Source organism: Pseudomonas antarctica (assembly GCF_900624995.1).
In the GTDB taxonomy this organism is placed as follows: Bacteria; Pseudomonadota; Gammaproteobacteria; order Pseudomonadales; family Pseudomonadaceae; genus Aquipseudomonas; species Aquipseudomonas antarctica.
The window spans coordinates 171097-228767 of sequence record NZ_UYXQ01000004.1 but is presented as its reverse complement, the minus strand read 5'-3'; the positions used below and the strand labels follow the sequence as shown (position 1 = coordinate 228767).

49 protein-coding genes, 1 tRNA gene and 3 pseudogenes (2 of these 53 only partly in view) are annotated in these 57671 nt (G+C 59.0%); 39 read left to right on the top strand and 14 right to left on the bottom strand.

Going from position 1 to position 57671, the window contains the following annotated elements; translation table 11 throughout:
- Positions 1 to 314 carry the 5' portion of a PH domain-containing protein gene (locus tag E0F99_RS05020; protein ID WP_083356855.1) on the bottom strand. Its footprint begins 58 nt before the window's first position, so 314 of the gene's 372 nt are visible here — the first part of the coding sequence; the start codon lies at positions 312 to 314; its stop codon lies beyond the left edge, outside the window.
- Between the two features lie 134 nt (positions 315 to 448).
- Here E0F99_RS05020 and E0F99_RS05015 point away from each other — a divergent pair, with 134 nt between their 5' ends.
- A complete protein-coding gene (locus tag E0F99_RS05015) occupies positions 449 to 1084 on the top strand; it encodes a LysE family translocator (RefSeq protein ID WP_083356856.1) in 636 nt (211 codons plus the stop codon).
- 94 nt (positions 1085 to 1178) lie between these two features.
- Here the strand turns inward: E0F99_RS05015 and E0F99_RS05010 are convergent, their stop codons facing one another.
- Positions 1179 to 1871, bottom strand: coding sequence for an NBR1-Ig-like domain-containing protein (locus E0F99_RS05010; RefSeq protein WP_083356857.1), 693 nt, complete (start codon positions 1869 to 1871; stop codon positions 1179 to 1181).
- 231 nt (positions 1872 to 2102) lie between these two features.
- Here E0F99_RS05010 and E0F99_RS05005 point away from each other — a divergent pair, with 231 nt between their 5' ends.
- Together E0F99_RS05005 and E0F99_RS05000 are read left to right on the top strand one after the other, a co-directional pair.
- On the top strand, positions 2103 to 2909 hold the full coding sequence (locus E0F99_RS05005) for an isopenicillin N synthase family oxygenase (protein WP_083356858.1): 807 nt from the start codon (positions 2103 to 2105) through the stop codon (positions 2907 to 2909).
- Positions 2910 to 2933: 24 nt separating this feature from the next.
- Positions 2934 to 3593 (top strand): annotated as a pseudogene (locus tag E0F99_RS05000) (LysE/ArgO family amino acid transporter).
- Here the strand turns inward: E0F99_RS05000 and E0F99_RS04995 are convergent.
- Entirely contained in the window at positions 3543 to 3872 is a 330-nt protein-coding gene (locus E0F99_RS04995; RefSeq protein ID WP_083356859.1) for a hypothetical protein, read from the bottom strand. The pseudogene E0F99_RS05000 and the gene E0F99_RS04995 overlap by 51 nt on opposite strands.
- 94 nt (positions 3873 to 3966) lie before the next feature.
- Positions 3967 to 4051, bottom strand: a tRNA-Leu gene (locus E0F99_RS04990).
- Positions 4052 to 4159: 108 nt separating this feature from the next.
- Between E0F99_RS04990 and queA the strand changes: the two genes are divergently transcribed.
- The 7 genes and pseudogenes from queA to E0F99_RS04955 form a co-directional block, all read left to right on the top strand.
- Positions 4160 to 5224 carry a tRNA preQ1(34) S-adenosylmethionine ribosyltransferase-isomerase QueA gene (gene queA / locus E0F99_RS04985; protein WP_130908719.1) on the top strand — a complete coding sequence of 355 codons (1065 nt, stop codon included), beginning with the start codon at positions 4160 to 4162 and terminating at the stop codon, positions 5222 to 5224.
- 5 nt (positions 5225 to 5229) lie between these two features.
- Complete coding sequence (gene tgt, locus E0F99_RS04980) at positions 5230 to 6345, top strand: tRNA guanosine(34) transglycosylase Tgt (RefSeq protein WP_165447603.1); 1116 nt, start codon at positions 5230 to 5232, stop codon at positions 6343 to 6345.
- Between the two features lie 43 nt (positions 6346 to 6388).
- The gene (gene yajC, locus E0F99_RS04975; protein WP_003175975.1) at positions 6389 to 6727 is read left to right on the top strand and encodes a preprotein translocase subunit YajC; all 339 of its coding nucleotides are present in this window, start codon (positions 6389 to 6391) and stop codon (positions 6725 to 6727) included.
- Between the two features lie 62 nt (positions 6728 to 6789).
- Positions 6790 to 8661: a protein translocase subunit SecD gene (gene secD / locus E0F99_RS04970; protein ID WP_083356861.1), complete on the top strand. Its 1872-nt coding sequence runs from the start codon at positions 6790 to 6792 to the stop codon at positions 8659 to 8661.
- Between the two features lie 9 nt (positions 8662 to 8670).
- Positions 8671 to 9585: a protein translocase subunit SecF gene (secF, locus tag E0F99_RS04965; protein ID WP_083356862.1), complete on the top strand. Its 915-nt coding sequence runs from the start codon at positions 8671 to 8673 to the stop codon at positions 9583 to 9585.
- Between the two features lie 123 nt (positions 9586 to 9708).
- Positions 9709 to 10254, top strand: coding sequence for a glycine zipper 2TM domain-containing protein (locus E0F99_RS04960; protein ID WP_083356863.1), 546 nt, complete (start codon positions 9709 to 9711; stop codon positions 10252 to 10254).
- 361 nt (positions 10255 to 10615) lie between these two features.
- Positions 10616 to 11136: pseudogene (locus tag E0F99_RS04955) on the top strand (transposase); the annotation flags it as partial.
- A 125-nt stretch (positions 11137 to 11261) separates the two neighbouring features.
- Here E0F99_RS04955 and suhB read toward each other — a convergent pair.
- Complete coding sequence (suhB, locus tag E0F99_RS04950) at positions 11262 to 12077, bottom strand: type III secretion system regulator SuhB (protein ID WP_003175971.1); 816 nt, start codon at positions 12075 to 12077, stop codon at positions 11262 to 11264.
- Between the two features lie 145 nt (positions 12078 to 12222).
- Here suhB and trmJ point away from each other — a divergent pair, with 145 nt between their 5' ends.
- From trmJ to E0F99_RS04845, 21 genes are all read left to right on the top strand, one after another.
- On the top strand, positions 12223 to 12993 hold the full coding sequence (gene trmJ / locus E0F99_RS04945) for a tRNA (cytosine(32)/uridine(32)-2'-O)-methyltransferase TrmJ (RefSeq protein WP_130908717.1): 771 nt from the start codon (positions 12223 to 12225) through the stop codon (positions 12991 to 12993).
- 2 nt (positions 12994 to 12995) lie between these two features.
- Positions 12996 to 13781, top strand: a complete 786-nt coding sequence (gene cysE, locus E0F99_RS04940; RefSeq protein ID WP_083356864.1) for a serine O-acetyltransferase — start codon at positions 12996 to 12998, stop codon at positions 13779 to 13781.
- A 300-nt stretch (positions 13782 to 14081) separates the two neighbouring features.
- Positions 14082 to 14573 (top strand): Fe-S cluster assembly transcriptional regulator IscR, encoded by a 492-nt coding sequence (gene iscR, locus E0F99_RS04935; RefSeq protein WP_003194020.1) that lies wholly within the window; start codon positions 14082 to 14084, stop codon positions 14571 to 14573.
- Positions 14574 to 14623: 50 nt separating this feature from the next.
- Positions 14624 to 15838 (top strand): IscS subfamily cysteine desulfurase, encoded by a 1215-nt coding sequence (locus E0F99_RS04930; protein WP_065874523.1) that lies wholly within the window; start codon positions 14624 to 14626, stop codon positions 15836 to 15838.
- A gap of 99 nt (positions 15839 to 15937) precedes the next feature.
- Entirely contained in the window at positions 15938 to 16324 is a 387-nt protein-coding gene (gene iscU / locus E0F99_RS04925; RefSeq protein ID WP_003175965.1) for a Fe-S cluster assembly scaffold IscU, read from the top strand.
- A 28-nt stretch (positions 16325 to 16352) separates the two neighbouring features.
- Positions 16353 to 16676, top strand: a complete 324-nt coding sequence (iscA, locus tag E0F99_RS04920; RefSeq protein ID WP_003209680.1) for an iron-sulfur cluster assembly protein IscA — start codon at positions 16353 to 16355, stop codon at positions 16674 to 16676.
- An 8-nt stretch (positions 16677 to 16684) separates the two neighbouring features.
- Positions 16685 to 17206 (top strand): co-chaperone HscB, encoded by a 522-nt coding sequence (gene hscB, locus E0F99_RS04915; protein ID WP_083356865.1) that lies wholly within the window; start codon positions 16685 to 16687, stop codon positions 17204 to 17206.
- Positions 17207 to 17254: 48 nt separating this feature from the next.
- A complete protein-coding gene (hscA, locus tag E0F99_RS04910) occupies positions 17255 to 19117 on the top strand; it encodes a Fe-S protein assembly chaperone HscA (protein ID WP_083356866.1) in 1863 nt (620 codons plus the stop codon).
- Between the two features lie 3 nt (positions 19118 to 19120).
- Positions 19121 to 19462 carry an ISC system 2Fe-2S type ferredoxin gene (gene fdx, locus E0F99_RS04905; protein WP_083356867.1) on the top strand — a complete coding sequence of 114 codons (342 nt, stop codon included), beginning with the start codon at positions 19121 to 19123 and terminating at the stop codon, positions 19460 to 19462.
- A 14-nt stretch (positions 19463 to 19476) separates the two neighbouring features.
- Positions 19477 to 19677, top strand: coding sequence for a Fe-S cluster assembly protein IscX (gene iscX / locus E0F99_RS04900; protein WP_083356868.1), 201 nt, complete (start codon positions 19477 to 19479; stop codon positions 19675 to 19677).
- Between the two features lie 91 nt (positions 19678 to 19768).
- The gene (gene ndk / locus E0F99_RS04895) at positions 19769 to 20194 is read left to right on the top strand and encodes a nucleoside-diphosphate kinase (protein WP_083356869.1); all 426 of its coding nucleotides are present in this window, start codon (positions 19769 to 19771) and stop codon (positions 20192 to 20194) included.
- Positions 20195 to 20223: 29 nt separating this feature from the next.
- A complete protein-coding gene (gene rlmN, locus E0F99_RS04890) occupies positions 20224 to 21372 on the top strand; it encodes a dual-specificity RNA methyltransferase RlmN (RefSeq protein WP_083356870.1) in 1149 nt (382 codons plus the stop codon).
- 12 nt (positions 21373 to 21384) lie between these two features.
- Entirely contained in the window at positions 21385 to 22143 is a 759-nt protein-coding gene (gene pilW / locus E0F99_RS04885) for a type IV pilus biogenesis/stability protein PilW (protein WP_083356871.1), read from the top strand.
- Positions 22143 to 23147 (top strand): RodZ domain-containing protein, encoded by a 1005-nt coding sequence (locus E0F99_RS04880; protein WP_083356872.1) that lies wholly within the window; start codon positions 22143 to 22145, stop codon positions 23145 to 23147. Before pilW ends, E0F99_RS04880 begins: the two co-directional genes overlap by 1 nt.
- A 2-nt stretch (positions 23148 to 23149) precedes the next feature.
- Positions 23150 to 24259 carry a flavodoxin-dependent (E)-4-hydroxy-3-methylbut-2-enyl-diphosphate synthase gene (ispG, locus tag E0F99_RS04875; protein WP_083356873.1) on the top strand — a complete coding sequence of 370 codons (1110 nt, stop codon included), beginning with the start codon at positions 23150 to 23152 and terminating at the stop codon, positions 24257 to 24259.
- Between the two features lie 21 nt (positions 24260 to 24280).
- Positions 24281 to 25570, top strand: coding sequence for a histidine--tRNA ligase (gene hisS, locus E0F99_RS04870; protein WP_083356874.1), 1290 nt, complete (start codon positions 24281 to 24283; stop codon positions 25568 to 25570).
- A gap of 41 nt (positions 25571 to 25611) precedes the next feature.
- Positions 25612 to 26253 carry a YfgM family protein gene (locus E0F99_RS04865; RefSeq protein WP_083356875.1) on the top strand — a complete coding sequence of 214 codons (642 nt, stop codon included), beginning with the start codon at positions 25612 to 25614 and terminating at the stop codon, positions 26251 to 26253.
- Positions 26246 to 27397: an outer membrane protein assembly factor BamB gene (gene bamB / locus E0F99_RS04860; RefSeq protein ID WP_083356876.1), complete on the top strand. Its 1152-nt coding sequence runs from the start codon at positions 26246 to 26248 to the stop codon at positions 27395 to 27397. The genes E0F99_RS04865 and bamB overlap by 8 nt, the downstream gene beginning before the upstream one ends.
- Before the next feature lie 135 nt (positions 27398 to 27532).
- On the top strand, positions 27533 to 29002 hold the full coding sequence (gene der / locus E0F99_RS04855; RefSeq protein WP_083356877.1) for a ribosome biogenesis GTPase Der: 1470 nt from the start codon (positions 27533 to 27535) through the stop codon (positions 29000 to 29002).
- Positions 29003 to 29136: 134 nt separating this feature from the next.
- Positions 29137 to 30285 carry a pyridoxal phosphate-dependent aminotransferase gene (locus E0F99_RS04850; RefSeq protein ID WP_083356878.1) on the top strand — a complete coding sequence of 383 codons (1149 nt, stop codon included), beginning with the start codon at positions 29137 to 29139 and terminating at the stop codon, positions 30283 to 30285.
- Positions 30273 to 31064, top strand: coding sequence for an amidohydrolase (locus tag E0F99_RS04845; RefSeq protein ID WP_083356879.1), 792 nt, complete (start codon positions 30273 to 30275; stop codon positions 31062 to 31064). Before E0F99_RS04850 ends, E0F99_RS04845 begins: the two co-directional genes overlap by 13 nt.
- 164 nt (positions 31065 to 31228) lie before the next feature.
- On the opposite strand, the gene leuA is transcribed toward E0F99_RS04845, so the two are convergent.
- From leuA to E0F99_RS04820, 4 genes are all read right to left on the bottom strand, one after another.
- Positions 31229 to 32908 carry a 2-isopropylmalate synthase gene (gene leuA, locus E0F99_RS04840; protein ID WP_083356880.1) on the bottom strand — a complete coding sequence of 560 codons (1680 nt, stop codon included), beginning with the start codon at positions 32906 to 32908 and terminating at the stop codon, positions 31229 to 31231.
- A 424-nt stretch (positions 32909 to 33332) separates the two neighbouring features.
- The gene (locus tag E0F99_RS04830; RefSeq protein ID WP_083356881.1) at positions 33333 to 34154 is read right to left on the bottom strand and encodes a peptidoglycan DD-metalloendopeptidase family protein; all 822 of its coding nucleotides are present in this window, start codon (positions 34152 to 34154) and stop codon (positions 33333 to 33335) included.
- Positions 34155 to 34157: 3 nt separating this feature from the next.
- On the bottom strand, positions 34158 to 35537 hold the full coding sequence (gene xseA / locus E0F99_RS04825) for an exodeoxyribonuclease VII large subunit (RefSeq protein WP_083356882.1): 1380 nt from the start codon (positions 35535 to 35537) through the stop codon (positions 34158 to 34160).
- Between the two features lie 10 nt (positions 35538 to 35547).
- Positions 35548 to 36438, bottom strand: coding sequence for a LysR family transcriptional regulator (locus tag E0F99_RS04820; RefSeq protein WP_083356883.1), 891 nt, complete (start codon positions 36436 to 36438; stop codon positions 35548 to 35550).
- A gap of 99 nt (positions 36439 to 36537) precedes the next feature.
- Between E0F99_RS04820 and E0F99_RS04815 the strand changes: the two genes are divergently transcribed.
- The 4 genes from E0F99_RS04815 (at position 36538) to guaA (ending at position 41240) form a co-directional block, all read left to right on the top strand.
- Positions 36538 to 37305, top strand: a complete 768-nt coding sequence (locus E0F99_RS04815; RefSeq protein ID WP_083356884.1) for a sulfite exporter TauE/SafE family protein — start codon at positions 36538 to 36540, stop codon at positions 37303 to 37305.
- Positions 37306 to 37457: 152 nt separating this feature from the next.
- Positions 37458 to 38006 carry a hypothetical protein gene (locus E0F99_RS04810; RefSeq protein ID WP_015885727.1) on the top strand — a complete coding sequence of 183 codons (549 nt, stop codon included), beginning with the start codon at positions 37458 to 37460 and terminating at the stop codon, positions 38004 to 38006.
- Between the two features lie 104 nt (positions 38007 to 38110).
- A complete protein-coding gene (guaB, locus tag E0F99_RS04805; protein WP_083356885.1) occupies positions 38111 to 39580 on the top strand; it encodes an IMP dehydrogenase in 1470 nt (489 codons plus the stop codon).
- 82 nt (positions 39581 to 39662) lie between these two features.
- Positions 39663 to 41240 (top strand): glutamine-hydrolyzing GMP synthase, encoded by a 1578-nt coding sequence (gene guaA, locus E0F99_RS04800; RefSeq protein WP_083356886.1) that lies wholly within the window; start codon positions 39663 to 39665, stop codon positions 41238 to 41240.
- Between the two features lie 195 nt (positions 41241 to 41435).
- Here the strand turns inward: guaA and E0F99_RS04795 are convergent, their stop codons facing one another.
- The 5 genes and pseudogenes from E0F99_RS04795 to treR form a co-directional block, all read right to left on the bottom strand.
- The gene (locus E0F99_RS04795; protein WP_083356887.1) at positions 41436 to 41747 is read right to left on the bottom strand and encodes a hypothetical protein; all 312 of its coding nucleotides are present in this window, start codon (positions 41745 to 41747) and stop codon (positions 41436 to 41438) included.
- Between the two features lie 592 nt (positions 41748 to 42339).
- Positions 42340 to 43041 carry a methyl-accepting chemotaxis protein gene (locus E0F99_RS31060; RefSeq protein ID WP_407020395.1) on the bottom strand — a complete coding sequence of 234 codons (702 nt, stop codon included), beginning with the start codon at positions 43039 to 43041 and terminating at the stop codon, positions 42340 to 42342.
- A 417-nt stretch (positions 43042 to 43458) separates the two neighbouring features.
- Positions 43459 to 44250, bottom strand: a pseudogene (locus tag E0F99_RS31055) (cache domain-containing protein); the annotation flags it as partial.
- A gap of 714 nt (positions 44251 to 44964) precedes the next feature.
- The gene (locus tag E0F99_RS04785; protein WP_162276183.1) at positions 44965 to 49719 is read right to left on the bottom strand and encodes a membrane-targeted effector domain-containing toxin; all 4755 of its coding nucleotides are present in this window, start codon (positions 49717 to 49719) and stop codon (positions 44965 to 44967) included.
- 95 nt (positions 49720 to 49814) lie between these two features.
- Complete coding sequence (gene treR / locus E0F99_RS04780) at positions 49815 to 50519, bottom strand: trehalose operon repressor (RefSeq protein ID WP_083356890.1); 705 nt, start codon at positions 50517 to 50519, stop codon at positions 49815 to 49817.
- Between the two features lie 252 nt (positions 50520 to 50771).
- Here treR and treP point away from each other — a divergent pair, with 252 nt between their 5' ends.
- The 4 genes from treP to ptsP form a co-directional block, all read left to right on the top strand.
- Positions 50772 to 52214, top strand: a complete 1443-nt coding sequence (treP, locus tag E0F99_RS04775) for a PTS system trehalose-specific EIIBC component (protein ID WP_083356891.1) — start codon at positions 50772 to 50774, stop codon at positions 52212 to 52214.
- A gap of 60 nt (positions 52215 to 52274) precedes the next feature.
- A complete protein-coding gene (treC, locus tag E0F99_RS04770) occupies positions 52275 to 53921 on the top strand; it encodes an alpha,alpha-phosphotrehalase (RefSeq protein WP_083356892.1) in 1647 nt (548 codons plus the stop codon).
- Between the two features lie 71 nt (positions 53922 to 53992).
- Positions 53993 to 55213 carry a maltoporin gene (locus E0F99_RS04765; RefSeq protein ID WP_083356893.1) on the top strand — a complete coding sequence of 407 codons (1221 nt, stop codon included), beginning with the start codon at positions 53993 to 53995 and terminating at the stop codon, positions 55211 to 55213.
- A 152-nt stretch (positions 55214 to 55365) separates the two neighbouring features.
- A protein-coding gene (gene ptsP, locus E0F99_RS04755) for a phosphoenolpyruvate--protein phosphotransferase (protein ID WP_083356894.1) crosses the window boundary here: on the top strand, positions 55366 to 57671 show its 5' portion. The gene runs 226 nt beyond the window's last position; only the first 2306 of its 2532 coding nucleotides appear in the window; its start codon is at positions 55366 to 55368; the stop codon falls past the right edge of the window.

The window sequence follows — 57671 nt, the reverse complement described above, 5'->3', positions numbered from 1 at the left end:
GTGAATTCAAACTTCACTTTCCCCAGCGACGAAAAGTAAATCTCCAACTCCGAATCCAGATCAAACGTGCCGGATGTTTCCACCGAGTACGCGACGATGTTTTTGTACGGCAGCGAGGTGAAGTCCTTCTTGCTGCCGGTAATCCCCTGCACGTTCACCGCGATGATGCGTTTGGTGGTGAAGATCACGCCATCGCGCATGGCTTTGTAGGCGTCGATCACTTCTTCGCCGTCGAGCAGCAGGGCTGATACGCGTTCGGCGTATTCGTTGTTTTGCTTGAGTTTGAAGAAGCCTTTGTTGTTGAAGTCGATCATGTGCCGGTCCTTGGGTGAATGGGGCGGTAACCGCCTGCGTGTGTGTATGACGTTTTGCTCGCGGATCTGTATCTAACGCCCGACTTTTCAACGCCCTACCATGGCGCCCAGCGCACACCTTAAGGAGCGACACCATGCCCGAACTGTCCAGCTGGCTTGCCTATGGCCTGATCTCACTCGCCATGGTGCTCACGCCCGGGCCGAATATGATTTACCTCATTTCCCGCTCGATTTGCCAGGGGCGTAAGGCCGGGTTGATATCGCTCGGCGGTGTTGCGTTGGGTTTCCTGGTTTATATGTTTTGCGCAGCATTGGGCATCACCGCGTTGGTGATGGCGGTGCCCTTTGCGTACGACGCGCTGCGGCTCGGCGGTGCGGTGTACCTGGTGTACCTGGCCTGGCAGGCGGTGAAGCCGGGTGGCCGTTCGCCCTTTCAAGTGCGGGACTTGCCCCAGGACAGCCCGCGCAAGCTGTTCATGATGGGCTTGGTGACCAACCTGCTGAACCCCAAAGTGGCGGTGATGTATTTGTCGTTGTTGCCGCAGTTCATCGACCCGAACGGCCATGGCAGTGTGCTGACGCAGTCGCTGATCCTGGGTTTTACGCAGATTGCCATCAGCGTGAGCGTTAACTCGGTGATCGCCATCATGGCGGGCTCCATCGCGGTGTTCTTCGTCACCCGGCCGGGTTGGCAGGTGGCGCAGCGTTGGCTGATGGGCTCGGTGCTGATGGGCTTGGCGGTGCGTATGGCGGTTGAAGGCCGGCGGTAAGTGGGTGGTCGCAGCGCGGTGTTTGGTTCCGGAACCTGTGGCAAGCCTGCTCGCCACAATGGCAGTGTTCGTTCCATAGCTAATGGGTCGTTACTCAGCGCGCCATGACGTTGACGATTACATGCAGGATGAAGGCGGGGCCGTAGCAGGGCCGACCGTGTTCATCCTCGATCCGCCAGATGGACGTGACCGTGCAGGTTTCCTTGGGCGCGGCGAATTCCACCGTGAGGTGCACCGGCTGGCCGGGCAGTGTTTCTGCAATAGCGATCTCGTTGTTCAGGCTGCGCAGGTGTGTGTCCATCACCACTTCCAGTGGCGCACCCGTGGCGGTGCGTCGGGCGATCACGTATTCGCCGTCTACTCGCACCAACTTGCGGCCGCGCCAGGGGCGGGTGCCGAGGTTCTGGATCTCCCAGGTCTTGTGAAACGTCTCACCGGGTAACACGACGGTTTGGTCTGGCGTGGTGACGTCAGCATTGAAGACGGCAACGTCGCCAGGGTCTTGCAGGCCGATAGCGCGGTTAGTGGCTGCCATTGAGTGAGCGCCCACCGGAGCGCCTGCCAAATCGGCGAAGTAGCGGAACAGCAGCAGCGGTGAAACGTGAAGCGCCTTGGCCAACTTGATCAGTGTGCGCACCGAGGGATCTTGAGAGGCGCCACCGGCTAACCCGTAAAGGTAGGTTCTGGATATGCCGGCTTCCTTGGCCAGGGTGGTCATGGATTTACCCAGTTCCCGGCTGCGCCGTACGACCAGCGCTCGGAGGGTGTCGCGCGTCTTGATGCTCATCGTTGATTACTCATCCCCAATCCTTGGTGAAAGTCGTTACGTTGTTAGCTAAAAAGGACAACCTGCCCGCCGCAACGTGTAGTGGGCCATGCACACTCGCATCCTGCTGGCGACGTTGTGAAGGACATGGATAGTCCGCGTTTTGATTGGCTATATCCAGTGTCGCGGTTTCTCGCATGCTTGCGACCCCGTGTTTGTTGCATTCCTTTACAACCATCTCTGGATATAGCTATGAAACAGATAAAAGCGTGCTGTGAATCCATTGCTCGATCAGGCTTTGGCACCCTGCAAATCTCAGATGCGATGCAGCAGGACTACAAAAAGATCATTGATGGGTACTCGGCAATTGCCCAAACCACTAAGCAATCATTTTCCTTTGCCGAAGACACTGACGGTTTTTTCCCTTTTGGCGCTGAGTATTCGAGCATCAAAGACCACCCGGACCTGTGTGAGCGCTTCTGTTACTGGCCTGCGCATGCGCCTAAGCGAACGGATCTGGAGTTCACCCAAAGCCCGTTCTTCTCTGCTGTGGATAGCTTTGAGCGCCAGATCAGCGAGCTCGCCCAAGCGTTAATGGACGGCATTTGTGCAGAGTTTGGCGTTGCTCCATTAGCGCCCTTGCGCTTGGCGTCTTACATCCAACTCTGTGTCTACGGTGCTCAGGCCACAAACGGCGTGCGTCAATTTGCTCAGGACCCTCATGAAGATGGGCACATGCTGTCGTTTATCAAGCCTACCCGCGAAGGGCTGGTGTTGGTGAAGGGCGCTTCATTAGAGCCGGTCCGGCTTCTGGAAGGCGAGATTGCAGTGCTGGCAGGTTCGTTGCTCACTGAGCTTTCCGACCAGTCCATTCCTGCTGCCTATCATGCTGTGCTGGCGCCTAAGCAGCCGGTCGCCAGAAGTTCGTTGATTTACTTTGCAAATCCGAGCCCGGAACAGCGACCGACAAGCTTTTTGCGCCGCAAACCGATTGACCTGAATAGCGCCGTCAATGCTCGTCATACCGGTTTTGGCAATCAGCCTATTCAACTTCTCTAATCGCCTCGCGGACTCGAACATTCCATGTTTCCTCACTTCAACGCCCTGTACCTTGAAGGCTTACTCTTGGGCATCGGACTGTTCGCCGCGCCCGGCCCAAAAGACACTTTGGTTATCCGCCAAGGTGTCGGCCGTGGTCCCATCTGGTGGGTGGTCGCTATTTGTGTGCTGGCCGATATCCTCCTGATCGCTATCGGCGTGACGGGGTTAGGGTCTGTGCTGGAAAGTTGGCCGGCGGTGATGGCGCTATTGCTCTTGTCCGGCGCGGCCTATCTGCTGTGATTCGGTGGTCAGCGCTTGTTGGCCTGCATCCGCAGCCAGTCCATGCCGGACACTCAAGGTGGTCACTCGCAAAGGGGGCTATTACGTACGGCGATAGTGCTTGGCTTCGCCAACCCCTACGCCTGGCTTGATACGGTGGTGCTGATCGGCTCTATCGGTGCGGCCAAGCCGGCTGGCCAGCAAGCCCTGTTCGCGACAGGCGCCATGACGGCATCGTTGGTGTGGTTTGTGCTGTTGGCGCTGGGGTGTCAGCGTTTGACATGGCTGTTTCGCGCGCCCGTGGTCTGGCGCTGCTTGGACGCTGGCGTTGCGGTGCTGATGGTTTACTTGGCGGGTATGTTGATCATTGATTCACTGGATATCTTTCAGATAGTCCTTAAGGGTAATCAGCGGAGCGCTTAGCTCATCAAGGCTGTGGACCTGTTGTACATCGGCGGACAGCTTGAGCAACTCACGCCCGAGTACCGTGCCGGCACCGCCTAACGTATTCAGTGCCTGGGCAATACACTCATCAAGCTTCACCTGAATCGTGGCCAAACTCCCCTGACGCACCAACAACCCAAACACTTCCCGCTCATACCCGTCCATGATCAAATCATCGCGCAGAATCGGGCTCGCGCCTTCGGTCTCATGCACCAGCTTGAGAGCAAAAAGCGCGACAGCTTCCAGCGTCAATTCCATGGTCTCGGCTCCTCAACGTCTGCGTTGGCCTGCGCATACTCACTTTTTTACAGACGAAAAAAAAGACCTTGAATTTCAAGGTCTTTCTTTAAGATGGTGCCCCGAGGGAGAATCGAACTCCCACTTCTTTCGAAAACGGATTTTGAATCCGCCGCGTCTACCAATTCCGCCATCAGGGCTCAATGGCGGCGAAGTATAGAGATGAGATTACCGTTGGTCAATCACGTTTCATGGTCTATTTTCACTATTTCCGCTAGACTTCCCGGCCCTGCTAGACGAACCCCATCATGCGCGTTGCTGACTTTACTTTTGAACTCCCTGATTCGCTGATCGCTCGCCACCCTTTGGCCGAGCGTCGCGCCAGTCGACTGCTGACCCTGGACGGGGTGAGCGGTGCCCTCGCACACCGTCAATTCACTGATTTGCTTGAGCATTTGCGCCCTGGCGATTTGATGGTGTTTAACAATACCCGGGTGATTCCGGCACGGCTGTTTTGCCAGAAAGCGTCCGGCGGCAAGCTGGAAATTCTGGTGGAGCGGGTGCTGGACAGCCATCGCGTGCTGGCCCATGTGCGCTCCAGCAAGTCGCCGAAACCGGGGTCGAGCATCCTGATCGATGGCGGTGGCGAGGCCGAGATGGTCGCGCGCCATGACGCGCTGTTCGAGCTCAAGTTTGCCGAAGAGGTGTTGCCGCTTTTGGAGCGCGTCGGCCATATGCCGTTGCCTCCTTATATAGACCGCCCCGACGAAGACTCGGACCGCGAGCGTTATCAGACGGTGTACTCCCAACGCCTGGGTGCGGTGGCCGCGCCAACGGCCGGGCTGCATTTTGACCAGCAGTTGCTGGATGCGATTGCTGCCAAGGGCGTCGAGAGCGCTTATGTGACCCTGCACGTGGGGGCCGGCACGTTTCAGCCGGTGCGTGTGGATAACATCGAAGACCACCATATGCACAGCGAATGGCTGGAAGTCAGCCAGGAAGTCGTGGATGCCGTGGCCGCGTGCAGGGCGCGCGGTGGTCGCGTTGTTGCTGTCGGCACCACCAGCGTGCGCTCGCTGGAGAGTGCGGCGCGTGATGGCGTGCTCAAGCCGTTCAGTGGTGACACCGATATCTTTATTTTCCCAGGCCGGCCGTTCCATGTGGTCGATTGCCTGGTGACCAACTTCCATCTGCCGGAATCCACGCTGTTGATGCTGGTGTCGGCATTTGCCGGTTACCCGCAAACCATGGCCGCTTATCAAGCCGCCATCGCCAACGAGTACCGTTTTTTCAGCTACGGTGATGCGATGTTTATCACCCGTAACCCGGCGCCGACTGCTCCTAAAGAAGCGGGCCCTGAGGAACAACTATGAGTCGTATGTCGTTTGAATTATTGGCTACTGACGGCAAGGCTCGTCGTGGTCGCCTGACCTTTCCACGCGGCACCGTCGAAACCCCGGCTTTCATGCCGGTGGGCACCTACGGCACCGTCAAAGGCATGCTGCCGCGTGACATCGTCGCCACCGGCGCCGAGATCATCCTCGGCAACACCTTCCACCTGTGGCTGCGCCCGGGCACGGAAGTGATCAAAAAGCATGGCGATCTGCATGACTTCATGAAGTGGCAAGGCCCGATCCTCACCGACTCCGGTGGTTTCCAGGTGTTCAGCCTGGGCGCCATGCGCAAGATCAAGGAGGAGGGCGTGACCTTCGCCTCGCCGGTGGACGGCTCCAAGGTGTTCATGGGCCCGGAAGAGTCGATGCAGGTGCAGCGCGACCTGGGCTCCGACATCGTAATGATTTTCGACGAATGCACGCCGTACCCGGCGGATGAAGATGTGGCGCGCATTTCCATGGAGCTGTCGCTGCGTTGGGCCCAGCGTTCGAAGAACGCCCACGGCGACAACACGGCGGCGCTGTTCGGTATCGTCCAGGGCGGCATGCACGAAAGCCTGCGCAAGCGCTCGCTGGAAGGCTTGGACAAGATCGGCTTTGACGGCCTGGCCATCGGCGGTTTGTCGGTGGGCGAGCCCAAGCACGAGATGATCAAGGTGCTGGATTACCTGCCGGGCCTGATGCCAGCTGACAAACCTCGTTACCTTATGGGCGTTGGCAACCCTGAAGATCTCGTAGAGGGTGTGCGCCGCGGTGTGGACATGTTCGATTGCGTGATGCCAACCCGTAATGCCCGCAATGGGCATCTGTTCATCGATACAGGCGTGCTGAAGATCCGTAACGCGTTCCATCGCCATGATGATTCGCCGCTGGATCCCACCTGTGACTGCTACACCTGCCAGAACTTCTCGCGTGCTTATCTGCACCATCTGGACAAGTGCGGGGAAATGCTGGGTAGCATGTTGAATACCATCCACAATTTGCGTCACTACCAAGTCCTGATGGCTGGTTTGCGCGAGGCTATTCAACAGGGTACATTGGCCGCCTTCGTCGATGCCTTCTATGCCAAGCGCGGGCTCCCTGTGCCGCCCTTGGACTGAGTTTTCCGACCCTAAGATTCACTATTTGCAACTGGAGTGCTAAATGAGCTTTTTTATCTCTAATGCCATGGCTGACGCCGCTGCGCCTGCTGCTGCCGGCCCTATGGGCGGTGGTTTCGAGTGGATTTTCCTGGTCGGCTTCCTGGTCATCTTCTACCTGATGATCTGGCGTCCACAGGCCAAGCGCGCCAAAGAGCAGAAAAACCTGCTGGGCAGCCTGCAGAAAGGCGACGAAGTCGTGACCACTGGCGGCATCGCCGGCAAGATCACCAAAGTTTCCGATGCTTTCGTGGTTCTGGAAGTGTCCGACACCGTTGAAATGAAGTTCCAGAAGGGCGCCATCGCCGCCACGCTGCCAAAAGGCACGCTCAAAGCGATCTGAGTAACAACTTTTACCAATCGACGGGGCGCGCAAGGCGCCCCGCGTTATAAGCGGGCGGCGTGATGCTGAACAAATACCCTCTGTGGAAATACCTACTGATCCTGGCGGTGCTGGCGATCGGTTTTATTTATTCCGCTCCCAATCTTTATCCTGATGACCCTGCGATCCAGATCACGGGCGCCAGCACTTCGCTGCAGGTCAATCAGGCTGACCTGGAACGCGCGAGCAAAGCGCTCACCGACGCGGGCATCCAGGTTAAAGCGGCAACGTTGGCGGCTGATGCGAAGGGCGGTTTGTTGCGCCTGGCCAAGCAGGAAGACCAATTGCCGGCTAAAGATGTTGTGCGCAAGGCCATGGGTGACGACTACGTTGTCGCGCTGAACCTGGCGCAGACCACGCCAAAATGGCTGCGAGCCATTGGCGCGCACCCGATGAAGCTGGGTCTGGACTTGTCCGGTGGTGTGCACTTCCTGCTGGAAGTCGACATGGACAAAGCCCTTGACGCACGCCTGAAAGTCTACGAAGGCGATGTGAAGAGCCTGCTGCGTAAAGAGAAACTGCGTTATCGCAGCCTCCCGCAGCTTAACGGTGCCATCCAGTTGGGCTTCGCTGACGAAGCGTCCCGCGAACAGGCCCGTGCGCTGGTCCGCAAGAACTTCAACGATTTCGACATCGTACCGGCCGACCTTAATGGTCAACCTGTACTGCGTCTGGCGATGACCCCAGCCAAGCTGGCGGAAATCCGCGAATACTCCATCAAGCAGAACTTGACCACGGTACGTAACCGCGTCAACGAGCTGGGTGTGGCCGAGCCGATCGTGCAGCGTCAGGGTGCCAACCGCATTGTGGTTGAGCTGCCGGGCGTGCAGGACACCGCTGAAGCCAAGCGTATCCTGGGTAAAACCGCCAATCTGGAGTTCCGCCTGGCGGCTGAGCCGGGTGCTTCGCGCGCCACTGCAGAAGAATTCGAGTTCCGCGAAGGCAACCGTCCTCCTGCATTGATCGAGCGTGGCTTGATCATCACCGGTGACCAGGTAACCGACGCCAAGGCGGGTTTCGACTCGCAGCACGGCTCTCCTGAAGTGAACATCCGTTTGGATGGTCACGGCGGTGAGCTGATGAGCCGCGCCACGCGCAGTAATGTCGGTCGCAGCATGGCGGTGATCTTCATCGAGCAGCGCCCGGTCACTACTTACACCAAGCAAATGGTCGACGGCGTCGAGAAAGACGTGCCGGTGCAGACCTTCAAAGAAGAGAAGAAGATCATCAGCCTGGCGACTATCCAGTCGCCGCTGGGTGCTCAATTCCGCATCACTGGCCTGAACGGCCAGGGTGAATCGTCCGAACTGGCGCTGTTGCTGCGTGCTGGTGGCTTGGCGGCGCCGATGTACTTCGCTGAAGAGCGCACCATTGGCCCGAGCCTGGGTGCCGACAACATCACCAAAGGTATCGACGCAGCCTTGTGGGGCATGCTGTTTGTGTCGCTGTTCATCATCGCTATCTACCGCTTCTTCGGCGTCATTGCCACCGTGGCCCTGGCGGGCAACATGGTGATGCTGCTGGCCTTGATGTCGCTGCTAGGCGCTACGCTGACCCTGCCAGGTATCGCTGGTATCGTACTTACCATGGGGATGGCGGTAGACGCCAACGTGCTGATCTTCTCGCGGATTCGTGAAGAGATTGCGGCGGGCATGACCGTGCAGCGTGCAATCAACGAAGGCTTCGGCCGGGCATTTACCGCGATTCTCGACTCCAACTTGACCACCTTACTGGTCGGCGGGATTCTCTTTGCCATGGGCACCGGCCCCGTCAAAGGTTTTGCGGTGACCATGTCCCTCGGTATCTTTACCTCGATGTTCACGGCCATCATGGTGACCCGCGCAATGGTCAACCTGATCTTTGGCGGGCGTGACTTCAAGAAGTTGTGGATTTAAGGGGCTGCCATGTTACGTACAATCAACTTCATGGGCGTTCGCAACGTTGCGTTCGGCGTCACTGTGCTCCTTACCGTTCTGGCGTTGTTCAGCTGGTTCCATAAGGGCCTGAACTACGGTCTGGACTTCACCGGCGGTACGCTCATCGAGCTGACCTACGAGAAGCCGGCCGACGTCACCCTGGTGCGCAACGAGCTGGTCAAGGCCGGCTATCACGAGGCCATCGTGCAGAGCTTTGGTGCGACTACCGACCTGCTGGTGCGTATGCCCGGTGAAGACCCGCAACTGGGTCACCAGGTAGCCGAGGCCTTGCAGAAGGTTGGCGGCGATAACCCCGCGTCGGTAAAGCGCGTTGAGTTCGTGGGGCCGCAGGTGGGTGAAGAGCTGCGCGACCAAGGCGGCCTCGGCATGCTGATGGCGCTGGGCGGCATCATGATCTACCTGGCGTTCCGCTTTCAGTGGAAGTTCGGTGTAGGCGCCATTGTGTCGCTGATCCACGACGTGATCGTGACCGTGGGTATCCTGTCCTACTTCCAGATCACCTTCGATCTCACGGTATTGGCGGCGGTGCTGGCGATCATTGGTTACTCGCTCAACGACACCATTGTGGTATTCGACCGGGTTCGTGAGAACTTCCGCGTACTGCGCAAAGCGACGTTGATCGAGAACATCAACATCTCCACCACCCAGACCCTGCTGCGGACCATGGCAACGTCGATCTCCACTTTGCTGGCGATTGGTGCATTGATGATCTTTGGTGGCGACAACCTGTGGGGCTTCTCCCTGGCGCTGTTCATTGGCGTTCTGGCGGGCACCTACTCGTCGATCTACATCGCCAACGTGGTGCTGATCTGGCTGAACCTCAACAGCGAAGATTTGATCCCTCCTGCTGCCAACGGCAAGGAGGTCGACGACCGCCCTTGATGGGCGCTTGTTGACACGCTGTTACAAAGAAGGCGCGAGTATTGAACTCGCGCCTTTTTTTTTGCTCCAAGGCTGGGTATAGCGCGGACGTTTCGGTCCGCTTGTGATGGTCAGGAGGTTCACGTGAACAAGTCATTGCTGGTTGGTGCGGTATTGGGTGCTGTCGGTGTAACCGCCGGGGGTGCTGTTGCCACCTACAGCTTGGTAAAAAGCGGCCCTGAGTATGCGCAAGTGCTGGCGGTGCAGCCGGTGAAAACCCAGATTAAAACCCCGCGCGAGGTCTGCAAGGACGTCGCCGTGACTCGGCAGAAGCCGGTACAAGATCAGCATCAGATCGTCGGCACCGTGGTGGGTGCTCTGGCCGGTGGCCTGTTGGGCAACCAGGTCGGTGGCGGTAATGGCAAGAAGCTGGCTACCGTAGCCGGTGCGGTCGGCGGCGGTTATGCCGGTAACAAGGTTCAGGAAGGCATGCAGAACCGCGATACCTACACCACCACGCAAACCCGTTGTAACACCGTCAACGACATCAGCGACAAGGTTGTCGGCTATGACGTGCGGTACAACCTGAATGGTAAAGAAGGTTCGGTGCGCATGGACCGTGATCCAGGCGGCCAGATTCCAGTCGATAAAGAAGGTCGTTTGATCTTGGGTCAAAACCAGCAGCAGTAATTGCAGGCAGGTGCATTCAAAATGTGGGAGAGGGCTTGCTCCCGATAGCGTTGGGTCAGTCGACAGAAGTGTCGATTGCCAGAGTGCTACCTGGAGCAAGCCCTCTCCCGCATTTGATTTGTGTTGTTGCTGATATTTCAGTATTGCCAAAATCCCAGGCATAAAAAAAGCACCCTTAGCAGACTGTGTGAAAACCTAGCAATCTGCGCAGCGCTCAAAGAAAATGCTCCGTATCGAAAGATACGGAGCATTTTTCGTTATGGCCTATATCCAAGGAGAGTCCCGCAGCCAGACCAGTCTGCTCCAGGTCTCGTTGGAGGAATTGATCCCTGAGGATCACCTCGTTCGCGTCATTGATCTCTTAATGAACTCGATGGGCCTGCAGCAATTCAACACCCAAGAAAGCGATGCCCGAATGATGCGCACGCCCAAAGGGCCGCGGGTGGCTTACAGCGTACAAACCGCCGTGGACGCCGCACATTGCCTGATCCTGCACCATGAAGTGACCCAGGATGGCGATGACCGTAAGCAACTCGAGCCAATGGCCAAGGCCTCAAAAGAACATCTGGAACAAGATGCCCTGAGCGTGGCAGCCGATGCTGGCTACTCCAACGTCGCTATGTCTCACGCCATGCCCATGAGGAAGCCTTTGAGCGAATGGAGCAGCGAATGCTGGCGCATCCGCAGATGATGGCCAACCGAAGATCCATCGTTGAGCACCCTTTCGGAAACCTCAAGCAATGGCTATTTGTGAATGGTCGTTTCCTGTTGCGCCAGTTGGAGGGCGCAAAAGCAGAAATGGCCTTGGCGGTGAACGCTTATAACCTTAAGCGAGCGATTAGCGTGCTCGGAGCCCGCCAGTTGATGGAGCTGATGGGCTGAAACGCCTTTCTTCATCTATTGCTCGCACAAAAACAAACGCCCCGAACAAGTCGGGGCGTTTGTTGAGCTGGCCTTCAGTGCGTTTTCACACAGTCTGCGTAGGCTGCTTTTTTGTGCTCGCTCGCTTAACGCTTCAGCGAAGCCGGCAGGTGCGGCTGGATCGCCGTCAGTACTGCCTTGAAGCATTTGGTGTTACCGGCAACGACGTGGCCTTTCTCAAGGAAGTCGTGACCACCGGTGAAGTCGCTCACCAGGCCGCCTGCTTCCTGGATCAGCAGGGCGCCTGCAGCCATGTCCCACTCGGACAGGCCCGACTCCCAGAACGCATCAAAACGACCGGCAGCCACGTAGGCCAAGTCCAGGCTGGCGGCGCCGGCGCGACGGATGCCGGCGGTCTGGCCAACCAGGGCACGGAACATGCCCAGGTAGTTTTCCAGGTTGTCCATCTGGTCGTCACGGAACGGGAAGCCCGTGCCCAGCAGGGCACCGTCCAGGCTGGTACGACCGCTTACACGCAGGCGGCGGCCGTTCAGCTGGGCGCCACGGCCACGGCTGGCGGTGAATTCTTCCTGGCGAACCGGGTCGAGTACAACGGCGTGTTCCAGGCGGCCACGGTATTTGCAGGCAATGCTCACAGCAAAGTGTGGGATGCCGCGCAGGAAGTTGGTGGTGCCATCCAGTGGGTCGATGATCCACAGGTAGTCTTCGCCTTCGCCGCTGCCTTTGTGCAAACCGGTTTCTTCACCGAGGATGCCGTGGGTAGGGTAGGCCTTGCGCAGCGCGTCGATGATCTTCTGTTCGGCAGCGCGATCCACCTCGGACACATAGTCCTTGGCGTCTTTTTCGTCGACCTTGATGGTATCCAGGCGCTCGATGGAGCGGAAGATCAATTCACTGGCGCTGCGGGCGGCGCGCAGCGCGATATTCAGCATGGGCTGCATGGATGTGTCACCTAAGGTTGTTAAAGAAAGCCGAGCATTCTAGCAGAAACTTTCTTCAGGTGAAGGACGACGTTAGCTTTCATGGCATAACCTTAGGCTGTTCTGTAAGATTTGCTCCCCTTTCCCGTGTCCGAGAGCGCCTCCCTTGCTGCAAAACATTCGTGTCGTCTTGGTCAATACCAGTCATCCCGGCAACATCGGCGGGGTGGCGCGAGCCATGAAAAAAATGGGGCTGACGCGCCTGGTGCTGGTCGAACCGCGCGTGTTCCCGCACCACGAGGCCGATGCCCGTGCGTCCGGCGCCAATGACATCCTGGAAAAAGCCCAGGTTGTCGCCACGCTGGAAGACGCCTTGGTCGGCTGCAACTTGGTGCTCGGCACCAGTGCGCGTGACCGTCGTATCCCCTGGCCGTTGCTGGATCCGCGCGAATGCGGCACCAAAGTAGTGGAAGAGGCCGTCGGCGGCGCTGAAATCGCCTTGGTGTTCGGTCGTGAAGATTCCGGCCTGACCAATGAAGAGCTGCAGCGATGTCATTACCACGTGCACATTCCATCAGATCCTGAGTTCAGCTCGCTGAACCTCGGGGCAGCGGTGCAGGTGTTGAGTTATGAGGTGCGCATGGCTTGGCTGGCTGCTGAAGGTCAGCCGAGCAAAGTGGAAAAGGACGAGGTGGCTTCGACCAAAAGTGACGAGCTGGCCACGATGGACGAGCTGGAGCGGTTCTATGAGCACTTGGAGCAAACTCTGGTGGCCATCGAGTTCCTCGATCCGGAAAAACCACGTCACTTGATGGCGCGCTTGCGTCGCCTGTACGGGCGCAGCTCGGTGAGCCGAGCGGAAATGAATATATTGCGTGGCATCCTCACGGAAACCCAGAAAGCGGCCCGTGGCGAGCTTCTTAAGCGGAAGGATTAAAAATGTTCGAGCGTTTGCGAGAAGATATCCAGAGTGTTTTCCACCGTGACCCGGCGGCGCGCAACGCCTTTGAAGTGCTGACCTGCTACCCGGGCATGCACGCGATCTGGATTCACCGCCTCTCCGGCGTGTTGTGGGGCATGGGCTGGAAATGGCTGGCGCGGCTGGTGTCGAACTTCGGCCGCTGGCTGACCGGGATCGAGATTCACCCGGGCGCCAAGGTGGGGCGTCGCTTCTTCATCGACCACGGCATGGGTATCGTGATTGGCGAGACCGCCGAAATAGGTGATGACGTGACGCTTTATCAGGGCGTGACCCTTGGTGGTACCAGTTGGAATAAGGGTAAGCGCCACCCGACCTTGGGTGATGGTGTGGTGGTGGGGGCGGGTGCCAAGGTGCTCGGTCCATTTACCGTGGGTGCGGGTGCCAAGGTCGGCTCCAATGCGGTGGTGACCAAAGCGGTGCCGCCTGGCGCCACCGTCGTGGGTATTCCGGGTCGCATCATCGTCAAGCCGGAAGTCGGCGACGAGCAGGAAGCCAAGCGCAAGGCCATGGCCGAGAAGATCGGCTTCGATGCCTACGGCGTCAGCGAAGACATGCCCGATCCGGTGGCCCGCGCCATCGGTCAGTTACTTGACCACTTGCAAGCGGTGGATGGCAAGTTGGACGGTATGTGTGGCGCGCTGAAGGAGTTGGGCAGCAGCTATTGCGCCAAGGATCTGCCTGAGTTGCGTGAAGAGGACTTCGCTGAGATCAAGAGCGAAGCGGCCACCACCAAGGCTGGTTGAGGTCTCGCAGTCACTGCAAATCCCCTTTGGGAGGGGGGCTTGCTCCCGAAGGCAGTGGGTCAGTCACTCACTATATTGACTGATCCACCGCTATCGGGAGCAAGCCCCTCCCACATTTGATCTTCATTGTGTCAGGCAGTGCTGGTTGTCCGCAGTCGCTGTTCGATCCCGCCCCACCCTGCTATGATTCGCGCGCCCTTTTTACGGGTAATCCTGACTAAAGTACTAGGTCTTATAGTTGACTTAAATACTCGGGAATCGCATACTTGCTCCCATTCTGAAACACCTTGGTACTTGTCCATGAGACTGACTACAAAAGGCCGATACGCGGTAACCGCCATGCTAGACCTGGCCTTGCACGCGCAAACTGGGCCGGTGTCCCTGGCCGATATCTCCGAGCGCCAAGGCATTTCCCTGTCCTACCTCGAACAGCTGTTCGCCAAATTGCGCCGTAGCAACTTGGTTTCCAGCGTGCGTGGGCCGGGCGGCGGCTACCAACTGTCCCGCGATATGCAGGGCATCCAGGTAGCCCAGGTGATCGACGCGGTCAACGAATCCGTCGATGCCACCAAGTGCCAGGGTTTGGGTGATTGCCACGCCGGCGACACCTGCCTGACGCACCACTTGTGGTGTGACTTGAGCTTGCAGATCCATGAGTTTTTGAGTGGTATCAGCTTGGCTGATCTTGTGACTCGCCGTGAGGTGCAAGAAGTAGCCCAGCGTCAGGACCAGCGCCGTTGCAACACCAAGGCGCCGCGTCTGGACAAGATCGAAGCGTCCGCCGTCGAGTGACAGCCGCAGAGCTAACGGCACGCCAGCCAGCCTGATTTAGGAGAAAGTCCATGAAATTGCCGATTTACCTTGATTACTCAGCGACCACCCCGGTTGATCCGCGTGTCGCGCAAAAGATGAGCGAATGCCTGCTGGTTGACGGAAACTTCGGCAACCCGGCCTCCCGTTCCCACGTATTCGGCTGGAAAGCCGAGGAAGCGGTCGAGAATGCTCGTCGCCAAGTTGCTGACCTGGTGGGCGCCGACCCACGCGAAATCGTCTGGACCTCCGGTGCAACCGAGTCCGACAACCTGGCAATCAAGGGTGCGGCGCATTTCTACGCGACCAAAGGCAAACACCTGATCACCACCAAGATTGAGCACAAGGCTGTCCTCGACACCATGCGCCAACTGGAGCGTGAAGGTTTTGAGGTTACCTACCTCGAGCCAACCACCGACGGTATCGTCACCCCGGCCATGATCGAAGCCGCGCTGCGTGAAGACACCATCCTGGTTTCTGTGATCCACGTGAACAACGAAATCGGCACCATCAACGACATCGCGGCCATCGGCGAGCTGACCCGTTCCAAGGGTATCCTGTTGCACGTCGACGCTGCTCAGTCCACCGGCAAGGTCGACATCGACCTGTCCAAGCTTAAAGTCGACCTGATGTCGTTCTCGGCCCACAAGACCTACGGTCCTAAAGGCATTGGCGCGCTGTACGTGAGCCGCAAGCCTCGCGTGCGGATCGAAGCCACCATGCACGGCGGCGGTCACGAGCGCGGCATGCGTTCCGGCACCCTGGCGACCCACCAGATCGTCGGCATGGGCGAAGCTTTCCGTGTGGCCAAAGAAGACATGGCTGCCGAAAACGTGCGCATCAAGGCCCTCAGCGATCGCTTTTACAAGCAGGTCGAAAACCTTGAAGAGCTGTACATCAACGGCAGCATGACCGCCCGTGTACCGCACAACCTGAATTTGAGCTTCAACTACGTCGAAGGCGAGTCGCTGATCATGGCGCTCAAGGACCTGGCGGTTTCGTCCGGCTCGGCCTGCACCTCGGCCTCGCTTGAGCCTTCGTACGTATTGCGCGCCCTGGGCCGCAACGACGAACTTGCACACAGCTCGATCCGCTTTACGTTCGGCCGCTTCACCACCGAAGAGCAAATCGACTACGCCGCGCAGAAAGTCTGCGAAGCCGTCAACAAGCTGCGCGTTCTGTCGCCGCTGTGGGACATGTACAAAGACGGTGTCGACATTTCCAAGATCGAGTGGGCGGCACACTAAATATAGAAGCCGCCACCCAAGCTCTGTAGAAACGTGGCGGAAAACGCAGGCGTTTTTACAGGGTTCCAGAGCGGCCCTGATGAGTGAGGATTCAGTACCATGGCTTACAGCGAAAAGGTCATCGACCACTACGAAAACCCGCGCAACGTCGGCAAGATGAACGCGGAAGACCCTGATGTCGGCACTGGCATGGTCGGCGCTCCGGCGTGCGGCGACGTTATGCGCCTGCAGATCAAGGTCAACGACGCTGGCGTTATCGAAGACGCCAAGTTCAAGACTTACGGCTGCGGTTCTGCCATTGCCTCCAGCTCCCTCGCTACCGAGTGGATGAAAGGCAAGACCCTGGATGAGGCTGTCACTATCAGCAACACCCAGCTGGCCGAAGAACTGGCCCTGCCGCCGGTGAAAATTCACTGCTCCGTACTCGCAGAAGACGCTATCAAAGCGGCCGTTCGCGACTACAAGCAGAAGAAAGGCTTGATCTAAGCATTTGGCGACGAGTAAGGAGTCAACGATGGCTATCAGCATGACAGAAGCGGCTGCGCAGCACATTCGCCGCTCCCTGAATGGGCGCGGTAAAGGTGAGGGGATTCGTCTGGGTGTTCGCACCACGGGCTGTTCCGGCCTTGCCTACGTGCTGGAGTTTGTCGACGAGGTGGTTGAAGAGGATCAGGTGTTCGAAAGTCACGGTGAGAAAGTGATCATCGACCCTAAAAGCCTCACCTACCTGGACGGCACCGAGCTCGATTTCGTCAAGGAAGGGTTGAACGAAGGCTTCAAGTTCAACAACCCCAACGTACGCGGTGAATGTGGCTGCGGCGAAAGCTTCAACATCTGAGGCTATTTGTGGGTACTCCTTGTCATTTCGCTTTATTCGAGCTGCAGCCGAGCTTTCGGCTGGACCTCGAGCAGCTTGCCACGCGCTACCGAGAATTGGCGCGTGGTGTGCATCCGGACCGCTTCGCTGACGCTTCCGAGCGTGAGCAACGCCTGGCGCTGGAGCAGTCGGCCAGCCTCAATGAAGCCTATCAGACGCTTAAAAGCCCCCCGAAACGCGCGCGTTACCTGCTTGCGATGAACGGTGGTGAGTTGCCGATTGAAGTCACGGTGCACGACCCGGACTTCCTGATGCAGCAGATGCAGTGGCGTGAAGAACTCGAAGAATTGCAGGACGAGGCCGATGTGGCCGGCGTCGCAGTCTTCAAACGCCGTCTGAAAGTGGCCCAGGATGAGCTCAACGAAAGCTTCGCAGCCTGTTGGGATGATGCAGCGCAACGTGAACAGGCCGAACGCCTGATGCGGCGCATGCAGTTCCTCGACAAGCTCACCTACGAAGTGCGCCAGCTAGAAGAGCGCCTCGACGATTAACCCAGTGCTGCCCGTGCACGCCTGATAGACAGATAAGACCTGATTACCATGGCCCTACTGCAGATCGCCGAACCCGGCCAAAGCCCTCAACCGCACCAGCGTCGCCTGGCGGTCGGGATTGACCTGGGCACCACCAATTCCCTGGTCGCTGCCTTGCGCAGTGGCCTGTCCGAGCCGCTGCCCGACGCCGATGGCCAGGTTATCCTGCCGTCTGCCGTGCGCTATCACGCTGACCACATCGAAGTCGGTGAGTCAGCCAAGCTGGCGGCGTCCTCCGATCCTCTGAACACCGTACTGTCGGTCAAGCGCTTGATGGGTCGTGGTCTGTCCGACGTCAAGCAATTGGGCGAGCAGCTGCCGTACCGCTTTGTCGGCGGCGAATCGCATATGCCGTTCATTGACACCGTCCAGGGCCCGAAAAGCCCGGTGGAAGTGTCGGCCGATATCCTCAAGGTACTGCGCCAGCGCGCGGAAACCACCTTGGGCGGTGAACTGGTCGGCGCGGTGATCACGGTTCCGGCGTATTTCGACGACGCTCAGCGCCAAGCCACCAAGGACGCGGCGAAACTCGCCGGTCTCAACGTGCTGCGCTTGCTCAATGAGCCGACTGCGGCCGCTGTGGCCTATGGCCTGGATCAGCACGCCGAAGGCTTGGTTGCTATCTACGACCTGGGCGGCGGCACCTTTGATATTTCGATCCTGCGCCTGACCGGCGGTGTGTTCGAAGTACTGGCCACCGGTGGCGACACTGCCCTGGGCGGCGATGACTTCGATCACGCGATTGCCGGCTGGATCATCACCAGCGCCGGCTTGTCGGCCGACCTGGACCCGGGCGAGCAGCGTAATCTGCTGCAAACCGCCTGTGCGGCCAAAGAAGCGCTGACTGACGCCCGTTCTGTAGACGTTTCCTACGGTTCCTGGTCGGCTCAACTGACCCGTGAAGCGTTCGACGCGCTGATCGAACCGATGGTCGCGCGCAGCCTTAAAGCCTGCCGCCGTGCAGTGCGTGATTCCGGTGTTGAGCTCGAAGACGTTGCCGCCGTGGTCATGGTCGGCGGTTCGACCCGCGTCCCACGGGTTCGCGAAGCCGTTGCCGAAGCCTTTGGTCGCCAGCCGCTGACTGAAATCGACCCGGATCAAGTCGTCGCTATCGGTGCCGCGATCCAGGCCGACACCCTGGCCGGTAACAAGCGCGACGGTGGCGAATTGCTGCTGCTCGACGTTATCCCGCTGTCCTTGGGGCTGGAAACCATGGGCGGCCTGATGGAGAAGGTGATTCCACGTAACACCACCATCCCCGTCGCCCGCGCCCAGGATTTCACTACGTATAAAGATGGCCAGACGGCCATGATGATTCATGTGCTGCAAGGCGAGCGCGAGCTGATCAGCGACTGCCGCTCCCTGGCGCGTTTTGAATTGCGCGGCATTCCGGCGATGGTTGCGGGCGCGGCGAAGATTCGCGTGACCTACCAGGTCGACGCCGATGGCCTGCTCAGCGTGGCTGCGCGTGAACTGGCCTCGGGCGTTGAAGCCAGCATCCAGGTCAAGCCGTCCTACGGCCTGACCGACGGCGAAATCGCCAAGATGCTCAAGGATTCGTTCCAGTATGCCGGTGACGACAAGGTCGCCCGCGTACTGCGTGAGCAGCAAGTCGACGCTCAGCGCCTGCTCGAAGCCGTGCAGGGTGCCCTTGATGCTGATGGCGAGCGCCTGTTGGATGCCGAAGAGCGCATGGTCATCGACCTGCAGATGCAGGAACTGGCCGAACTGATGAAAAGCACTGATGGTTACGCCATCGAGCAACAGACCAAGCGTCTGTCGCAAGTGACCGATGCTTTTGCCGCCCGTCGTATGGACCAGTCGGTAAAAGCCGCCCTGGCGGGACGCAATCTGAATGAAATCGAGGAATAATTAATGCCGCAGGTCATTTTTCTGCCACACGCCGAGCATTGCCCGGACGGTATGGTCGTGGAGGCTGAGACCGGCAAGTCCATCCTCGAAGTTGCCCATGACAACCACATCGAGATCGAGAGTGCCTGCGGCGGTGTCTGCGCCTGCACCACTTGCCACTGTGTGATTCGCGAGGGTTTCAACTCTCTGGAAGAAGCCGATGAGCTGGAAGAGGATTTTCTCGACCGCGCGTGGGGCCTGGAGCCGACTTCTCGCCTAAGCTGTCAGGCAAAGGTTGGGACTGAAGACATCACTGTCGAAATTCCGAAGTACTCGCTCAACCATGCGGCCGAAGCGCCGCATTGATTCAAGGAAGTGTCATGATTCTTAAATGGGTTGATGTGCAAGAGATCGCTATCCTGTTGGCCGACGGCAACCCGGATCTGGATCCTTACTCCCTGAACTTTGTAGCTTTGCGTGACATGGTCATGGCGTTGCCAGGGTTTGAAGATGAGCGGGATCGTGGCGGTGAAAAGGTCCTGGAAGCTATCCAGACTGCCTGGAAAGAAGAGCAGGACTGACGCCTCCCTTACGCAGTTAGGCAATACCTAAGAACCCGCGTATAATTCGCGGGTTTAATTTTTCGTAAATTACCGTTTCTGGAGTTACACCATGGCTGTTCAACGTACTTTCTCCATCATCAAGCCTGACGCTGTTGCAAAAAACGTCATCGGCGAGATCACCACTCGTTTCGAAAAAGCCGGCCTGAAGGTTGTAGCTTCGAAACTCAAGCAACTGTCCAAAGCTGAAGCTGAAGGCTTCTACGCTGAGCACAGCGCTCGTGGCTTCTTCGGCGACCTGGTCTCCTTCATGATCTCCGGCCCTGTTGTTGTTCAGGTTCTGGAAGGCGAAAACGCTATCGCTCTGAACCGTGAGCTGATGGGCGCTACCAACCCTAAAGAAGCAGCTGCCGGCACCATCCGTGCTGACTTCGCTGAATCCATCGACGCCAATGCTGTTCACGGTTCGGACTCCGAAGCCGCTGCTGCTCGCGAAATCTCGTACTTTTTCGCTGCTACTGAAGTAACCGCTCGCTAAGCACTGGCTTAAAGAGTGAGGGTGAATCCATGACTACATCGACTGTTAAAACCAACCTGCTGGGTCTGACTCAGCCGGAAATGGAGAAATTCTTCGACTCAATCGGGGAGAAGCGTTTCCGTGCCGGTCAGGTAATGAAGTGGATTCACCACTTTGGCGTCGACGATTTCGACGCCATGACGAACGTCAGCAAGGCCCTGCGCGACAAGCTCAAGGCTATTGCTGAGGTCCGTGGCCCCGAAGTGGTCAGCGAGGACATCTCCAGCGACGGCACCCGTAAGTGGGTGGTGCGCGTGGCGTCCGGCAGCTGCGTCGAGACCGTGTACATTCCCCAGGGCAAGCGCGGCACATTGTGCGTTTCGTCCCAGGCAGGCTGTGCCCTGGACTGCAGTTTCTGCTCCACCGGCAAGCAAGGCTTCAATAGCAACCTCACCGCCGCCGAAGTCATCGGCCAGGTGTGGATTGCCAACAAATCCTTTGGCAGCGTCCCGGCAACCGTCGACCGTGCCATCACCAACGTGGTGATGATGGGCATGGGTGAGCCGCTGCTGAACTTCGACAACGTGATCGCGGCCATGCATTTGATGATGGACGACCTGGGCTACGGCATTTCCAAGCGCCGTGTGACCTTGTCGACCTCAGGCGTGGTGCCGATGATCGATGAGCTGGCCAAGCACATCGACGTCTCCCTGGCGTTGTCGCTGCACGCACCCAATGATGCATTGCGTAACCAATTGGTGCCGATCAACAAGAAGTATCCGCTTAAGATGCTGCTCGAATCTTGTCAGCGTTACATGGCAACCTTGGGCGAGAAGCGTGTGTTGACCATTGAGTACACCATGCTCAAGGACATCAACGACAAGGTTGAGCACGCCGTCGAGATGATCGAGTTGCTCAAGAACACTCCGTGCAAGATCAACCTGATTCCGTTTAACCCGTTTCCACATTCTGGCTACGAGCGGCCTAGCAACAATGCTATCCGCCGTTTCCAGGATCAACTGCACCAGGCCGGCTACAACGTCACCGTACGCACCACGCGTGGTGAAGACATCGACGCCGCCTGTGGCCAATTGGTAGGGCAGGTGCTGGATCGCACCCGTCGCAGCGAACGTTATATCGCCGTGCGCGAACTTAACGCCGCCGAAGATTTGCCGCAAATTGCTGTGAATCGAATCTGAGAGAGGAACTCTATGCCCTTGCGCCTTGCGCTGCTTTTACTTTTTACCGGCCTCGTGGCCGGTTGTGTTTCATCGGGCTATGACAGCCCGTTGCAAACCGATAAAGGCCGTGATGAGGCGCGAGTTGCCTATGTGCAACTGGGTCTGGGTTATCTGCGCCAAGGTATGAGCGAGCAGGCCAAGGTGCCGTTGAAAAAGGCCCTGGAGTTGGATGGCGAGGATGCTGACGCGAATGCCGCATTGGCCTTGGTGTTTCAGGCCCAGGCCGAGCCCGAGCTGGCCGATCACTATTTTCAAAAAGCCCTGGCCTCCCGTCCTGCCGACCCCCGGCTGCTGAACAACTACGGCAGCTTCCTGTTCGAGCAGAAGCGTTATGACCAGGCTTCCCGTTATTTCCAGCAAGCCTCTGCCGATGCCCTCTACCCGGAGCGGTCGCGGGTATTCGAGAACCTTGGGGTTACCTCGGTGCGCCTCGGCCAGCGCGACAGCGCGCGTCAGCAACTGGAAAAAGCCCTGCATTTGAACAGTCGCCAGCCACGCGCGTTGCTCGAAATGGCTGAGATGTCTTACGAAGACAGGCATTATGTGCCAGCACGTGACTATTACGAGCGTTTTAGCCTGCTCAGCGGGCAAAATGCACGTAGTCTATTGCTCGGTGCGCGCCTGGCGACTGTTCATGAAGAACGCGACACGGCCGCACGTTTTGGCCAGCAACTCGAACGACTCTATCCCGGTACGCCGGAATATCAGCAATACCTGTCGGAGCAATGATGAAAGCGGCGCACCCGGAAGTTGTAGCAGCTAATCGCGTAAACCCAGGCGAGACCTTGCGTCAGGCCCGCGAAAGCAATGGTTGGTCGCTGGCAGAAGTGGCCCTCAAGCTCAATTTGACCACGACATCCCTGGGCAACCTGGAGGCCGGCGCGTTCGACAAGCTGCCTGGGCATACCTTTGCCCGCGGCTACATCCGCGCTTATGCCAAGTTGCTGGGCATTGACCAGACCGTGTTGGTACAGGAATTCGATCAGTTCACCGGCACCGACTCCCAGGGCAGTAATGTGCATGGCCTGGGTCGCATCGAAGAGCCGGTACGGGTTTCCCACACGATTTTGCGAATTGTCAGTCTATTGCTGCTGATTGCTGTGATTGGCGGCGGTTTCGTCTGGTGGCAAGACCAGGCGTCCCAGCGCAGCAAGGACCTGACCAGCAACGCTATGGAGCACGTCGAAGTCGAAAGCGCCGACGGCACCACTCAGATTCATCCGTTGGATGAGCCCGAAGACCAGGCGGTTGCCCAAGCGCAGGCTGCACCAGAAGCACCGGCCACTGCCGAGCCGGCAGCGCCGGAAGCGGGCACTGCGCCGGCTGCGACCGCCGCCGCGCCTGCTCAAGCTGTGCCGGTAACCCCGGCCGCCCCAGTTGCTCAGGCCGCCCAGGCCCATACCCCCCCGGCACCTGCTCCAGCGAACACTGCCCCGGCCGCTCCGGCAGCGCCAGCCGTTACGCCACCCAGCGCACCCGCATTGATCGCCGGTGACGGGCATATCCAGATTACCTTCATCGCTGACTGCTGGACGCAAGTCACCGATGGCAACGGCAAAGTGCTGTTCAGCGGTTTGAAGCGTAAGGGCGATACGCTTGACCAGGGCGGCAAGCCTCCTTTGACGCTGCGTCTGGGCTTTGCCCGTGGCGCGCAAGTGGTCTACAACGGCCAGCCTGTTGACGTAGCGCCGTTCACCAGTGGCGAGACTGCTCGCCTCAAGTTGGGACAATAGTCATGCACGGCGAATCTCCAATCAAACGTCGCGTATCGCGCAAGATTTGGGTCGGCACGGTGCCGGTGGGCGGCGACGCCCCCATCGCGGTACAGAGCATGACCAACAGCGACACCAATGATGTCGCCGCCACCGTCGCCCAGATCAACCGTCTGGAAGCGGCCGGCGTGGACATCGTACGGGTTTCCGTACCCGATATGGACGCTGCCGAAGCCTTTGGCCGCATCAAGCAACTGGTCAAGGTGCCGCTGGTTGCCGACATTCACTTCGACTACAAGATCGCCTTGCGCGTGGCCGAACTGGGCGTCGACTGCCTGCGCATCAACCCGGGCAACATCGGTCGCGAAGACCGTGTGCGCGCGGTGGTGGATGCTGCACGCGATCGCGGGATTCCGATTCGCATCGGCGTCAACGCCGGTTCCCTGGAAAAAGACCTGCAAAAGAAATACGGCGAGCCGACCCCGGCCGCGCTGGTTGAATCGGCGCTGCGCCACGTTGAGCACCTTGAGCGCCTGAATTTTCAGGACTTCAAGGTCAGCGTAAAGGCTTCCGACGTGTTCATGGCGGTAGAAGCTTATCGCCTGCTGGCCAAGGAAATTGTGCAGCCACTGCACTTGGGTATCACTGAAGCGGGCGGTTTGCGCTCAGGCACAGTGAAATCTGCGGTGGGTCTCGGTATGCTGCTCGCCGAAGGGATTGGCGATACTATCCGCATCTCCCTGGCGGCAGACCCGGTAGAGGAAGTGAAGGTCGGTTACGACATTCTCAAATCCCTGCATTTGCGTTCCCGTGGCATTAACTTCATTGCCTGCCCGAGCTGCTCGCGGCAGAACTTCGACGTGGTGAAAACCATGAACGAACTGGAAGGGCGCCTCGAAGATCTACTGGTGCCGCTGGATGTTGCGGTGATCGGTTGCGTGGTCAACGGCCCGGGTGAAGCCAAAGAGGCGCACATCGGCCTGACTGGCGGCACACCGAACCTGATTTACATCGACGGCAAGCCGTCGCAGAAGTTGACGAATGACAATCTGGTGGATGAGCTCGAAAGACTGATTCGCGAGAAAGCGGCCGAGAAGGTCGCGGCTGACGCAGCGCTGATCGCGCGCGGCTAAGAACGAATTTAAGGATTAGATGTGAGCAAGTCTCTGCAAGCCATTCGTGGCATGAACGACATCCTGCCGGAGCAGACGCCACTGTGGCGCTACTTCGAGAGCACGGTCGCGCGCCTGCTGGATAACTACGGTTACAAGCAGATCCGCATGCCGATCGTCGAGTTCACCGAGCTGTTCAAGCGCTCCATCGGTGAAGTGACCGACATCGTCGAAAAAGAGATGTACACCTTTGAAGACCGCAACGGCGACTCCCTGACTCTGCGTCCGGAAGGTACTGCTGCGTGCGTGCGCGCCGTGCTCGAGCATGGCCTCACCGGGGGTGGGCAGCCACAGAAGCTGTGGTACATCGGCCCGATGTTTCGCCACGAGCGCCCGCAGAAAGGCCGTTATCGCCAGTTCCACCAGATTGGCCTGGAAGTGTTCAACCTCGACGGCCCGGACATCGACGCCGAGTTGATCGTGCTGACCTGGCGCCTGTGGGGCCTGCTGGGCATCCGCGACGCGGTCAAGCTTGAACTCAACAGCCTGGGTACCAGTGAATCCCGTGGCCGCTACCGGGTCGCCCTGGTCGAGTACCTGTCCGCCCACCTCGACAAGTTGGACGAAGACAGCCAGCGCCGTCTGAAAACCAACCCGTTGCGCGTGCTGGATACCAAGAACGCCGACACCCAAGCCATACTGGTCGACGCGCCGAAAATGGCCGATTACCTGGACGACGAATCGCGCATCCACTTCGAGGGCCTCAAGGCTCGCCTGGACGCGGCCGGTATTCCGTACGTGATCAACCCGAAACTGGTACGTGGCCTCGATTACTACAGCAAAACCGTATTCGAATGGGTCACCGACAAACTCGGCGCCCAGGGCACCGTGTGCGCCGGTGGTCGTTACGACGGCCTGGTCGAGCAAATGGGCGGCAAGCCGACCACGGGCGTGGGTTTTGCCATGGGCATCGAGCGGCTGATCCTGCTGCTCGAAACCCTGGAGCAGGTCCCGGAAGAAATTTCCCGTCAGGTGGACGTGTACCTGTGCGCCTTTGGCGAGGCCGCCGAACTGGCAGCCCTGGCCCTGAGCGAGAAAGTGCGCGACCAACTGCCAAACCTGCGCCTGCAGATCAATGCCGGCGCTGGCAGCTTCAAGAGCCAATTCAAGAAGGCCGACAAGAGCGGTGCGCTGTATGCACTGATCCTTGGCGATGACGAACTGGCCCAGCAAGTGATAGGTTTCAAACCCCTGCGTGGCCAGGGCGAGCAACAGAACATTGCCTTTGATGCGCTCGCCGCGCACTTGGCCACCTGCGTCGTGCAGGGTTGAAGCTGTCGAACAGCCGAATTTAGCGATTAAGGAGTATTGGGGTGTCGAGTACTGATGATGAGCAGTTGGCCGAGTTCAAGGACTGGTGGCAGCGTAACGGCAAGCCCCTGGTTACCGGCGGCCTGCTGGCTTTAGTGGTGGTGTTCGGCTGGCAAGCCTGGACAAAGTATCAGGCCAACCAGTCTCAAGGCGCCTCGATCCTCTATCAACAATTGCTGGAAACCACGCTGACGCCGGACGGCAAGCCTGATCCTGCCCAAGTGGCAGACTTGGCCGGCAAGCTGAAAGCCGAATTCGGCGGTAGTACCTACGCCCAGTACGGCAGCCTGTTCGTCGCGAAAGTTGCGGTCGACACCGGCAAGCTGGATGACGCAGCCACCGAGCTGAAGGCCATCGCCGACAAGCCGACCAACCCGACTCTGGGTGAAATCGCACGTCAGCGCCTGGCGCAGGTGTTGGCAGCACAGAACAAGGCTGACGAAGCACTCAAACTGCTCGACGGCGATGCTGACAAGGCATTTGTGGCCACTCGTGAAGAGCTCAAGGGCGACCTGTTGGTCCAATTGGGTCGTACCGACGAAGCCCATGCTGCGTACCAAAAAGCCAAGGCGGCGCTGTCTGATGAAGCGGCGGTCGGTGGCTTACAAATCAAGCTGGACGACTTGGCCAAAGGGGATGCGTGACGTGATCCGTTGGAAACATGCAGCATTGCTGGCTCTGGCCATTCTGGCCGCGGGTTGCAGCAGCAACAGTAAAAAAGAACTGCCTCCTGCCGAGCTGACCAGCTTCAAGGAAGAAGTGGTCCTGCAGAAGCAGTGGAGCCGCTCCGTGGGCGATGGCCAGGGCGACCTGTACAACCTGTTGCAGCCGGCGATCGACGGCGACAACATTGTGGCCACTGACTCCACCGGCGTGATCATTGCCATGGATCGCATGAATGGCGACGTGAAGTGGAAGAAAGACCTCGATCTACCGGTTTCCGGTGGCGTGGGTGTCGGCTACGGCATGGTGCTGGTCGGTACGCTCAAAGGCGACGTGGTTGCTCTGGACTCGGCGACGGGTGAAGAGAAATGGCGCGCTCGGGTGACCAGTGAAGTGCTCTCGGCGCCTGCCACCAATGGCGATATCGTCGTGGTGCAAACCCAGGATGACCGTGTGATCGGTCTGGATGCCGCCACCGGCAACCAGCGCTGGTTATACGACAGCACCCCTGCGGTGTTGACCCTGCGCGGTACCAGTGGTCCGATTGTGACCAACAACCTGGCCGTTGCAGGCCTGTCGACCGGTAAAGTGGTCGCCTTGGATATCCAGAACGGCGTGCCGGCCTGGGAAACCCGTGTGGCCATCCCTCAGGGTCGTTCCGAGCTGGATCGCGTGGTGGACATCGACGGCGGCTTGCTGCTCTCGGGTGAAACCATTTACGTCGCTACCTACCAGGGCCGTGTTGCGGCGCTGGACCTGCAAAGCGGCCGCATCAACTGGCAGCGTGATGCTTCCAGTTACGCCGGTGTCGCCCAAGGGTTTGGCAGCGTCTACGTAAGCCTGGCGTCAGGTACTGTTGAAAGTGTCGACGAGCGTTCCACCACTGCACTGTGGAGCAACGACTCCCTGGCCCGCCGTCAACTGTCGGCTCCGGAAGTGTTCTCCAGCTACGTAGCGGTAGGTGACTTCGAAGGTTACCTGCATCTGCTGAGCCAGGTGGACGGTCGTTTTGTCGGCCGCGAGCGTATCGACAGCGACGGCCTGCGTGCCCGTCCGCTGGTCGTGGGTAATATGCTTTACGTGTTTGGCAACAGCGGCAAGCTGGAAGCCCTGACCATTAAGTAAGCAACTATGCTTGGGGTAAAACCCAGGCGGCCCCGCTTCGGCGGGGCATGCGGCATTTGAATATGCTGCCCCGAGCACCAGCCGCTGCCTTGCAGCGGCTTTTGTATTTTCTGAAATAACGAAGTGGAGAGCCGCATGGTTCCCGTAATCGCCCTGGTGGGCCGACCTAACGTCGGCAAGTCCACCTTGTTCAACCGCCTGACCAGGACTCGCGACGCCATCGTCGGCGACTTGTCCGGTCTGACCCGTGATCGCCAATACGGTGAGGCAAAGTGGCAAGGGCGCTCCTACATTATTGTCGACACCGGTGGTATCTCCGGTGACGAGCATGGCATGGACGAAAAGATGGCCGAGCAGTCGCTGCTGGCCATCGAAGAAGCCGATGTCGTGTTGTTCCTGGTGGACGCCCGCGCGGGCTACACCGCTGCCGACCAGATGATTGGCGAGCACCTGCGCAAGCGCAACAAGCGTTCCTATTTGGTCGCCAACAAGATCGACAACATCGATCCTGAGGCGGCCCGCGCCGAGTTCAGCCCGATGGGCTTGGGCGATGCGATCCCGGTCGCTGGTGCTCACGGTCGCGGTATCACCCAGATGCTCGAAATCGCCCTGCGCGACTTCCCTAAGGATGACGCCGAGGAAGAAGAGGGCGAGGAAGAGATCGTTGCCGAAGGTGAGGAAGCCAAGCGCATTCCTGGCCCAAGCGAAAAAGACGGTATCAAGATCGCTATCATCGGTCGCCCGAACGTCGGCAAGTCGACCTTGGTTAACCGCATGCTCGGTGAAGACCGGGTAATCGTGTATGACCAACCCGGCACCACCCGCGACAGTATCTACATCCCGTTCGAGCGTAACGAGGAGAAGTACACGCTGATCGACACCGCTGGTGTGCGCAAGCGCGGCAAGATCCACGAGGAAGTTGAAAAGTTCTCGGTGGTCAAAACCCTGCAGGCGATCAAAGACGCCAACGTAGTGATCTTCGTGATGGACGCCCGCGAAGGTGTAGTGGATCACGACCTCAACTTGCTGGGCTTTGCCCTGGAAGCCGGTCGCGCCTTGGTGATCGCGATCAACAAGTGGGACGGCATGACGCCGAGCGAGCGCGATTTCGTCAAGATCGAGCTGCAGCGCCGCCTGTTCTTCGTTGAGTTCGCCGATATTCACTTTATCTCGGCCCTGCACGGCACCGGCGTGGGCAACCTCTACGGCTCCGTACAAAACTCGTTCAAGTCCGCAGTTACCCGCTGGCCGACCAACCGTCTGACCCAGATCCTGGAAGACGCAGTCGGCGAGCACGCGCCGCCGATGGTTAACAACCGCCGGATCAAACTGCGTTACGCCCACTTGGGTGGTGCCAACCCGCCGATTATCGTGATTCACGGTAACCAGATCGAGAAGGTGCCGAAATCCTATGTGCGTTACCTGGAAAACACCTACCGCCGTGTCTTGAAACTGGTCGGTACGCCGATTCGTATCGAGTTCAAGGGTGGCGAGAACCCATACGAAGGCAACAAGAACACCTTGACTGACCGTCAGGTGAACAAGAAGCGTCGTTTGATGACTCACCACAAGAAGGCCGACAAGAAGCGCCGCGACAAGAAATAAACGCCGCTTCACGTTGTAAGCTGCACGCTGCAAGAGAGGGCTCCTTTGGAGCCCTTTTTTGTGCGCGACGGTTTGTGCCTTGACCCCACGCGGCCGGCAGCTTAAAACTTGGGGCTCACCTGCAGGGGCCACCGATGATCACCAGCAAGCTGCCGAATGTCGGCACGACCATTTTCACCACCATGTCGCAACTCGCAGCCGAGACCGGCGCGCTCAACCTGTCCCAAGGTTTTCCCGATTTCAATGGCCCGCAGGCGTTGCTTGATGCGGTGGGCAAACATATCGCGCTCGGTCATAACCAGTACGCGCCGATGACCGGCCTGCCGGTGCTGCGCCAGCAAGTGGCGGCCAAGATCGCCCGCAGCTATGGCGCCACGGTCAACCCCGACAGCGAAGTGACCATTACCCCGGGCGCTACCGAGGCGATTTTCTGCGCGATTCAGGCGGTGATTCGCAATGGCGATGAAGTCATCGTGTTCGACCCCTGCTACGACAGCTACGAGCCCTCAGTCGAGCTGGCCGGCGGCCGCTGCGTGCATGTGCAACTGAGCCTGCAAGGCTTCGCCCTGGACTTCGAAAAGATCAAGGCCGCACTTTCGCCGCGCACACGCATGATCATCCTGAACTCCCCGCACAACCCGACCGGCGCACTGATCAGCCGCGCCGAACTGGACCAGTTAGCCGAACTGATCCGCGACCGCGATATCTATCTGGTCAGCGATGAAGTCTACGAACACTTGGTGTTCGACGGCGTGCCCCATGCCAGCGTTCTGGCCCACGAAGAGCTGTATCAGCGTGCGTTCGTGGTCAGCTCCTTCGGCAAGACTTATCACGTCACCGGCTGGAAAACCGGCTACGTGGTCGCGCCCGCCGCGCTGACCGCTGAACTGCGCAAGGTGCATCAATATGTCAACTTCTGCGGCGTGACCCCTTTGCAGTACGCTTTGGCGGACTTCATGGCCGAACACCCGGAACATGTCGAAGAACTGCCGGCCTTCTACCAGGCCAAGCGCGACCTGTTCTGCGACCTGCTGGCACCGTCGCGTTTCAGCTTTACCCGGGTGACCGGTACTTACTTTCAACTGGTGGATTACTCACAGATTCGCCCGGACCTGGATGACGCCGCTATGTCTCTGTGGATGACGCGCGAACACGGCGTCGCGACGATCCCGGTTTCGGTGTTCTACCAGCACCCACCTCAAGGCCAGCGCCTGGTGCGTCTGTGCTTTGCCAAACGCGAGGAAACGCTGCAACAAGCGGCGGAGAAACTATGCGTGATCTGAGTGCATTACCCGACTTGACCATTGCCTTGGTCCAGACCAGCCTGGTGTGGCATGACCGTCAGGCCAACCTCGAGCATTTCGAGTTGCTGCTGGAACAAGCCCAAGGCGCCGACCTGATCGTGTTGCCGGAGATGTTCACCACCGGCTTCTCGATGGAATCGGCCACGCTCGCCGAGCGCGAAAATGGCCCCACCCATGCATGGCTGCAGGCCCAGGCGGCCAAATACAACGCGGTGATCACCGGCAGCGTGATTATCCAGGCCGCCGACGGCAGCCATCGCAACCGCCTGCTGTGGGCGCGGCCGGATGGCGAGGTGCTGCATTACGACAAGCGCCACCTGTTCCGTATGGCGGGCGAGCACGACCACTACACGCCGGGCGAGCGCCAGGTGCAGTTTGAGTTGAAGGGGTGGCGTATTCGCCCGTTGATTTGCTACGACCTGCGCTTCCCGGTGTGGAGCCGTGACGCGCAGGACACGGACTTGCTGCTGTACACCGCCAATTGGCCGGGTGCACGGCGCCAGCACTGGAACCGGTTATTGCCGGCGCGAGCCATCGAGAACCTGTGCTACGTGGCGGCGGTGAACCGGGTGGGTACCGATGGCAAAGGCTTTGCCTACACGGGAGACAGCCAAGTGCTGGACTTCCAGGGTGAGACCTTGCTGAGTGCCGGGGAGGCGGACGGGGTGTTTCAGGTGATCCTGGATGCGGCGGAGTTGGCTGCTTATCGCACTAGGTTTCCGGCGAACCTGGATGCCGATCGCTTTCAGTTTGTCTGATACACCGCTTTCGCGAGCAAGCCCGCTCCCACATTTTGATCTGTGAATACATTCAAAATGTGGGAGCGGGCTTGCTCGCGAAGAGGCCATCAGCAACACCAAAAAACCTAGTAAAAAGGCCCCTGGATTCTCACCCAGGGGCCTTTTGTATTTCAGCACTCAAGTTACGCCGCTTTCGCTTCCTGCTGACTCAACGACCGGTTCAGCGCACTGAACAGCGCCTTGAAGCTCGCTGTGGTGATGTTTTCATCAATGCCCACACCATGCACCGGGCGCTCGCCGTTCACACGCAGTTCAATGTAGGCCGCCGCCTTGGCGTTGGTGCCAGCACCGATTGCATGTTCGTTGTAGTCCATGATCTCCACGCCAATCGGCAGGCCAGCCACCAGCGCTTCCAGGGCGCCGTTGCCTTTGCCTTTCCAGTGCAGGTTGGTTTCGCCCTGGCCCTTGCCCGAGACCTCCACCTCGACAAAGCTGTTGCCGTTCTCTTCCTGCAGGCGATGGCTGACCAAGGCGTACGGGGTGTTGGCTTGCAGGTATTCACGCTGCAGCAACGCGTAGATCTGCGGTGCGGTCATTTCCAGGCCGACGCGGTCGGTTTCAGCCTGTACCACTTGGCTGAACTCGATTTGCATGCGACGCGGCAAGCTGATGTCGTATTCCTGCTCCAGCAGGTAGGCGATGCCGCCTTTGCCCGACTGGCTATTCACACGAATGACGGCCTCGTAGCTGCGGCCAATGTCGGCGGGGTCGATCGGCAAGTACGGTACTTCCCACAGTGCATCGGCTTTCTGCTGAGTGAAGCCTTTGCGGATCGCGTCCTGATGGGAGCCGGAGAACGCGGTGTGCACCAGGTCGCCGACGTACGGGTGACGTGGGTGCACCTGAATCTGGTTGCACTCCTCGACGACCTTGCGCACGCCATCGATATCGGAAAAGTCCAGCTGTGGATCGAGACCCTGGGTGTACATGTTCAGTGCCACAGTGACCAGGTCGACGTTACCGGTGCGTTCGCCGTTGCCGAACAGGCAGCCTTCGACACGGTCGGCGCCGGCCATCAAGCCCAGCTCGGTGGCGGCCACGCCGGTGCCACGGTCGTTGTGGGTGTGCAGGCTGATGATCACGCTGTCACGGCGGTTGATATGGCGACCGAACCACTCGATCTGGTCGGCATAGATGTTCGGCGTGGCGCACTCAACGGTGGCTGGCAAGTTGAGGATCATCTTGTGCTCAGGTGTTGGGTTCCACACCTCAATCACCGCGTCACACACTTCCTTGGCGAACTCCAGTTCAGTGGCGCTGAAGGTCTCCGGAGAGTATTCGAATGTCCACTGGGTTTCCGGCTGCTGGGCGGCGTATTTGACGAACAGCTTGGCCGCGTTGACGGCGATGGCCTTGATGCCGTCCTTGTCCTGGTTGAACACGATGCGGCGGAACGACGGCGAGGTGGCGTTGTACAAGTGCACGATGGCTTTCTTGGCGCCGCGCAGGGATTCGAAGGTACGCGCGATCAAGTCTTCACGGCCCTGGGTCAGCACCTGGATGGTGGTGTCCTCGGGGATGTGATTGTCCTCGATCAAGGTGCGCACGAAGTCGAAGTCGGTTTGCGAAGCGGCCGGGAACGAGGCTTCGATTTCCTTCACGCCCACCGCAACCAGGGTCTTCCAGAAACGCAGTTTTTTCGCGGCGTCCATCGGCTCGATCAGCGACTGGTTGCCATCACGCAGGTCGGAGCTGCACCAGATCGGCGCTTCGGTGATGGTTTTCGACGGCCACGTGCGGTCCGGGATATCGATGGTCGGGAACGCGCGGTACTTCGAAGACGGGTCTTTGAGCATGCTCATCGGGAAATCCTTTGTTGTAGGGGCCGAGAAAAGGCGGCCTGCCGTGTAACTATTTTTGGGGATGAAGCGTGGGACGAGGCAGATCGATTCAACCTGGCAGTCGTGCGCTGACGAGGCACAGGCTGCGGTGCTGGCGGAGCTGAATGAGGGTATGAGAGGTTTTCATAAGCTCAACCCTAACCGCAGGGGTGAAAGATGGCAAGCAGTCGAGAAAAATTGAGATAAGTTCTTGCTTTGAGTGATTGGGCGAGATTTTGTAGCTGTGTTGATGGCTAATGACCTTTTTATTTGCGCTGGCTAAACGAGGCGCGCAATCGCGGTGACAGGCTCACGCTATCTCGGGCAAGCCCGCTCCCACATTGGAATGCATTCAACTGTGGGCGCGGGCTTGCCCGCGATGAGGCTTGCGGCCCCACCGATCATCTCAGGGCTGGAAGGCACCGATAAAAATCGCTGGGTCCACTCGTGCATCGTTGAGGCTGATGTTCCAGTGCATATGTGGGCCGGTCGCACGGCCCGTCGAGCCGACCTTGCCCACCACCGCACCGCGCGCCAGTTGGTCGCCCACCTTCACGTCGATCTTCGACATATGGCAGAACATGCTGATAAAGCCCTGGCCATGGTCCACAAAGACGGTGTTGCCGTTGAAGAAGTAGTTGCCGGTCAGGATCACCTTGCCTGCCGCTGGGGTCTTGATCGGCGTGCCGGCGCCGACAGCGAAGTCCAGGCCCGAATGCGGGTTGCGCTCCTCGCCGTTAAAGAACCGGCGCACACCAAACTTGCTCGACAGCGGCCCGTTGACTGGCTTGTCCAACAACAGGTTGCTGGGTATGTTCGGGCTGAAGCTGCGGTAGGCCTTGAGCTGTACGGCCAGTTCGCCCTCGATGCGTTTGAGCTGTGCCGGGTCCGGGTTCACCTGGCTTTTGTTCTTCAGGGTGATGTGCTGCTCGGGGTACTTCTTGAAGCCCACCACGAACGGCAGGTTTTGCCCGCCACTGGTGATGCGTTGGGTGCCGGGTTTAACCGTAAGCGCAATCCCGACAATCGCCAGCCAGTTGTTCTGTTCCTTGACCACCAATACCGGTCGGTTCTGGTAGGTCGCTTTTGGCGCAGTTGCCGAAGGGCCCAGGTCGACCACTGCGACGCCACCGGGCACCGGCTTGTTCAGCAACCGAGTGATGTAGCTGTCGGCGTGGGCGTTGAAGGTCAGGCACAACAGCATCAGCAGGCTAAATAGACGAGGCATCAATCAATCCAATAACGAAAGGGTGACGGGTGTCAGGTGGTTATCTTCCACCCGCACCTGCAATTGGCCTTCACCGAGGCGCGCGGTCAGGCGCTGGCCGGTGTGGGTTTGCGCGGCATTGCGAATCGCCTGGCCACGTTCGTCCAGCAAAATGCTGTAGCCACGGGCGAGGGTCGCCAGCGGGCTGACCACGTGCAGCGTTTGCACCTGGCTTTGCAGTTGCAGGCGCCGCGCCTTGAGGCCTTCGCGCATGGCACGTGGCAGGCGTTCGGCGAGGCTGTCCAGGCGTTGGCGCAGCAGGGCCAGTTGACGGCCGGGGTGCTGGCCGGCGAGGCGGGTCTCCAGGCGGATCAAGCGTTCGCGGCGGGTATTGAGGTTGCGCTCGAAGGCGCGGCGCATGCGCATGTCCAGGTCATCCAGGCGCTGGGCCTGCTGACGCAGCCGTTCGCCAGGGTGGCGCAGGCGGCGGGCCATGCCTTCGAGGCGCAGACGGTCATGGCTCAACCGATTGCGCATCAACAGGACTAAGCGGCGATGCAGGCTTTCGACCTGGCGCACCAGATTGCTGGCGTCTGGGGCGAGCAGTTCCGCAGCAGCAGAGGGCGTCGGCGCGCGCACGTCTGCGACAAAGTCCGTGATCGACACATCGGTCTCATGGCCGACGGCGCTGACGATGGGCGTAACGCAAGCATCGACCGCACGGGCCACGGCTTCTTCGTTGAAGCACCACAGGTCTTCCAGAGAGCCGCCGCCGCGAGCGAGGATCAACGCGTCGAAGCCGCGTGCATCCGCCAACTTGAGGGCGCGCACAATCTGAGACACGGCCTCGCGGCCTTGTACGGCCGTCGGGATCAGCGTCAATTCAACGTTCGGCGCGCGGCGGCGGAACACGCTGATGATGTCGCGGATTACCGCGCCTGTGGGCGAACTGATAATGCCAATGCGCCGAGGGTGTGCCGGCAGCGCCACCTTGCGTTCGGCACTGAACAGGCCTTCGGCGCTGAGTTTTTCCTTCAGTGCATCGAAAGCCAAGCGCAGCGCGCCATCACCGGCGGGCTCCACTGTGTCGAGGATCAACTGGTAGTCACCACGGCCTTCGAACAGCGAAACCTTGCCGCGCACCTTAACGGCCAGGCCATCCTTCAACGCCTGGCGCACCCGTGCGGCATTGTTGCGGAACAATGCGCAACGAACCTGAGCGCCGCTGTCCTTGAGGGTGAAGTAAACATGGCCGGAGGCCGGGCGAGCGAGGTTGGAAATCTCGCCTTCGACCCAGATATTGGTGAACACGTCTTCCAGCAACACCCGCGCGCGGCCGTTGAGCTGGCTGACAGTCAGGACTTCGCGGTCCAGGCCCAGACGGGCAAAAGGATCTTTAATCATGGGCGGCAGTTTATAGGCATTCGTGCAAGGTTTGGCAGAATTGCTCGACCAGCGCGCTCGGCGTCTGCGCGCAGGCCAGGGCCACGGTGCTGAGGCAGTCCGGGTCGGCCAGGGGTAAAAAGTGCAGGTTGGCGGGGGCGATGTCCTGCATGGATTTTGGTAACAAGGCAATACCGAAGCCGGCCTGGATCAGTTGCAACTGCGTGGTTTTGCGCGACATCACCCGTGCCGCCTTGGGGAAAAATCCTGCGCGCATGCACAACTCGGCTGACAGATAACTCAGGCCGCCGCGTTGGGGATGGGGGATCGAGATAAATGCTTCGTCCTTGAGTTGCGCCAATTCCACCGGCGTAGTGCTGCGCGCCAGCGCGTGATCAGGCGGCACCGCCAGCAACAGTTGTTCGCTGTATAAAGGCACCACTCGCACGCCTTCGCGCTGGCGCAACACCGGCAGGCGCAACAGCCCGACTTCGAGGCGACCGTCGGCGATTTCCTCCAACTGCGCTTCGGAGGAAAGTTGGACGATGTCCATCGACACGCCCGGGCAACGCTTCAGCCACTTGCTGATGCCTTGCAGCAAGGGGCCGCTCATCGGCACGGTGCTCGAATGGCTCAGGCGCAGCGTGCCCAACTGACCGTTGCCCACCTGCGTGGCCATTTCGCTGGCCTTGAGCAACTCGCCCAACAGGTTGCGCGCCCGTGGGTAGAAGGCTTCACCGGCCGCCGTCAGCCGTGGTTGGCGCGCGGTGCGTTCGAACAGCGGGGTTTGCAGCTGGGTTTCGAGCGCTTTGATCTGTCGACTCAGGGCCGATTGCGCCACAAACAGACGTTCGGCGGCGGCGCTGAAGCTGCCGCTGTCGGCGATTTCGACGAAGTAACGCAGTTGGCGAGTGGAGATCACACGTCATGCCTTTTCGAGATGGGTGGAGGGCTTTGAAGATATTAGTCGCAACACTCGACGATGGCTAAAGTGAGGGCCAACTCTTTCAAGGACGTGCCCATGAACCCGCTTGAGCTGATGAGCCAGTGGTCGTTTGGCGGCGTTGATTGGCTGGTGATCGGCGTCGGCATTGTCATCGCCTATATCGTGTTCGGTATCGCAGGCTTTGGTACGGCGCTGGTCGCCGGGCCGATCCTGATCGTGTTTATGCCGCTGTCGAAAATCATCCCGCTGCTGGTGCTGCTGGATTTCGTCGCGGCCTTTGGCAGCCTGCTGCAATCACGGCGGGACGTGAACACGCCGGAGCTGCTGCGATTGCTGCCGTGCATGGCAATCGGTTGCACACTCGGTGTGATCTTCTTGCTCAACCTGCATTCGGACCTGTTGCTGCTATTGATGGGGCTGTTTATCAGCGCCTATGCGATTTACAGCCTGGCGGTGAAAGCCCGGCCGACACAGCTGGCGGCCGGCTGGTCGATTCCCATGGGCACCGTGGGCGGGTTGCTGGGTGCGCTGTTTGGCAGTGGCGGCTTTTTATATGCCATCTACCTCAACAGTCGCCTGCCCAAAGACGCGGCGCGGGCCACGCAAAGCGCGTTGATCAGTTGCAGCACGGTGGTGCGCTTGAGCTTGTTCCTGATTGCCGGGGTGTACGCTGATTTGCCGCTGTTGATGTTGGCGCTGTGCCTGTTGCCGGCGATGGCCGTGGGGTTGTGGTTTGGGCGCAGGCTGACGATGCGCATGTCGCGTGAAGCCTTTGTGCGGTTGGTGACGTGGTTGGTGTTGGCCAGCGGTATTGCGTTGATCGGGCGGTACTTGAGCACTTGACCTGATTTTTTCAAGGATTAAGCTGCCAGCCTTTAGGGCCTCTTCGCGAGCAAGCCCGCTCCCACATTTGGCATTGTGAACACGTTTCAAAATGTGGGAGCGGGCTTGCTCGCGGAGGCGCCAGACGCCACACCGCAGGACTCCCACGCCTCATGAACTCCCAAAGCATCCTTGTCCCGAAAATCTCCACCTTGCCCGTCCACGAACCCCGCGCCCGGGCGATTGTGCGTTGGCTGGTGCGCAAGAACATCATCAAGGAAGAGCTGACCACGTGCGGGCGCACCGGCAACCGCATGGCCTACGCCTTGGCCGATGGCGCCCGCGCCGTGGTGCTGCACCCCGAGGCGCTGCCGTTCAACGAGCCGATCAATGGCCTGGAGATCATCTACAAGCGCTGCATTTATACGCCAGCCAAGGGCTTTCTCGAAGAAGCCGGCTGCCCGGAATGCCTTAAAGAAGTCGGCGAGGCGCTGTTTGAAAGCCTGGAAGACTGGATGCCCGGCCACACCGACAACTTCACCTGCCCGCTGTGTGGGCATGAAGACGACATCAACGGGTTTCTGTTCCTGCAGGAATGCGGGTTTTCCAACCTCGGGTTCATCTTCAATAACTGGGCGGAGGCAGGGTTCAAGCAGAGCTTTATCGACGAATTTGCCGATTGGTTGGACCAGAAGATGAGTTGGGTCAAAGTCGAGCTTTAATCCATCTATCAGTATTACCAAGTTTGTCAGAGTTTTACATTGAGCCTGAGAGGGTGCATGTATATAATGGCGCGCTTCCATTTTCCCGCTCGGGAGCCCCCGCGATGCTGCGTATCAGCCAAGAAGCTCTGACATTCGACGACATTCTCCTAGTGCCCGGTTATTCCGAGGTGCTTCCTAACGAAGTCAGTCTCAAGACCCGCCTAACCCGTGGCATCGAGCTGAATATTCCCCTGGTTTCTGCTGCCATGGACACCGTCACCGAAGCCCGTTTGGCAATCGCCATGGCTCAGGAAGGCGGCATCGGCATCATCCACAAGAACATGACCATCGAGCAGCAAGCTGCCGAAGTGCGCAAGGTCAAGCGTTACGAAGCCGGTGTGGTGAAAGATCCCATCACCATCGAAGCCGACGCCACCGTGCGTGACCTGTTCGACCTGACCCGCCTGCACAACATCTCCGGCGTTCCGGTGCTGCACGATGGCGACCTGGTCGGCATCGTCACTTCCCGTGACGTGCGTTTCGAGAACCGTCTTGAAGTCACCGTCCGCGAAGTGATGACGCCTAAAGAGCGCCTCGTGACTGTTCGCGAAGGTGCTGACAAGGACGACGCTCGTGAGTTGCTGCACAAGCACCGCATCGAACGCGTGCTGATCGTCGACGACAAATTCGCCCTCAAAGGCATGATGACCGTCAACGACATCGAAAAAGCCAAGGCCTACCCGTTGGCCAGCAAGGATGACCAAGGTCGTCTGCGCGTTGGCGCCGCTGTGGGTACCGGTAAAGACACCGGTGACCGCGTGGCGGCCTTGGTTGCTGCCGGTGTTGATGTGGTGGTGGTCGACACCGCCCACGGTCACTCCAAAGGCGTGATCGAGCGCGTTCGCTGGGTCAAACAGAACTTCCCTGACGTCCAGGTGATCGGCGGCAACATTGCCACCGGCGCAGCCGCCAAGGCCCTGGCCGAAGCCGGCGCCGATGCGGTCAAGGTCGGTATCGGCCCTGGCTCGATCTGCACCACGCGCATCGTCGCCGGTGTGGGCGTGCCGCAAATCAGCGCCATCGCCAACGTCGCCGCTGCCCTTGAAGGCACGGGCGTACCGTTGATCGCCGACGGCGGCATCCGTTTCTCCGGTGACCTGTCCAAGGCCATCGTAGCCGGTGCTTCCTGCGTGATGATGGGCTCGATGTTCGCCGGTACTGAAGAAGCGCCGGGCGAGATCGAACTGTTCCAGGGCCGTTCGTACAAGGCTTACCGTGGCATGGGTTCGCTGGGCGCCATGTCCCAGGCGCAAGGCTCCTCCGATCGTTACTTCCAGGACTCCTCGGCAGGCGCCGAGAAGCTCGTACCGGAAGGCATCGAAGGCCGTGTGCCGTACAAAGGCACCCTCAGCGCGATCATCCATCAATTGATGGGCGGCCTGCGTTCCTCGATGGGCTACACCGGCAGCGCCGACATCGAAGAAATGCGCACCAAGCCAGAGTTCGTACGGATCACCGGCGCTGGCATGGCTGAGTCCCATGTCCACGACGTGCAGATCACCAAGGAAGCGCCAAACTACCGCGTAGGTTGAGGCTTCCAGCAAAATGTTAAGTAACCGGGGCTGTTTTATTCAGCCCCGAGTTGTTTCTGATTCATTAGACGAGACTGACTTCATGGCCCTCGACATTCACGCCCACCGCATCCTGATCCTCGACTTCGGTTCCCAGTACACCCAGCTGATCGCCCGCCGCGTGCGTGAAATCGGCGTGTACTGCGAACTGCACCCGTTCGACATGGATGACGAAGCGATCCGCGAATTCGCCCCCAAAGGCGTCATCCTCGCCGGTGGCCCCGAGTCCGTGCACGAAGCCAACAGCCCGCGCTGCCCGCAAGCCGTATTTGACCTGGGCGTGCCTGTCTTCGGTATCTGCTACGGCATGCAGACCATGGCCGAGCAACTGGGCGGCAAGGTTGAAGGTTCCGAGCTGCGTGAATTCGGTTATGCCCGTGTGGACGTGGTCGGCAAGAGCCGCCTGCTGGACGGCATCGAAGACCACATCGACGCCGACGGCCTGTTCGGCCTCGACGTGTGGATGAGCCACGGTGACAAGGTCACCAAGATGCCGGAAGACTTCCATATCCTGGCCAGCACCCCGAGCTGCCCGATCGCCGGTATGTTCAACGATGAGCGCGGCTACTACGGCGTGCAGTTCCACCCGGAAGTGACCCACACCAAGCAGGGCGGTCGCATCCTGTCGCGCTTCATCCTCGACATCTGCCAGTGCGAAGCGCTGTGGACCCCGTCGAAAATCGCTGAAGACGCCATCGCCAATGTGCGTGCCCAAGTCGGCACCGACAACGTGCTGCTCGGCCTCTCCGGTGGCGTTGACTCATCGGTAGTTGCTGCGCTGCTGCACAAAGCCATCGGCGACCAGTTGACCTGCGTCTTCGTCGACAACGGCCTGCTGCGCCTGCACGAAGGCGAGCAAGTGATGGCCATGTTCGCCGAGAACATGGGCGTCAAGGTGATCCGCGCCAACGCTGAAGATCAGTTCTTGAGCAACTTGGCCGGCGAGTCCGACCCAGAGAAAAAGCGCAAGATCATCGGCCGCACCTTCATCGACGTATTCGATGCTCAGGCCAAACACCTGGACAACATCAAGTACCTCGCCCAGGGCACCATTTATCCCGACGTGATCGAGTCGGCCGGCGCCAAGAGCGGCAAGGCCCACGTGATCAAGTCCCACCACAACGTGGGTGGCCTGCCTGAGGAAATGAACCTCAAGCTGGTAGAACCGTTGCGCGAACTGTTCAAGGACGAAGTCCGCCGTCTGGGCCTGGAACTCGGCCTGCCGTACGACATGGTCTACCGCCACCCATTCCCAGGCCCGGGACTGGGCGTGCGCATCCTCGGTGAAGTGAAGAAGGAATACGCCGACCTGCTGCGTCGCGCCGACCACATCTTCATCGAAGAACTGCGCAAGGCCGACTGGTACCACAAAGTCAGCCAGGCGTTCGTGGTGTTCCAGCCGGTGAAATCGGTTGGCGTTGTAGGCGATGGCCGTCGTTACGCGTGGGTTGTGGCCCTGCGTGCGGTGGAAACCATCGACTTCATGACCGCCCGTTGGGCACACCTGCCGTACGAACTGCTGGAAACTGTCAGCGGCCGTATCATCAATGAGATCGAAGGTATTTCGCGCGTGACGTATGACGTGTCGAGCAAGCCGCCGGCGACGATTGAGTGGGAATAATGGGGCGTCCGGCACTGACCGGCACGATCTAGCAAGAAACACCCTGGAGCCCGCGTAATTGCGGGCTTTTGGCTTTTTGGGGCTCCCCTGGCTCGCCGATGCTGGCGGTCGAGAAGGCGCAACTGCCCAGCGCTGCTACCGCCGACATCCCTGCGGTGCCTTACAGTCCGCATAGATCGCTCAATCCCTAATGGATTACCGGCGGCCTTCGCACACCGGTGATTCTCCGATACGGCCTTCCTTGCACAGGTCAATGTTATCTGTGCGCTTGAAACCGGAGTCTTTCATGCAATAAAACTGCGTGAGTACCTGGTCAATCGGCGTCTTGTCCCCCGTCCCTGTCAGGTTGGTATAGCCGCATGCGGTCATAGCGCTCTTGACACCCTCTTGCGAGACCCCGCTTTTTTTCCAATTGGTAAATTCCGGCGGCGGCGGTTGAAAGCCCCTTCCCGTGCAGCCAACCAGTAACAACGCGCAAAAACTCAGCAACAGGCGCCAGGTGAACATGGCGTTCCTCCTCATGGTTTGATCCGGATAAGTGTGAGACGCCGTAGGGTGAGTCGCTCTAGAAGGGCTTGCAAGCGGCCCCGGCCTCCTAATAGCGGTTGTGCACTTTTGAGTGCCGTACAGCACGTTCAGTATTCCCCTAGGCGAGCGTGTTTCAGCTTATGAAGTATTGGCCCATTTACCAACATGTCACTGACCGTGACTCCTGGCTTGCGAGCACTTTCCGGCATTGGATCTTGAGTAAATATTATAGGATCAGTGCGGTATTGGCAGACGGGTCAATTCCCCAGCCGATCACCCCATCGCATGAATGATGCAGTACTTGTGAAAACAGTTTTTCGTCTATGGTATTTTTCGTGGTATCAGCAGGTGTGTTCAAAATAAAACTATGATTTATTTTGGGTTTTTACATTTTTTATGTTCGAGTGGGAGTAGGTCTGATTCGTAACTATTTGATTTTTATAAAACTATTTTCAATAGTTACGAGGGTTTCTACTTCATTAATGGCGTTGGCGGTGGTCCACGCTTAGCCGCAAAGGTTAACTGGCATCAGCTTCGTTAAACTGATGCCGGTTGGCCCCCGCGTTGAGGGCTAGTGGGTGCCGCGGCTCAATCCACCCAGACGGGTTGAGATCGACTGCATGCCTTTGCCCAGTTCCCGAAGCGTGCTCGCATCTCGGGCGCCTTCTTCGCTGGCCGCATGGATACGTACCGCCAGCTCGTTGATTTCCTGAGTCACGTGGCTCTGCTCTTGGGCGGCAACGGCGATCTGCTGGGCGCGCTGGACGATGTCATCGAAACTGCCCACCGTAGTGCCCAATGTCGCGGACACGCCGACTGCCTGTTGCACTGACTCGCGAGTGCGTTGAGCGCCGTTTTGCATGGTTGTGACGGCAGAATTTGATGCCTGGCGCAGTTGCGTGATCATCTCCTGAATTTCGTTGGCAGACGTTTGTGTGCGGCCTGCGAGTGTGCGCACTTCATCTGCCACCACCGCAAAGCCACGTCCTTGCTCACCGGCTCTTGCGGCCTCGATAGCAGCGTTGAGCGCCAATAGATTCGTCTGCTGAGAGATCGATTTGATTACCTCCAGCACGCTGCCAACTCGCTCGATGTCTTCACCTAACTGAGTCATAGCGGTGGCCGCGCCTGAGATGTCGGTCGCCAGGCTTTCGATGGATTCACCGTTGCGGTTGACTTGGTCCTGACTCTTTTGCGCTTCTACCAGTGAGCTGCGGGCCGTGTCCGAGCAGTCTGTGGTGTTGCGTGCGACCTCGTTGGCGCTGGCCGACATTTCAGTAATGGCGGTGGCGAGCAGGGTGTTGTCCATGCGTTGGGTCTCTGCCCGTTCAGCCAGGCCATTGGACAGTTGCGCCAGTTCGTTGGCCTGGACTTCCAGTGACACCGACTCATCTGCAATGCGTCGCAGCATGGCCTGCAGAGAGCCAGCGTAATGGTTAACCGCAATGCGCAACGCGCCGAGTTCATCTGACCGCAGAATCTCTAGCTGAGCGCCTGCCTGACCGCCTTGGCCCAGACGTTCGATTTGCGCAGTGGTTTCTTCAAGCTGAGTGAGCAGCCGTTTGCCAGCCAGCCATGCCAGCCCCAGCAGGATGCCCAACAGCGGTAGCAAGAACAGCAAGATCTGCCCGGTCAGCTTGTTCGCGAGTCCGACCACGCGGGCCTCAGGCGTGACCAGCCCAATGCGCCAGCCGGTGCCTTCCATGGTTTCCAATGTGATGTAAGCCGGTCCATCCAGGCGCGCATCGTGTTCCAGATACAGCGTTGTCGTGCCGGCCGGCTTGCTCGACAGGCTTTCGGCGACCGGCTTCAACCACGGTTGTTCCTGGCTCAACCCGGCAATGGTCGGCAGGCCCTTGGTGCTCTTTGCATCTGGGAAAAACAGCAGGTTCCCTGAAGGATCGACCGCAAAAGCGTAGCCGCCTGTGACATTGCCATTGGCCTTGAGAAACGCTGCGAGGCCGTCAAGCTTGAGGTCGATAGTGGCGACACCGGCAAACGCGCCCTTTGCGAGGTAGGGCACGCTACAGGTCGTCATTGCCACGCCACTGACCGCGTCCTGGTAAGCATCTGACCAGACGCAACGTCCCGATGGAGCGGATTTCGCTCCGGTGTACCAGGACTCAGCCTGATACGGCGGGGTTTGCGCGGCGTTGTACTCGTCCGAGTAATCCAACCCATTGCTGACGTTACGTGCCCAGAAAAAACTTCGGCGATCAGTACCGGCAGTAAAACTGTTGGGTTCTGGCCACAGCCCGCCGCCTGCAATGGCTGCATCGCCTTGGCTGTCGATTACATTAGGCAGATTAGCCTTGAGCAGGGTTTCGTCGTGGGGCAGGGTTTCGGCCAGGTGCGCCATCGCTGCAGCGGTGCCCTCAATGCGATTCACTTGCAGGGCTAACTGGCGTGTAATCGCACTGGCCGATTGTTCCGCTGCTTCGGTTCCTGCTGCCACTAACTGAGGCTTGCCGCCCAAGGTCATGACTGAGTAAATCGCCAATGCCGTGAGAACCAGCAGCGTCAGGATCCCTAGAGTCATTCGCCCTGCGATGCGGTTGGGAAGTAGCGACATGCTGAAGCTCCACAAAATTAAGGTTAGCTGTAATTAATAACGGCAGCCAAGCCCGGTAGTTGAGGCGCTACATGATGTTTTGAGTGATTAGACGACCGGTGGCTGTCAACTGCAATGCAGAATTGATCCAACTACCGAAGTTTCGCTGACCCAAGCGTCTATTTCGTAAAGCGTTAGCAGGTCTGACTTTGGGCTGAATACTTATGGGGCAACGCCAAGTCGGGAGTAGGGGTGATTCTGCATCTGCGATAACACATAGGCAGCTTCAAGCATCGGTGATTAGGCCAAGCGTTCTATAACCAATTCAACCTGCACAAACTCACCGATCAAGCTTCATTGCGCTGCCTCTACGAGGCCGACGGTGAGAAGGCCTCGGGCCTGATCCTAAACGCTTTTCCATTTTCACTAAGCGTCAGCGCTCGGCAGCCTTTGCCAATAGAGAGGCTAATTCGACTTCTTGAACGTTTACTGTGCCTGGCATTTTTCATGGTTGTTCAATTATTCAATGTCTGAAGACTCTGTTTTATAAGGGTTTTTTTTCAATTTATAATAGAGTGGGAATGAGCCAGCGTTATTCGCTTGATTGAATCAACAAAGCCCCGGCCTCTGCCGGGGCTTCGTTATTTATAGCGGTGCAGGCTTGCCAACCAGCACCATACCCATGCGTTCGAGTGCGGCAAATAAGTCTTTCAGGCTGTCAAATCGATGGCCGTCCATGCTCGGCCAGGTGGGGCGCTCAATGAAGAAGTGTCCGTTCTGGTGAACGAGCGGTGTTGATATCAGGTCACCCGAGCTGCTGCGATGTTTCAGGGTTGGCACCACCGTAGTGGAGTCGACGGTAAAAAAGCCCGGGCGCCTGAGCAGTCTCCCGAAGTCTTGTGGGGTTTCAGGTTTGCGGGGCATTACCAACTGTAGCAGCAGGTCGCTTTTCACCGCCCCTGCGCTTCCGGCTGCGGGGATACCAGGGTCTGGGATGACGCCTTTCGATTGGCCGGCTGCAAGGTCTTCCACCCTCAGCCCATTGACCTCCTCCAGTTCGCTGAGCCCGGGAACGCCCTTATAGGTGCTGACGTGAGTATTGCCCACCAGTGCCAGCCATTTATGCGCACCTTGAGCTGCCTGGTCGGCACGGATCACAGTGCTGGCGTAGTAGTTCATCAGGGCCTGGCGCTCCGAACCGGTGGCAACCTGGCTGTCCGCCACGGCGGGCAAGAACCCCTGGGTTCGGTAACTTGCCAGGCAATCAATGGCCTGGATACGAATTTCATGGACGCGTGCGGCCTTGACCAACTCCATGAAGTTGTACTGCCCCAGTGGGTCTGTCCCTTGACCGATGTCGAGTGACTGGAGGTAGCGTTTGAGTGCCTCGGGCATCTCGCCAGTCTCGGCGAACGTATCAAGGGCCGCTTGGTGAAAGTCCCTGAGCAGGTGTTCGCAATATAGGGTTTTGACGTTCTTTTGAGCCAGTAACTGCATGTTGTCGATCAGCAACTGTTTGCTGCCTACGCCACTGTGGGCTTCACCGACCACGATGCCGCGCACATCCTTGAGCAGTTCCTCCAGCCAGGTAGCGGTGGATGCACTGGCGGGCAGCGCGGGCACCGGCGGCCGATTTTGCGCGGTAAACCGGCTCAGGAACGCCACGGCATCCTTGAACAGGCGCTGTCTTCTGGCCTTGAACGGCGCATAAGGGTCGGACTCATGAGGCGATATCTCCACGCCTTCATCGCTTAAGGCATATTTTTCATAGAGTGGTCCGGCGGCGGCTTTCTCCAATGGCTGGCGCAGCTCTTGCGGTATTTCGTAGGCGACGGCCGGGCTTTCAAGCACGGGCGTGTGCGTGCGCCCTAGCAGCTTGTTGACTAATTGCCCGGCACCTCCTCTCAGGCCGTGTCTGGGGGCGAGCTCCCATTGCCCCTCGGCATTGAGGCGCACCGGAATGGCTTCGGAGAACGAGAAAGGGTTTTGCGGATTGATGATTGCCCAATGACCGCTGCCGTTGACGTCATCGACATACCGCACGTAATACGCGGTGTCGTTCAGCAGGATGGCGGTCGATGGGTTGGAGTTGAGTCGATAAATGCCTTGATCCCGGCCAGGCTCACTGACCGGGTCGATGCCGTCGAGGATTTCATTGGCTTCCCAGCCGGCAGGGATTTCACTCACGGTGGGCGGCAGTACCAAGGGTTCGGGCTTGGCCTGTGGGGCAAACGCTGCGCCTGACGTGATGTTTTCAGCGTTCATTGGCGACGGATTGGCGTCCATCTCTACCGCTGGGAGCCATTTATTGATAAGAGGAGCCCCTTTGAGTTTCAGCCCCTCTGTGTCGAGGGCCTGGCAGAGGTCGGTCAATGTTGGGTAGACGGTGCCCTTGAGCCGCGGAAAGTTTACCGGGTCAATAAAATAACCCTGGCTGGCTGTACGCTGGATGGTATTGCGTACCAGGGCATCGAAGCGATTGCGATGGATCAGCGTCAATTCTGCCTGTGTCTCCTGCAGGAGGTAGTCGCCGGGGGCTTTGAGCAGCTCGTCGATTTTTTTCGGACTCAAAAGGAAGGGGAACACTTCCTTTTGCTGTCTCAGGGGCACTTGCAGGATGAGGTCAGTGTCCAGCGCACTGGGTTTAGGAACTGTCGGATTGCCGGTGCTGACATTACTTACCTTGGGGCCGTAACCAATTTTGATCCGTGGGGTGGCGTCGCTCACCTCGCCGATCCGCAGGCTTGTACCGCCGTTTATTTCACTGATACCCGCCACACCCCTGAACGTGTTGGTGTTTTGTGCATTGGTCAATACCACATATTTACTTGCGCCGTACTTGGCTTGGTCGAGACGGATGATCTCGCTGGTCAAAAAACTCTTGGCCATTTGCTCATCAACGGCAACTGGGAGCGGGAGATAGTTGGCCAAGAGGCCTGTGGCCTGAACGCGTACGCCATTGGCCCGGGCGGCGGTGAGCAGTTCCAGGGTGTTGAAACGCACCGGCAGGGCCCTGTCCATCTCATTGAGGTAATTTTTCAGGTTCTCGGACAGTTCCCCGCTGCTGGCGAAGGTATCGAGGTCAAATTGGTGGAGGTCGTTGAACAGGCGATTCAGGTAGATCACCTTGAAGCCTTTACGCGCCAGGGCAGGCATTTGCTTAATCAGGGTGTACAGGCTGGCGACGCGTTTCGGGCTTTCGGCGACAATCAGGCGAGGTGCGCCTTCCAATATATCTTCGATAGCTTCGGTGGATGACAACTCAGGCGTGAGAGTGGGGAGTGCAGGACGTTCGGGTAGGGTCTGGGTGAAAAAGGGGCGGGAGAAAAAGGTACGGGCATCGCTCGTGATTTTCGTCCGCGCAGGGTTGATAAAATAATCTGACGATTTGAATTCGGTAAAACCTCCTCCGGGTTTAGGGATGAGCTTGAAATAATCCGGCCCGCCGGACATCGCAAGCTCAATCTGGAAGCTGTCCATGTTGCTGAGGTCATACGGTGTCGTCAGGCTTGAAGGGGGATAACTGGATCTGGGCGGCCCGTAGGCGTTAGGGGTGGCAGATTCGGGTTCAAATTCGGGCTCTAATGAGCCTTCGCTCGTTGTGGGAACATCCACCGGGCTGCCGCCCCTGACGGCGTCAGAGGCGCGCGGGGCGCGCGGGGCGTATTCCCATTCGCCGTCGACGTTCAGACGTACCGGGCGCGAGCCGGAAAACGCGTGGGGGTTATTGGGGTCGATGATTGCCCAGGTCCCGCCGCCATTCACATCCGCTTCGTAACGCACGTAACAGACGTCGCCTTTGAACGGGATGACGGTCGACGGGTTTGAGTTGACGGTATAGATACTCCGATAACGTCCTCCTTTGGTCATCGCGGTTGCACCCTCCAAACCCTGTTGGCGCTTCCAATCTGCCGGTATTTCCGGTTCGGTAGGGGAGGGCTCCAGCGCCGGAGCAGTGGGGGCTGGGTCGGGTGCCGGCGCAGGTGTTTCACTGGGTGGTGAGACCACTGGCGTATCGTCGACCGGCGCCGTTGCGTCTTTGAACTTGGCCATCTCGGCCGCTTCTGCCTCGTCGATTTCCGGGCCGAGTTCCGCTATCGGGCCAGGCCCGTGCAGCGCGAACAGATTGAACAACGTATCGATCCCGCTGAACACCGCGCCGATCACACCGGCTTTGCGCTCCGCGCTGGTACGGCCATTGACTGCCTGATCGATATTCAGCCCCAGGTTGGCAATGCTGGCGCCCAATACGGGCAGCGCGACTGGCCAGCCGATGACAGCCAACGGGCCAAATATTTTCAGGCCGGCGCTCAGGTAGCCTATCCAGAGTTTTTTCGTCAGCTCCTTCTGAGTGGTCAGTGATTGTTGGGCTTCGTGGTACATCGACCAGCGTGTACGGTCCTGCAGCCAGGTGAACGCATCGTGGGTGATCGCCTGGTTCGTTCGATTGATCAGGTGATGATCGGCGCTGCCCCAGGTGCCGACCAAGCGGTTCATGAGATCAGTGATGTTATCGGTGATGGCCTGGCGGTCGGTCAGGGAGAAGTGGCAGAGGAAGGCGTTGCGGTTTTTTTCCTCGTTCATCTTGCCCAGTACCCACCAATGCATGTCCGAGGGCGTTTCGAGTACTTGGAAGGCTGGTGTGTCGCCCGGCGTATAGAGAATTTGCCGACCCGTCTTGTCGACGATGCGCAGCAGATTGATCGCGACATAACCGTCAACGTCAAGGGCACACACCTGTAAGCCGTCAGTGGGTGCCACTTCGGTTTCCAGCATCTGCTGGGTGACTGGCCAGCTCAGGTTGGAGGCGACAGCGTTGAGGCAGGTCTGAAAGTCGTCGTCAGTCAGTTGCTTGAGTTCAACAGCCTGAACGGCCTTGCTGAGAAAATTGCACTTGGCCAGGGCGCGAAAGTCGCCGTGGAAGGTGTGCCAGAACTCGTCGAGTTTATCGGTGTAGAGACTGTCGAATTTGATGCGCCAGAAGTCTTTCAGCACCTCGTTGCCATGTAGGCGCACTTCGTGAGTTTCATTGAAGTCGCCAAATTCCGGCCCTGCGGTGTAGAACCCGCCATACAGGTCGAGCAGGTCGGCATTGTCGTAGTCAGTGGCACGAAACCGTTTGATCACCAATTGGGTCAGGGTGGTCGACTCATACGGTTTTTCCTGCACGTGCTCCCAACCGGTAAAGCTCTTGGAGCTGCTCTGGGCTGCCTTGAAACGATGGTAATAGACCTCGTCAGGGTCCAGGCCTTGTACGCCGTGCTTTTTCAGAATTTCACAGGCGCTCTGGTGGGCGCTGTCATGCAGGCTCGGGCAGGCCTGGATCAGGCGAGTAGCCAGTGCCTTCAGTGCGGCCTTGTCGGTGGCATTGGGCAGGGCTGGGTTAGTGATCAAACTCATGGGGGTGCTCATCCTTCAAAAAGAACGATGAGGTTCCCTCGCTGCCAGCCGCTTCGGGCACTACATAGTTAGGCGGCGACCGTGATGCAATGCCGTCAGCGCCGCGCGATGTCCGAAAAGTAAAACTTATCCAGCGTATGCCGCGACTCGGTGTACTCGAACTGCCGCCCGTCCTGCAAAAACGTCTGGTTGCTCACCACGATCACATGGCTTTGCCCATCCAGATCCAGGTGTGCCTGGTCGTCCTTGCTGCGCGGCAGGGCTTCGATGGTGCGTTGCGCGTAGCTGATCTGCAACTGCAGCGTTTGCTCGATAAACGCGTAGATCGACTGCTCGGCGATGTCGCGGTCCAGGCCTGGGATCAGCTCGGCGACGAAGTGGTTGATGTCGAGGATCACCCGTTTGCCGCCGATGCGCCGTACCCGTTTGATGCGAGTGATCAGGGTGCCGGGTTCGGCTTCGATGTGCTGCAGCAGCGAGCCTTCCAACGGGAATTGGCTGAAATCGACGACTTCAGTGCGTACGTCATCGCCCAGGTCAGCGTGGGTTTCGTGGAAGCTGACGATGCCACCCAGTTGGAACTCAATGGGGTTGGGCGACAACACAAAGGTGCCCTTGCCGTGGATTTTTTGCGCAAACCCACGCTCCTGCAACTGCTCGATCGCACGACGCACGGTGCCACGGCTGGCTTGGTAGGCGTCCATCAGTTCGGTTTCGGAGGGAAGGCGCGTGCCGCGTTGCAGGCGTTCGGTGGTGATGCTGGCAAGCAGATCCGTATAGATCTGGTTGTATTTGCTCATGGGATGGCTCTATGCCCGGCTTAATGAAGGTGAACTGCGCATTCAAGGCTGGAACCTTAGTGGCACAGGTGGGGTTTGTCCATTGGACCGCCGTGGAAGAAAGGGAAATATCTGACTCAAAATTCAGAAATATAAACAATTTGTTACTCGTACAGACGAGTTGTTGATTTAACTCGTACAGACGAGTACTTTTGGCCTCGGCGTGCTGCCAATGACTGCCCCCAAATAAAAAAATCAAAGTGGAAACCAAGCATGAGCCACGACTATTCGAATATTGCCCGCCAGATTCTCGAGCACCTCGGGGGCAGCGACAACCTTGAGCAAGCTGCCCACTGCGTGACCCGACTGCGCCTGGCGCTCAAGGACCCGAGCCTGGTCAATAGCGGTGCGTTGAACCAGGTCGATCTGGTCAAGGGCTCGTTCTTTACCGGCGGCCTGTTCCAAGTGGTGATTGGCCCCGGTGATGTGGAAAAGGTCTACGCCGCCCTGCGCGAACAGACCGGCCTCGCCGCCGCCACCATCGCCGACGTGAAGAAGAAAGGCGCCGACAAGACCAACGCCATGCAGCGCCTGGTACGCGTATTTTCCGATGTGTTCATGCCGATTCTGCCCGCGCTGATCATCGCGGGCCTGCTGATGGGCATTAACAATTTGATGGGCGCCAAAGGCATGTTCATCGAGGGCAAGACGCTGCTGGAGGCGTATCCGAACCTGGATGGCCTGTGGAGCCTGATCAACTTGATGGCCAACACCTCGTTCGTGTTCCTGCCGGCGCTGGTGGGCTGGTCGGCGGCCAAGCGTTTTGGCGGCAGTGAAATCCTCGGCATTGTGCTCGGCCTGATGCTGGTGCACCCCGACCTGCTCAATGCCTGGAACTACGGCAAAGCGGTGGCCGGGCTCGACGGCCAGAGCCTGCCGTACTTCGACATCTTCGGCTGGTTCAAGATCGAAAAAGTCGGCTACCAAGGGCAGATCCTGCCAATTCTGATGGCGGCCTATGTGATGAGCGTGATTGAAAAATGGCTGCGGGCACGGGTGCCGAATGCGATTCAACTGCTCGTTGTGCCCATCACCACCATCGTCGTCACCGGCGTGCTGGCCCTGGCAATCATCGGCCCGGTGACGCGTCACCTCGGCATCCTGATTACCGAAGGCGTGGTCACCCTGTTTGACCTGGCACCGATGGTCGGCGGGGCGATTTTTGGCCTGCTGTACGCGCCGCTGGTGATCACCGGCATGCACCACATGTTCCTTGCCGTGGACCTGCAGCTTATCTCGACCCAGGGCGGCACGTTTATCTGGCCGATGATCGTTATGTCCAACCTGGCCCAAGGCAGCGCCGCGCTCGCGGTGTTCTACACGACGCGTAATGCGCGGGACAAAAGCATGGCCTCGACTTCGGCGATTTCCGCCTACTTCGGCATCACTGAACCGGCGATGTTTGGGGTGAACCTGCGCTTCAAGTTTCCGTTCTATGCCGCCCTGTTGGGGTCGGCACTGGGCAGCATTTTCCTGTCGATGAACAAGGTGACCGCCTCGGCCATCGGCGTGGGTGGCTTGCCTGGGTTTATCTCGATCATTCCACAGTTCATCCCAAGCTTTGTGATCGGGATGGTCATCGCGATGGTCGTGCCGTTTGTACTGACCTGTGTGCTGAGCATGAAGATCGTACGCCCTGGTTATCGCGTCGCCTGATCTAGCGCTATCGGGAGCAAGCCCCAGAGACCAGCACAAAACTTTACTTAAGGAGTTTCCATGCAAAACTGGCAACACTCGGTGATCTATCAGATCTACCCTAAAAGCTTCCATAGCCATGCGGGTAATGCCACCGGTGACCTGCTGGGCATCGTGGACAAGCTCGATTACCTCAAATGGCTAGGCGTGGATTGCCTGTGGATCACCCCGTTCCTGCGCTCGCCGCAACGCGACAACGGCTATGACATCAGCGACTACTACGCCATCGACCCCAGCTACGGGACCATGGCCGACTGCGACCTGCTGATCAGCGAAGCGGCCAAGCGCGGCATCACGCTGATGCTCGACATTGTGGTCAACCACACCTCCATCGAGCACGAGTGGTTCCAGCAAGCGCGCAGCAGCCTCGACAACCCGTACCGCGATTTCTACATCTGGCGTGACCAGCCGAACAACTGGGAATCCAAGTTCGGCGGCTCGGCCTGGGAATACGAGGCGCAAACCGGCCAGTACTTTTTGCACCTGTTCGACCACACCCAGGCCGACCTCAATTGGGACAACCCCAGCGTGCGCGCCGAGGTGTTCAAGCTGATGCGCTTCTGGCGCGACAAAGGCGTGGGTGGTTTTCGCCTGGACGTGATCAACTTGATCTCCAAACCCGCCGATTTCCCCGAGGACAACACTGACGGCCGGCGCTTCTACACCGACGGCCCGAACGTGCACGAATACCTGCAGGAAATGCACCGCGAAGTCTTCGAAGGGCATGACCTGATCAACGTCGGCGAGATGTCGTCCACCAGCCTGGAACACTGCATTCGTTATTCGAATCCTGAGTCGAAAGAGCTGTCGATGACCTTCAACTTTCATCATCTGAAGGTGGATTACCCGAACCTGCAGAAGTGGGTGAAGGCCGACTTTGATTTCCTGCAACTCAAGCAGATATTTTCCGACTGGCAACTGGGCATGCAGGCCGGTGGTGGCTGGAACGCGCTGTTTTGGTGTAACCACGACCAGCCGCGGGTGGTCTCGCGGTTTGGCGACGACGGCGAGCACCGCGTGGTCTCGGCCAAGATGCTCGCCACCGCGCTGCACTTCCTCCAGGGCACGCCTTACGTGTACCAGGGCGAAGAGCTGGGCATGACCAATCCCGGTTTCGACAAGATTGATCAGTACCGTGATGTCGAGACGCTGAACATCTTCCGCCTCAAGCGTGATGCGGGTGAGTCTGAAGCGTCGAGCATGGCGGCGATCATGCAGAAGTCCCGCGATAACGGCCGCACACCGATGCAATGGAACACCCAGGCCAATGCCGGTTTCAGCACGGGCGAGCCGTGGATCGGTATCCCGGCCAACGCGGCGCAGATCAACGTCGAGAGCCAACTGGACGACTCGGATTCGGTGCTGCATCACTACCGCGCACTCATTGCGTTGCGTCGCCACGAGCCGCTGATCCAGAAGGGCGTTTATCGCCAACTGCTGCAAGACCACCTCCAAGTCTGGGCGTACCTGCGCGAAGGGCGGGGTGAGCGCTTGCTGGTGCTGAATAACTTTTACGGCAACGCCTGCGAAATCCAACTGCCGCAGGGCGTCATCGACGCGCCGAGCGAGCAACGCCTGCTGATCAGCAACTACCCCGACTGCCCGGTGCTTACGCGCACGCTGGTGTTGCGACCTTACGAATCGTTTGTGCTGCACCTCAAGGATTGAGGCCCGCTGTAACCCCCGTATGAGCGTGCGGGGCGCGTTAAAAAAACATAATAAAAATACCGGAGTGCTTCATGAAAACAACAATAAAGCTGGGCCTCATTGCGTCATGTCTTACCGTACCTTTTGCCGCTCAGGCTCTCGAATTTGCCGGTTACTTGCGCAGCGGCGCGGGCACTTCAACGGGGAGTGGCAAGCAGCAATGCTTCCAACTGCCGGGGGCGCAATCCAAATACCGTTTGGGCAACGAATGCGAGCAATACGCCGAACTTGAATTGCGCCAGGACCTGCTGACCCTCGACGACGGCTCGGTACTCAGCGTCGATGCGATGGCCTCGCTGTATAACAAGTACGACCGTGCCCTGAAGTTTCAGGGCGAAGACAACGGCTCAGCACGCATGCCGCAGATGTATGCGCAGTGGTCCAACTTGCCTAGCCTCAATGGCGGTTCGGTGTGGGCCGGCCGGCGTTACTACAAACGTAATGACATCCATATCTCCGACTTCTACTACTGGAACCAGAGCGCCACGGGCGGTGGTGTCGAGGACGTAAAAATTGGCGATCTCAAATACAGCTACGCCCTGTCTCGCAAGGACAACCTGTACCAGAAGGAATACGCCACCCGTCACGACTTCAACGTCGCGGGTTTCAAGACCAACCCGGGCGGTGAGCTGGAGTTGGGTTTGAGTTACATCGAAAAAGCCGGCGGGCGTGATGCCAACAGCGGTTGGGCGATCACGGCGCAGCATGTGCAAAAAGCTTTTCTTGGCGGCAAAAACAAATTCGCCTTGCAGTACGGCGAAGGCCCCGGCACCGGCTTGGGCTACACCGGTAATACGGCCCTGGATAACAGCAGCAAAAGCTACCGCGCCGTGGAGTTTTTCGACTGGCAGATCACCCCGCGTTTCGGCGGGCAGGTCGAGGCGGTGTACCAGAAAGACATTCGCCCAGGTAGCCAGGACCAGACCTGGATGTCCATCGGTGTGCGCCCGGCGTATGCCATCAGCGAACAGTTCAAACTGGTCACCGAACTTGGGCATGACCAGGTCGACGCCGCCGGTGGCACGCGCAAACTGAGCAAATTTACCTTCGCCCCGACCTGGTCGCCTAAAGGTCCGGATTTCTGGGCGCGACCGGAAGTGCGTTTGTACTACACCTATGCGACCTGGAACGAAGCCGCCAAGCGTGCGGCGAATGAACTGGCGGCGGGCTCGGCGTTATCCGACACCGGCGCGTATGGCACAGCGCGGCATGGTTCGAACGTGGGTGTGCAGGTCGAATACTGGTGGAAGTAAACACGGACTCAATGGGGGAGCTGGCTTGGCTGCGATGCGAGCGACTCGGTTTTTCAGTGACACCGAGGCGATGCTATCGCAGGCAAGCCAGCTCCCACATTGGACCGTTGTTGGCCCTATGATTTTTACAGAACAAAACAGCAGGTGAAGTCATGACCACAACTCAACCCCTGGAATTGCTGGCGCCGCTGTCCGGTGTGCTGCTGGCATTGGATCAGGTGCCCGACCCGGTGTTCGCCGGTCGCCTGATCGGCGACGGCCTGTGCATCGATCCCACCTCGCAGACCCTTTGCGCGCCGTTGGCTGGGGTAATCAGCAGTATCCAGGACAGTGGTCATGCGGTCAGCGTTACCGACGACAACGGCGTCCAGGTGCTGATGCACATCGGCCTGGACACCGTAAACCTGGGGGGCCAGGGCTTCACGCCGCTGGTGCAGGAAGGCCAGCGGGTGGAGGTTGGGCAGCCACTGATTGAATTCGATGCCGACTACGTGGCGCTCCATGCCCGCAGTTTGCTGACCTTGATGCTGGTGGTCAGCGGCGAGCCGTTTACGTTGCTGAGGCCGGACGGTGCTCTGGTGGATGTGGGCCAGCCGCTGCTACGCGTGTCACCTGGAGAAGCGGCTGAAACAGTGGATGAGGAGGCGGGCGATGCACTGTTCTCCAAACCCCTGACCTTGCCCAACGCCAACGGTTTACACGCTCGTCCTGCGGCGGTATTTGCCCAGGCAGCGAAGGGCTTCAACGCGAGCATTTACCTGCACAAGCAAACCCAGAGCGCCAACGCAAAATCCTTGGTGGCGATCATGGCGCTGCAAACCGTGCAGGGCGATACCTTGCAAGTGAGCGCTGCGGGTGACGATGCCGATGCCGCGATCAAGGCGCTGGTTGCATTGCTGGCTGAAGGCTGTGGCGAGACGGTTGCGGCACCCACTGCGGTGGTTGAGCCTTGCGCGCCGCTGTCGTCGGCCACCTTGCTGCGCGGCGTGTGTGCCTCGCCAGGTTCGGCGTTTGGCCAGGTGGTGCAAGTGGCTGAGCCGGAACTGAACATTACCGAAGCCGGAAGTGGCGAAGCGCTCGAGCGCGCCGCACTCGAGCGTGGCTTGCTGGCGGCAGCCGAAGCGCTGCAAGCCCTGCAAACCAAAGCAGCCGGCAGTGCCCAGGCCGAGATCTTTCGCGCCCATCAAGAATTGCTCGAAGACCCCACTTTGCTGGAACAAGCGCATGCCCAGTTAACCAATGGCAAAAGCGCTGCCTTTGCCTGGAACCGCGCCACGGTAGCCACTGCCACCTTGTTTCAGGGCCTGGGCAACGCGCTGCTCGCCGAACGGGCGGCAGACTTGGCCGATGTCGGCCAACGCGTGCTCAAACTGATCCTCGGTATCCAGGACCGTGCATGGGACTTGCCGGAGCAAGCCATCCTGATCGCTGAGCAACTGACCCCATCGCAAACCGCCAGCCTGGATACGCGCAAGGTGCTGGGGTTTGTCACTGTCGGCGGTGGGGCGACCAGCCATGTCGCGATTCTCGCGCGTGCACTCGGCCTGCCAGCTATTTGCGGCGTGCCGGTGCACGTGCTGGCGCTGGCCAATGGCAAACAGGTATTGCTCGACGCCGATAAAGGCGAACTGCACCTGGACCCGGACCTGGCCGAAATCGAGCAACTGCAGGCTGCCCGTGACCAGCAAGTGCTGCGCCGTCAGCGCGAAGTGGCGCAGGCTGCTTTACCGGCGACGACCCGCGACGGTCATCACGTCGAGGTCACCGCCAACGTCGCTTCGTTGCAGGAAGTAGAGCAATCCCTGACGTTGGGCGGTGAAGGCGTCGGCCTGTTGCGTTCGGAGTTCCTTTACTTGGACCGCAACCGCGCACCCAGCCCTGAGGAGCAAGCCGGCACCTACAGCGCCATCGCGCGCGTCCTGGGCCCTGAGCGCAACTTGGTGGTACGCACCCTGGACGTGGGTGGCGACAAGCCGCTGGCCTATGTGCCGATGGACAGCGAGACCAACCCGTTCCTCGGCTTGCGTGGTATTCGCCTGTGCCTTGAGCGCCCTGAACTGTTGCGTGAACAGTTCCGCGCGATCCTCGCCAGCGCCGGTTTCGCGCGGCTGCATATCATGTTGCCGATGGTCAGCCTGCTGTCGGAGCTGCACCTGGCACGCGCGATTCTTGAGGAGGAAGCGCTGGCGCTGGGGCTCAAAGAGCTGCCGAAGCTGGGGATCATGATCGAGGTGCCGTCTGCAGCATTGATGGCCGATGTCTTCGCCCCCCATGTGGATTTTTTCTCTATTGGCACCAATGACCTGACCCAATACACCCTGGCAATGGACCGCGACCACCCACGCCTGGCCAGTCAGGCCGACAGTTTTCACCCGTCGGTGCTGCGCCTGATTGCCAGCACCGTCAAGGCGGCGCATGCCCATGGCAAATGGGTGGGTGTATGTGGCGCGTTGGCGTC

Coding starts and splice junctions, on each gene's coding strand:
- hscA (WP_083356866.1), top strand. CDS start 17,255: ATGGCCCTACTGCAGATCGCCGAACCCGGCCAAAGCCCTCAACCGCAC.
- pilW (WP_083356871.1), top strand. CDS start 21,385: ATGCCCTTGCGCCTTGCGCTGCTTTTACTTTTTACCGGCCTCGTGGCC.
- rlmN (WP_083356870.1), top strand. CDS start 20,224: ATGACTACATCGACTGTTAAAACCAACCTGCTGGGTCTGACTCAGCCG.
- E0F99_RS04815 (WP_083356884.1), top strand. CDS start 36,538: ATGAACCCGCTTGAGCTGATGAGCCAGTGGTCGTTTGGCGGCGTTGAT.
- bamB (WP_083356876.1), top strand. CDS start 26,246: ATGCGTGACGTGATCCGTTGGAAACATGCAGCATTGCTGGCTCTGGCC.
- E0F99_RS04880 (WP_083356872.1), top strand. CDS start 22,143: ATGAAAGCGGCGCACCCGGAAGTTGTAGCAGCTAATCGCGTAAACCCA.
- iscX (WP_083356868.1), top strand. CDS start 19,477: ATGATTCTTAAATGGGTTGATGTGCAAGAGATCGCTATCCTGTTGGCC.
- xseA (WP_083356882.1), bottom strand. CDS start 35,537: ATGATTAAAGATCCTTTTGCCCGTCTGGGCCTGGACCGCGAAGTCCTG.
- suhB (WP_003175971.1), bottom strand. CDS start 12,077: ATGCAGCCCATGCTGAATATCGCGCTGCGCGCCGCCCGCAGCGCCAGT.
- iscU (WP_003175965.1), top strand. CDS start 15,938: ATGGCTTACAGCGAAAAGGTCATCGACCACTACGAAAACCCGCGCAAC.
- fdx (WP_083356867.1), top strand. CDS start 19,121: ATGCCGCAGGTCATTTTTCTGCCACACGCCGAGCATTGCCCGGACGGT.
- E0F99_RS04930 (WP_065874523.1), top strand. CDS start 14,624: ATGAAATTGCCGATTTACCTTGATTACTCAGCGACCACCCCGGTTGAT.
- ispG (WP_083356873.1), top strand. CDS start 23,150: ATGCACGGCGAATCTCCAATCAAACGTCGCGTATCGCGCAAGATTTGG.
- E0F99_RS04785 (WP_162276183.1), bottom strand. CDS start 49,719: ATGAGTTTGATCACTAACCCAGCCCTGCCCAATGCCACCGACAAGGCC.
- E0F99_RS05010 (WP_083356857.1), bottom strand. CDS start 1,871: ATGAGCATCAAGACGCGCGACACCCTCCGAGCGCTGGTCGTACGGCGC.
- E0F99_RS04830 (WP_083356881.1), bottom strand. CDS start 34,154: ATGCCTCGTCTATTTAGCCTGCTGATGCTGTTGTGCCTGACCTTCAAC.
- E0F99_RS05005 (WP_083356858.1), top strand. CDS start 2,103: ATGAAACAGATAAAAGCGTGCTGTGAATCCATTGCTCGATCAGGCTTT.
- E0F99_RS04845 (WP_083356879.1), top strand. CDS start 30,273: ATGCGTGATCTGAGTGCATTACCCGACTTGACCATTGCCTTGGTCCAG.
- E0F99_RS04995 (WP_083356859.1), bottom strand. CDS start 3,872: ATGGAATTGACGCTGGAAGCTGTCGCGCTTTTTGCTCTCAAGCTGGTG.
- leuA (WP_083356880.1), bottom strand. CDS start 32,908: ATGAGCATGCTCAAAGACCCGTCTTCGAAGTACCGCGCGTTCCCGACC.
- E0F99_RS04765 (WP_083356893.1), top strand. CDS start 53,993: ATGAAAACAACAATAAAGCTGGGCCTCATTGCGTCATGTCTTACCGTA.
- E0F99_RS04810 (WP_015885727.1), top strand. CDS start 37,458: ATGAACTCCCAAAGCATCCTTGTCCCGAAAATCTCCACCTTGCCCGTC.
- yajC (WP_003175975.1), top strand. CDS start 6,389: ATGAGCTTTTTTATCTCTAATGCCATGGCTGACGCCGCTGCGCCTGCT.
- cysE (WP_083356864.1), top strand. CDS start 12,996: ATGTTCGAGCGTTTGCGAGAAGATATCCAGAGTGTTTTCCACCGTGAC.
- guaA (WP_083356886.1), top strand. CDS start 39,663: ATGGCCCTCGACATTCACGCCCACCGCATCCTGATCCTCGACTTCGGT.
- treR (WP_083356890.1), bottom strand. CDS start 50,519: ATGAGCAAATACAACCAGATCTATACGGATCTGCTTGCCAGCATCACC.
- iscR (WP_003194020.1), top strand. CDS start 14,082: ATGAGACTGACTACAAAAGGCCGATACGCGGTAACCGCCATGCTAGAC.
- treP (WP_083356891.1), top strand. CDS start 50,772: ATGAGCCACGACTATTCGAATATTGCCCGCCAGATTCTCGAGCACCTC.
- treC (WP_083356892.1), top strand. CDS start 52,275: ATGCAAAACTGGCAACACTCGGTGATCTATCAGATCTACCCTAAAAGC.
- tgt (WP_165447603.1), top strand. CDS start 5,230: ATGTCGTTTGAATTATTGGCTACTGACGGCAAGGCTCGTCGTGGTCGC.
- guaB (WP_083356885.1), top strand. CDS start 38,111: ATGCTGCGTATCAGCCAAGAAGCTCTGACATTCGACGACATTCTCCTA.
- der (WP_083356877.1), top strand. CDS start 27,533: ATGGTTCCCGTAATCGCCCTGGTGGGCCGACCTAACGTCGGCAAGTCC.
- E0F99_RS04795 (WP_083356887.1), bottom strand. CDS start 41,747: ATGTTCACCTGGCGCCTGTTGCTGAGTTTTTGCGCGTTGTTACTGGTT.
- queA (WP_130908719.1), top strand. CDS start 4,160: ATGCGCGTTGCTGACTTTACTTTTGAACTCCCTGATTCGCTGATCGCT.
- E0F99_RS04850 (WP_083356878.1), top strand. CDS start 29,137: ATGATCACCAGCAAGCTGCCGAATGTCGGCACGACCATTTTCACCACC.
- secF (WP_083356862.1), top strand. CDS start 8,671: ATGTTACGTACAATCAACTTCATGGGCGTTCGCAACGTTGCGTTCGGC.
- iscA (WP_003209680.1), top strand. CDS start 16,353: ATGGCTATCAGCATGACAGAAGCGGCTGCGCAGCACATTCGCCGCTCC.
- E0F99_RS31060 (WP_407020395.1), bottom strand. CDS start 43,041: ATGTCGGCCAGCGCCAACGAGGTCGCACGCAACACCACAGACTGCTCG.
- secD (WP_083356861.1), top strand. CDS start 6,790: ATGCTGAACAAATACCCTCTGTGGAAATACCTACTGATCCTGGCGGTG.
- E0F99_RS05015 (WP_083356856.1), top strand. CDS start 449: ATGCCCGAACTGTCCAGCTGGCTTGCCTATGGCCTGATCTCACTCGCC.
- ndk (WP_083356869.1), top strand. CDS start 19,769: ATGGCTGTTCAACGTACTTTCTCCATCATCAAGCCTGACGCTGTTGCA.